This is a genomic window from Bradyrhizobium sp. USDA 3650, assembly GCF_054057395.1.
Genome location: NZ_JBSRZG010000001.1, coordinates 56,532 through 112,351, shown reverse-complemented (window position 1 = coordinate 112,351; position 55,820 = coordinate 56,532). Strand labels below are relative to the sequence as shown.

The window sequence follows — 55,820 nt, the reverse complement described above, 5'->3', positions numbered from 1 at the left end:
TTGCGGCAGCATGCGTCTCCGGCGGATGGCCCTGGAGCGCGCGGCTGGCCGGGCCGATCTGGAGCGAGCCCTCGACCGCGGCGTCGAGGCCGCCGCCGATCGCAACGTCCATCGAAAGATTGTGCGGCTCCATCGCCACATCGACGAACCCGGCCCCCTTGAGGATGCGCGTCACGCGCTCCTCTGAGGCAAAGGCGAACGGGCCCGGCTCTTCCGGCCCGACCGGCGGCATCTTGGGCACATGTTTGTAGACCGCCATCAGCGGCGCCATCATCCAGGGATTTTCCTTCGGCTCGCGCCAGCAGGCAAACGCCAGCCGCCCAGTTGGCTTCAGCGCGCGACGGAGGTTGGTGAAAGAGGCGATCGGATCGGCGAAGAACATCACGCCGAACCGCGAGGCCAGCAGATCAAAACTCGCCGGCTCGAACGGATGCACCGTCGCATCCGCCAGCACGAAATCGAGCGGCAGACCCTTTGGCGCAAAGGTGCGCGCCTGCGACAACATCGGTTCGGAGACGTCGAGCCCGAGTGCGAAGCCATCAGGCGCGACCGCCTTCGCGAACGCGAACGTCGTCGCGCCGGAGCCGCAGCCGACATCGAGAACGCGCTCGCCCGGCTTCGGCCCGGCGCGGGCGATCAGCACATTGGCAATGGGTCCGAGCAAGCTCTCCTGCGCCGCGTGGCGATCGGCCCAGCGCTGCCCGCTGGGGCCGTTCCAGTAGGCGATCTGATCGGCGTTCTGCTCGTGTCCGCTTGGTTGTTGCATAAGGGCCTCTGTGGCTCGGTATCGCCCGCCTGCGCCTATCGGCTTCGGCGCGGCAGCCTTTGTTCGCTTCGCGCCTATACGTGTGAGGCTGGCCCGCCGAGCCGAAGCTCGCGAAGCGAGCAAAGGCTGGTGGGCGGTGAGAGATTCGAACTCCCGACCCTCTCGGTGTAAACGAGATGCTCTAACCAGCTGAGCTAACCGCCCCTCGCCGCTTCTTTATCCCCACCTGCCCCGAGCGGGCAAGCGCGGAACGCCAATTCCTAGGCCTCAATCCTGTGGCCGGCCCGGCAGCAGTGGCACCGCGTCGATCCAGACCGCCGCCGACTGGCACCAGATCTGCCTGACGGGCCGCAATTTGTCGCGCTGGCGGATGCTGCCCCAGCGGATGCCCCAATCGTCCTCCTGGTCGCCCTCGCCGCTCGTGAACAGCGGGGAACCGCACTCGGCGCAGAAATGCTGGAAGCGCATCCGGCCGTTGTCGCCGCGCTTGCCGTAGATTTTTGGCGTGCCGGCGGTCAGGCGGACATCGGCGCCCGAACAGACGGCCGTCACCCGGAACGGCGAGCCGGTCAGTGTCTGGCAATCGGTGCAGTGGCAGACCGACACCGTCTCCGGGTCGATCTCGGCTTCAAAGGTGATCTGGCCGCAATGGCATTGCCCGTCGATGTGCATGGTCGTCATCCACTGCCCAAAACAAAATGGCCCCAAACAAAAACGGCGCCCGAAGGCGCCGTTTTATCATCTTTTCGAGCTGCGATCTCAGTGAGCGGTCAGGCCGCCGGCGGCTTCGTCGCCGTCCGGCTTCACCGTCACCTTGGTGTCCTCTTCCCAGACGATCGGCACCGGCTTCTTCACCAGCGCCTTTGCAACGACGTCGTCGAGGCGCGAGACCGGGATGATCTCCATGCCGCCCTTGATCGCATCGGAAATCTCCGTGAGATCCTTGGCGTTGTCCTCGGGGATCAGCACCGTCTTGATGCCGCCGCGGGCAGCAGCCAGCAGCTTCTCCTTCAGGCCGCCGATCGGCAGCACGCGGCCGCGCAGCGTGATCTCGCCGGTCATCGCGACATCGTGGCGGACCGGGATGCCGGTCATGACCGAGATGATCGCCGTGGCCATCGCAACGCCCGCCGACGGACCGTCCTTCGGCGTCGCGCCTTCCGGCACGTGCACGTGGATGTCGCGCCGGTCGAACAGCGGCGGCTCGATGCCGTAGACGATCGCCCGCGAGCGGACGTAGGACGCCGCCGCCGAGATCGATTCCTTCATCACGTCGCGCAGATTGCCCGTGACCGTCATCTTGCCCTTGCCGGGCATCATGACGCCTTCGATCGTCAGCAACTCGCCGCCGACATCGGTCCAGGCAAGGCCGGTGACGATGCCGACCTGCGGCTCGCTCTCGATCTCGCCGTAGCGGTACTTCGGCACGCCGAGCAGCTCTTCCAGAGTCTTCTCGGTGACCTTGACCGACTTCTTCTTGGAGATCATCAGCTCCTTCACCGCCTTGCGGGCGAGTGTGGAGAGCTCACGCTCCAAATTGCGCACGCCCGCTTCGCGGGTGTAGCGGCGGATCAGAAGCAGCAGCGCGTCGTCGTCGATCGAGAACTCCTTGGAATCCAGGCCGTGCTTGGACACCGCGTTCGGGATCAGGTGCTTGCGCGCGATCTCGACCTTCTCGTTCTCGGTGTAGCCCGCGATCCTGATGATCTCCATGCGGTCCATCAGCGGCCCGGGAATATTGAGCGTATTCGCGGTGGTGATGAACATCACGTTGGACAGATCGTAGTCGACCTCGAGATAATGGTCGTTGAAGGTCGCGTTCTGCTCGGGGTCGAGGACCTCGAGCAAAGCCGAGGACGGATCGCCGCGGAAATCGGCGCCCATCTTGTCGATCTCGTCCAGCAGGAACAGCGGGTTGGACGACTTCGCCTTCCGCATCGACTGGATGATCTTGCCGGGCATCGAACCGATATAGGTGCGGCGGTGACCGCGGATCTCGGCCTCGTCACGCACGCCACCGAGCGACACGCGCACGAACTCACGCCCGGTCGCCTTCGCAATCGACTTGCCGAGCGAGGTCTTGCCGACACCGGGAGGGCCGACGAGGCACAGGATCGGGCCGGTCAGCTTGTTGGCGCGCGACTGCACGGCGAGATACTCGACGATGCGGTCCTTGACCTTCTCCAGCCCGTAGTGATCGGCATCCAGAACCGCCTGCGCGGCCGCCAGATCCTTCTTCACCTTGGACTTCTTGTTCCACGGGATCGACAGCAGCCAATCCAGATAGTTGCGCACGACGGTCGCTTCCGCGGACATCGGCGACATCTGGCGCAGCTTCTTCAATTCATGCTGCGCCTTCTCGCGCGCTTCCTTGGAGAGCTTAGTCTTGGAGATCTTCTCTTCGAGGTCGGCGAGCTCGTCGCGACCGTCGTCGTCGCCGAGCTCCTTCTGGATCGCCTTCATCTGCTCGTTGAGATAGTACTCGCGCTGGGTCTTCTCCATCTGGCGCTTGACGCGCGAGCGGATGCGCTTCTCGACCTGGAGCACCGAGATCTCGCTCTCCATCAGGCCCAGCACCTTCTCAAGGCGCTGCGTGACCGACAGCGTCTCCAGGATGCCCTGGCGATCCGCGATCTTGACGGCGAGATGCGAGGCGACGGTGTCGGCGAGCTTGGCGAAATCGGTGATCGCCTGCACGACGCCGACGACCTCGGCCGAGATCTTCTTGTTGAGCTTCACATAGCTCTCGAAGTCGGACACGACCGAGCGCGCCATGGCCTCGGCCTCGACCGACTTCGCATCGGTGTCGGCGAGCGCAATCGCGGTCGCTTCGTAATAGTCGGCGCGGTCAGTGTACTTCTGCACGCGCGCCCGCTCGAGTCCTTCGACCAGCACCTTCACGGTGCCGTCGGGAAGCTTCAAGAGCTGGAGCACGCTGGCAAGCGTACCGGTCTCGTAAATGGAATCGGGTGCCGGATCATCGTCCGACGCGTTCTTCTGGGTCGCGAGCATGATCAGCGCGTCGTTCTTCATCACCTCTTCGAGCGCGCGGATCGACTTCTCGCGGCCGACGAACAGCGGAACGATCATGTGCGGGAAGACGACGATGTCGCGCAGGGGCAGCACGGGATAGGCGTGCGTTTCGCCATGGACGATGGTTGGCCTGGGTTTTGGATTGGTCATGGCCTTTTCCTTTTGCTTTGCCCCCTTGCACGCAGCCCGCCATGCTCATGCGCAACCGCCACAAGGTGCCGAGGTGATCCGTAGAACCAGTCGGTCCTTTTGAGGTTGGACCGGCCTGCCGGATCGGAACTGAGGCGAATCTTGAAGAGAATTTTTGCTCGCCGCCGACATTAGGTGGCTATCGACCCGGGGGGTGTCAAGTCATTGAAGACGCGCGCCATCAGGCGCTTACGCACGCAAATAAGCGACGCAACACCGGCTGCGGAGATACTTTCCGCAGCCCTTGCTTGAGGAGACGATTGGAGCGTTCCAGCGCCGAAATCAGGCGCTGGCGTTCTCGACGGCGCGATCGGACCGATCGGCGTAGATGTAGAGCGGACGCGCCGTTCCTTCCACGACTTCGCGGGAAATCACGACTTCTTCCACACCTTCGAGGCCCGGCAGGTCGAACATGGTCTCGAGCAGGATCGCCTCGAGGATCGAACGGAGTCCGCGCGCACCGGTCTTGCGCTCGATCGCCCTGCGGGCAACCGCGCCAAGCGCCTCGTCGGCGAAGGTCAGCTCGATGTTCTCCATCTCGAACAGCCGCTGGTACTGCTTCACCAGTGCGTTCTTCGGCTCGACCAGGATCTTCTTGAGCGAAGCCTCGTCCAGATCCTCCAGCGTCGCCACGACGGGCAGACGGCCGACGAATTCCGGGATCAGGCCGTACTTCAGGAGATCCTCCGGCTCGACGTGACGGAAGATTTCGCCGGTGCGGCGGTCTTCCGGCGCGAGCACCTGGGCGGCGAAACCGATCGAGGTCGAACGTCCGCGTGCCGAAATGATCTTTTCGAGGCCCGAGAACGCACCACCGCAGATGAACAGGATGTTGGTGGTGTCCACCTGCAGGAATTCCTGCTGCGGATGCTTGCGGCCGCCCTGCGGCGGGACCGAAGCCACCGTGCCTTCCATGATCTTGAGCAGCGCCTGCTGCACGCCCTCACCCGACACGTCGCGCGTGATCGAGGGATTGTCGGACTTGCGGCTGATCTTGTCGATTTCGTCGATATAGACGATGCCGCGCTGGGCACGCTCGACGTTGTAGTCGGCGGCCTGGAGCAGCTTCAGGATGATGTTCTCGACGTCCTCGCCGACATAGCCGGCTTCGGTCAGCGTCGTCGCATCCGCCATCGTGAACGGCACGTCCAGGATGCGGGCGAGCGTCTGCGCGAGCAGCGTCTTGCCCGAGCCGGTCGGACCGATCAGCAGGATGTTCGACTTCGCAAGCTCGACGTCGTTGTGCTTGGTCTGGTGGTTGAGGCGCTTGTAGTGATTGTGCACCGCGACCGAGAGGACCTTCTTCGCATGGTTCTGGCCGATCACGTAATCGTCCAGCACCTTGCAGATTTCCTTCGGCGTCGGAATCCCGTCGCGCGACTTCACCAGCGAGGATTTGTTCTCCTCGCGAATGATGTCCATGCAGAGCTCGACGCACTCGTCGCAAATGAAGACCGTGGGACCCGCGATCAGTTTGCGAACTTCGTGCTGGCTCTTGCCGCAGAACGAGCAATACAGCGTGTTCTTGGAGTCGCTCGTGCCGACCTTACTCATTCATGTCTCCGTCCGCGGTTCGATCCCGTCCGCTCGATCGCCCTATTCCGGCACGACAGCCGGTACAGTCCTTCAAATAGAGCAAATTCCGTACCAAAAAAGACCCTACGCGTTACATGCCGTGCGAATCACGGTCACTCGATTCCCCGCGATCATAGCCGATCAGTCGTAGCGAACCATGCTGTCACCCGACTATCAAGAATTCGCTAATCGGGGGTCGCCGGCTACCCGTGACAATACCGTGATTTCCGGTCTTGGCACGGGCGAAGTGATCGAAATCACCCCGGCGTTGCTGGATTGCCACGAAAAACAAGCACGAAAGCGGAACTTTCTGCCTGTCGCAGGGCGCAAAACTACGTTTGCGACGCGCGCACGTGTCCTTAACGTGAACGCTCCCTGATGGCGCCGGCGAGCCCGAGGGTTCGCCGCCGCAGTAGTGCTACGGGGTCTTCGGCGCCGCGGTTTCCTCGGCGCGCTTGTCGATGACCCTGTCGACCAGGCCGAACTCCTTGGCGTCGCTCGCGGTCAGGAACTTGTCGCGTTCCAACGCGTCCTCGATCGCCTTGTAGGTCTGGCCGGTGTGCTTCACGTAGATCTCGTTGAGCCGCTTCTTCAGGTTCAGGATTTCCTGGGCGTGCAGCATGATGTCGGTGGCCTGGCCCTGGAAGCCGCCGGAGGGCTGATGCACCATGATGCGCGCGTTCGGCAGCGAGAAGCGCATGTCCTTCTCGCCGGCGCAGAGCAGCAGCGAGCCCATCGAGGCGGCCTGGCCCGTGCACAGCGTCGAGACCGGCGGGCGGATGAACTGCATCGTGTCGTAGATCGCGAGGCCCGACGTCACCACGCCGCCCGGCGAGTTGATGTACATCGAGATTTCCTTCTTCGGATTTTCCGCCTCGAGGAACAACAGCTGCGCCACGATCAGCGTCGACATGCCGTCCTCGACCGGCCCGGTCAGGAAGATGATGCGCTCTTTCAGAAGGCGCGAGAAAATGTCGTAGGCGCGCTCGCCACGGTTGGTCTGCTCGACCACCATGGGCACGAGGTTCATGTAGGTTTCAACCGGATCGCGCATGAGTCACCTAGGGTTTTGAAGAGGCGGACATCGCCAGGCCCGGCTGCCAGTCGGGGCTGGATCTGCCGGAAGGCCGATGGACGTCCCGTGATGCAGGAACTTGGTAGACGAACTTGGTAGAAGCGGAAGGCGTAGCGACAGATATAGCCCAATTCGCGCCTGACAAGTGCGGAGCGAATTAAGGCTTAATCCGTGGGGCAGTTGAAGCTGATTCGTACAAAGAGGCCCAGCCGGCCACCTGGCTAGCTCGACCTCTTTGCTGATCATCCTTAATGCAAGGCTATCCCAAAGGCTCGCCGAGAGCCCTCAAGCGGCGGTCTTTTCCGCCTCGTCGTCCTTGTAGAGATCGTCGCGCGAAACCTTCTTTTCGGTCACGTTGGCGAGCTCGAGGATGAAGTCGACCACCTTGTCCTCATAGATCGGTGCACGAAGCTGGGCCAACGCTTGGGCGTTGCTGCGGTAATAGTCCCAGACCTCCTTCTCGCGGCCCGGCATCGAGCGCGCCCGCTCGATCACGGCGCGGCCGACCTCGTCGTCGGTCACGGAGATCTTGTTCTTCTCGCCGATCTCGGAGAGCACGAGGCCGAGCCGCACGCGGCGATCGGCGATCTTGCGGTACTCTTCCTTGGCGGCCTCTTCAGTGGTGTCCTCGTCGGCGAAGGTCTTGCCGGCGGAGTCCATCTCGGCCTTCACCGAGTTCCACATCAGATTGAACTCCTCGTCCACCAGCGAGGGCGGAGCCTCGAAGCGATGGGCCTCGTCGAGGCGGTCGAGCAGCGCGCGCTTGACGCGCTGGCGCGTCGCGGTCGCGAACTCGGCAACCAGCCGCTCGCGTGCCGCTTCCTTCAGCTTGTCCAGCGATTCGAGGCCGAGCGTCTTGGCGAACTCGTCGTCGATCGCGAGATCCTGCGGCGCCTCGATCAGCGTCGCGGTGGTCTCGAACTCGGCCGGCTGGCCGGCGAGCTTGTCGTTCATGTAGTTCTTGGGAAACGCCACCTTCAGCGTGCGGGTCTCGTCGGTGGCGATGCCGGTGAGCTGCTCTTCGAAGCCGGGGATGAAGGTGTTGGACCCGATCACCACCTGGATGCCCTCGCCGGCGCCGCCCTCGAAGGGCTCGCCGTTGATGGTGCCCTTGAAGGCGACGGTGACGCGATCACCCGACTCGGCCTTGGCGCCCTCGCCCTTCGCGGCATAACCGCGGTTCGAATCGGCGATGCGCTTGATCGCCTCGTCGACGTCGGCGTCGGTGACTTCGGCGACGGGCTTCTCGACCTCGAAGGTCTTGAAGTCGGCGAGCGCGATCGAGGGCACCACCTCGATCGCAACCGTGTAGGTCAGATCGGTTTTGCCGTTGAGCAGCTCCTCGACCTCGGCCTGCTCGGTCGGCATGGTGATCTTCGGTTCGGTCGCAAGGCGGAAGCCGCGCTCGGAGAACAGCTGCGTGTTGGTGTCGCGGATGGTCTGGTCGATGGTCTCGGCCATCACCGAGCGGCCATAGACCTTCTTGAGGTGCGTGACCGGTACCTTGCCGGGACGGAAGCCGTTGATTTTGACCTTGTCCTTGAGGTCGACGAGTTTGGCACCGGCCTTGGCGTCGAGATCAGACGCGGGAACGCTGATCTTGAACTCGCGCTTCAAACCTTCCGAGAGGGTTTCTGTGACCTGCATGGTGTCCAATCTTCTTCTCGTTCGGTCCCGGCGCGCATGCGTCGGGACGCTGTCATTAATCGATCCGGCGCGAGGCGAACGCCTCAACGCCGGTGGTTCATCGGACCGGCTTCCGGCGGACAAATATCCGCGCGGGAGCAGATCGCGTAATCCGTGCAAACGCTGAAAGCGCTTGGTGCGGGCGGAGGGACTCGAACCCCCACAACTTTCGTCACTGGAACCTAAATCCAGCGCGTCTACCAGTTCCGCCACGCCCGCGTAAATTTGCATCAAGACCGGCCGCGATGCCGCGGGCGGCGGGCTTATAGCATGTGCCCGCCTGTTCGCAGCAAAAAAATGGCCCGATAGAGGCAGCCTTCAACTAGGCACGACGGCTGGACTTATCCAGCACGGCGTGGTCCGGATCGGCCCATGAAAACGCGGATCTTCGACCCGACGAGGCGCGAGGTTTTGGCCGGGCTTGGAGCCTCGGCAGCCGGGCTGATGGGGGGCGGCGCAAGCCCGCTCGTGACCGCCCAGCTCGCGCTTCAGGCAAGGCCGGCAACGCTGGCTCTGAGGCCGGATCAGCCGGCTACCCCCGTCTGGGAGCTGGCCGCCGTCAGCCACCTGGGGGATGTCCGTCTCAAGCGGGGCGACCGCTGCGAGGTCGTCTTCCGCAACGACCTGCCTGTCCCGCTTGCACCAGTCTGGTACGGCCTCAATGGCCCGGCCGCGGTCGACCCGCTTCGGGGACGCGCCCCGACGGCACCGGATGCGACGGAAACATCAATCATTTCAGTGCCAAACGCGGGAACTCTGCTCGCCGACTTCCGGCTGTTCGAGGACGGCCTGAAGCAGCCCGCGCGCCCGCTTCCGATCATCGCCGCCGAGACCGACCCGGTCGGCGTCGATCGTGACGTGGTCATCTTGATCGAGGAATGGCGGCTGCGGCAGGACGGAACCGCGGTTCCGCCAGGCCGGGACCCGAAGGACACCACGCCGCTCTACACAATTAACGGGCAGACTTCATTCGAACTCTCAGCGATGGGTAATCAGCGGCTGCGGCTGCGCATTATCAACGGCTCGCAACGCACTGTTCTGGCAATCAAATTGGAGAGCTACGAGCTCCGGGTGATGGCCTTGGACGGTCAGCCAGCCGAGCCGTTCCCGGCGCGCAACGGCGCCTTGGTGCTGGCCCCCGGCGGGCGCGCCGACGCGTTTGTGGATACTGCCAAATCGGCCCCATTCCTCCTCCATGACGGCAAAGAGGCGCGCCAGATCGGGAGCCTCGCGATCACCGGCCGGTTAGAGCGGCGTGTGCCGCTGTTCGATCCACAGCCGCTCCCCGCGAACGACCTGCCCGAGAAGCTCGATCTGAAAGGCGCCCTGCGGTTCGATGTCGCGCTGGGGGCAGCTGATGCCGGGTGGGTACGGCCCGCAAATTTCTCGACGTCCTCCGCCTCCGCCTTTCGCACCAAGGCCGGCCGCACCGTCGTGTTGGCACTCAAGAACCCCGCCCCCCTCGCCACCGTCTTCCATCTCCACGGCCACCATTTCCGCCTGCTCGACAAGCTCGACGACGGCTGGAAGCCCTATTGGCTCGACACGCTCGCGATCGAACCCGGCCAGACCCAGCGCATCGCATTCGTTGCGGCCTCCCCCGGGCGGTGGCTGATCGAATCCGTCGTAACCGACTGGGCCGCACCGCGGCTGGTGCGCTGGTACGGGGTGGAGTGAGAGTTCAGTATTCCACCCCGAGCGCACTATAGATCCGCCGGTGCACGGCGGGCAGCGTCTCGGTGAGATCCTCTGCGATCAGGCCCGGCCCCGCCTCGCTCGCCGCTTCGCCATGCATCCACACCGCGATGCTGGCGGCTTCGAATGCCGGGACGCCTTGCGCAAGGAGGCCTGCGATGATGCCGGCGAGCACGTCGCCGGCACCCGCTGTGGCGAGCCAGGGCGGTGCGTTGGCGGCGACGGTGGCGCGGCCGTCGGGCGCGGCAATCGTGGTGTCCGGGCCCTTGAGCAGCACAACAGCGCCGGAGCGCTCAGCCGCGGCGCGCACACGCTCGATCTTCGAGCGGCCCGGATGTTTATTGCTGAGGTCGGAGAACAGCCGTGGGAACTCGCCCTCGTGCGGCGTCAGCACCACCGCCTTGTCCTGCGACGTCTTGATCGATTCGAACAGGCGCTCGGGATTGGCGGCAAAGCTTGTCAGCGCATCTGCGTCGAGCACCAGATGCCGCTGCGCGTTGAGCGCCGTGTGGACGAGATCGCAGGTGCGCTCGCCGACGCCGGCGCCGGGGCCGATGATGCAGGTGTTGTAACGCTTGTCGCCGAGCAGCTCGCCGAACTCGATGGCGGTATCGACAGGGCGAACCATCACCGCGGTAAGCGCAGCCGCATTGATCGCGAGCGCATCACGCGGCGTGGCCAGAGTCACCAGGCCCGCGCCGGCGCGTAGTGCCCCGCGCGCGGCGAGCCGCGCCGCACCGGTCGCCGCCACATCACCCGAGACCGCCAGCACATGGCCTCGCGCGTATTTGTGGCCGTCGATGCGCGGCACCGGAAAGGCAGCGCCCCAGAACTCCGGATCGTTTTCGAATATTTGCGGCGCGATCTCGTCCAGCACCTGCGCCTCGATACCGATGTCGGCGACACGCACGTGGCCGCAATGCATCCGCCCCGGCAGCAGCAGATGCGCCGGCTTCTTCCGGAAGAAGGTAACGGTCTCGGTGGCGTTCACCGCCACGCCCAGCACGGCCGCGCTGGTGCCGTTGATGCCGCTCGGCAGGTCGACCGAGAGCACCGGCACACCGTTGCCGTTGATCGCCTCGATCATCTCACGCGCTTCGCCGTCGACCGGACGGCTGAGGCCCGCGCCGAACAGCGCATCGATGATCAGCGCCGGTCGCCCGATCGCCTGCGGATTGAACGGGAGCACCGGGTGTTTCCAGCCCCGCGCGGCCGAGGCCGCGTCGCCCTGGAGCTGATCGCGCTCGCACATCAGGATCACCGAGACCTCCCGGCCTTGCGCGGCGAGCTCGGCAGCTGCGACAAAACCGTCCCCGCCGTTGTTGCCCGGGCCGGCCACGATCAGGATTGGCCCCTCCTCCACCAGCGCGTGGGCGGCCTCGGCGACCGCCTGACCGGCGCTGAGCATCAGCTTGAAGCCGGGGGTGCCTGCCGCAATGCTGAGCTGGTCGGCGCGCTGCATTTCGGCGTTGGTCAGAACTTCCATGCCACTTCCCTGTCCAAAAGCCTTCTCAACAGGCACGTTCCGCGCCGACCCATGCAACGGAACAACGATCTGCACAGATATTGAACCGTTTGCCTATTTCGTAGTCTGCGGTATTTTGTGCGGGTCGGCGCCACCTATCAGAGCTGCACGTTAAAAGGCTGATAACGCTCCAATAATCAGGGCATTTGCAACTTGGCATAGACCCTGCTTTCGCGGAAGTCGCTTCGGTTCGTCGTGCTCACTGGCATTTTATCAGGGTGTGGCCGGCCGTTGTTGCCGGACTGGTCAGGGATCCCGGCATAGCGAAGACAAGATCGTGCGTCATGAAAAGCGCATCCTGACGAAGACGTTGCTATTTGTTCGAAAGGCCGGGAGGCGCGCAGTGAAGAAAATCGAAGCCATCATCAAGCCATTCAAGCTCGACGAGGTGAAGGAAGCGCTTCAGGAAGTCGGCCTTCAGGGCATCACCGTCACCGAAGCCAAGGGCTTCGGCCGGCAGAAGGGTCACGCCGAGCTGTACCGCGGCGCAGAATACATCGTCGACTTCCTGCCCAAGGTGAAGATCGAGATCGTGATCGGCGACGATCTGGTCGAGCGCGCCATCGACGCAATCCGCCGCGCCGCGCAAACCGGGCGCATCGGCGATGGCAAGATCTTCGTCTCCAACATCGAAGAGGCGATCCGCATCCGAACCGGCGAATCCGGGCTGGACGCTATCTGAGCCGGGTGCTATCCCGCATTTTGCGACATTCTGACAAGAAATAGGCTGCTTCGGCGGCCTCATTTTGTTTGTGCCTCGCGCGCCTCAAGAAGCGTGAACACGGTCGCTCGAAGTTTGGAAACCGACCCGCAGAGCCAAAAGGGGTATGCATGAAGACCGCCAAAGACGTCCTGAAATCGATCAAGGACAACGACGTCAAATACGTCGACCTGCGCTTCACCGATCCGCGCGGCAAGTGGCAGCACGTCACCTTCGACATCAGCATGATCGATGAGGACATTTTCGCCGAAGGAACGATGTTCGACGGCTCCTCGATTGCCGGCTGGAAGGCGATCAACGAGTCCGACATGTGCCTGATGCCCGATCCGGTGACCGCGACGATCGATCCGTTCTTCGCCGAGACCACCATGGTCATCACCTGCGACGTGCTCGAGCCGACCACCGGCGAGCCCTACAACCGCGACCCCCGCGGCATCGCCAAGAAGGCCGAGGCGATGGTCAAGTCGATGGGCGTGGGCGACACCGTGTTCGTCGGCCCCGAAGCCGAGTTCTTCGTATTCGACGACGTGCGCTTCTCCGCCAACCCCTACAGCACCGGCTTCCGCCTCGACTCTTCCGAGCTGCCGACCAACTCCGACACCGAATATGAAGGCGGCAATCTCGGCCATCGTGTCCGTACCAAGGGCGGCTACTTCCCGGTGCCGCCGCAGGATTCCGTGCAGGACATGCGCTCGGAGATGCTCGGCGCCATGGCCAAGATGGGCGTGAAGGTCGAGAAGCACCATCACGAAGTCGCTTCCGCCCAGCACGAGCTCGGCATGAAGTTCGACACGCTGACGCTGATGGCCGACCACATGCAGATCTACAAATACTGCATCCACCAGGTCGCGCACATCTACGGCAAGACCGCCACCTTCATGCCGAAGCCGGTGTTCGGCGACAACGGCTCGGGCATGCACGTGCACCAGTCGATCTGGAAGGACGGCAAGCCGGTGTTCGCCGGCAACAAATACGCCGACCTGTCGGAGACCTGCCTCCACTACATCGGCGGCATCATCAAGCACGCCAAGGCGATCAACGCCTTCACCAACCCGTCGACCAACTCCTACAAGCGTCTGGTCCCCGGCTACGAGGCGCCCGTGCTGCTCGCCTATTCCGCGCGCAACCGCTCGGCCTCCTGCCGCATCCCCTACACCGCTTCGCCGAAGGCCAAGCGCGTCGAGGTGCGCTTCCCCGATCCGCTCGCCAATCCCTATCTCGGCTTCGCCGCGATGCTGATGGCGGGCCTCGACGGCATCAAGAACAAGATCGATCCGGGTCCGGCGATGGACAAGGACCTCTACGATCTGCCGAAGGAAGAGCTGAAGCAGATCCCGACGGTGTGCGGCAGCTTGCGCGAGGCGCTGGAAAACCTCGACAAGGATCGCGGCTTCCTGAAGAACGGCGGCGTGTTCGACGACGACTTCATCGACGCTTATATCGAGCTGAAGATGACCGAAGTCGCCCGCTTTGAAATGACCCCGCACCCGGTCGAGTTCGAAATGTACTATTCGGGCTAAGCCGCCCGAAATTCGTACGACAAGCAAAAGGCGCTTCCGAAAGGAGGCGCCTTTTCGTATTGGTGAAACGTAGGATGAGTAGAGCCCTTGCGAAACCCATCATCTCGGAACTTGCGAGGGCGATGAGTTTCGCTGCGCTCTACCCATCCTACCGCTCTACGTCTTCGCGATCCGCACCCCATCCGTCCCGATCGCGCCGAACGTGCCGGCGATGATCTCCGGCGTCGGCTGCATGCCGCCGAGCGACCAATGCGAGGGCTCCTGCTCCTCGATCCTGACCCAGACGTTGCGGCGGAATTCCGGGTTGCCCTGCCCTTCGACCTCAACCAGGAGGTCGGTGACGCGCTCGAGCAGCGCCTTCTTCTGCGCGACATCCAGGATGCCGCGAACGGTGGAAATGGTGACGTAAGGCATGTCTCTCTCCAATATGTCGTGTGACGACGGTTGAGAGATTGAACGGGGCCTGCCGGAGACGGCAGTGGCGGATAAGACAGAGATCGGGCAATTTCCGCCATGGCGCCCGCGCGCCGATCGGGTAGGATCGCCGCGTCCCGTCTGGAGGTCCCATGAAGCTCGCAATACTGGCGCTGGAAGGCTGCATGCATTCGGCGATCTCAGGCGTCGCCGACATCCTGTCGCTCGCCAACCACGTCATGCAGCAGAGCGGCGCCAAACCCGGCTTCGCCTGGCAGACGCTGTCGCTCGACGGCAAGGCTGTGCGCGCCGGCGGCGGCCAGATGGTCGCGGTCGACGGCGCCATTGGCAAACGCGGTCGCTTTGACGCGATCCTGGTCCCAGGCAATCTCGTCGATCACGTCACGGCCGAGCGCCTGCAGCCGCAATATGCCCGGGCCGGCGCCTGGCTGCGGCAGCAGCACGCCAACGGACGGCTGATCGGCGCGTTCTGCAGCGGCGTGTTCCTGCTGGCCGGCGCCGGCCTGCTCGACAACCGCCGCGCCACCATCACCTGGTGGCTGCAAAGCGAGCTGCGGCAGCGTCATCCCACCATCGACCTCGCTGCCGACGCCGTCATCACCAGCGCGGACCGCATCGTCTGCGCGGCCGGACCGATGTCGTGGGTCGACCTCCTGCTGAGGCTGATCGAGATGGTCGACGGCAAGGAGATCGCAAAACTATGCGCGGACTACGTCGTGATCGACACCGCGCAGCGCACGCAGTCGATCTTCATGCCGGTCGGCTATTTGCTGTCGCAAGACCCGCTGCTGACCCAGGCGGACCTGCTGGTCCGGCGCACCGGAAAGCGTCCGATGACCGTCAAACGTCTCGCCGATGCGCTCGGCCTTAGCGAGCGCACGCTGAACCGGAAGTTTCAGGAGCTCACCCGCGAGCCGCCTCAGGCCTTCATCATGCGTCGGCGCGTCGAGCACGCCCGCACGCTGCTGGAGACGACGATGCAGCCGGTCAAGACCATCGCGAGATCGGCCGGCTACGAGGACGAGAGCAGTTTTCGCAAGGCGTTCCGCAAGCTCACCCTGATGTCACCGCAGGCCTATCGCGCGCGACGGATGGAGCGCGCGGCGTAGCAGGCCGGAACGCTCGCAGCTATGCCGCCGCGCGCTGCTTCGCCACCATAGCCTGACCGAACGCCTCGAACAATTTTCGGTTGATCGGATTGTGCTGCGGGTCGTATTCGGCGTGCCATTGCACGCCGAGTGCAAAGGCCTTGGCTTCCGCGATGCGGATCGCCTCGATGGTGCCGTCCTCGGCAATGCCCTCAATGAGCACGCGCTTGCCGGGATCGAGAATGCCCTGGCCGTGCAGCGAGTTGACCCTGATCTTGTCACAGCCGAGCAATTCCGCGAACGCGCCGCCCGGCGTCAGATCGACGTCGTGGCGATCGGCGAACACCACTGTCGGATCGGGGTGGATCTCACCGTTCTCGAGCCTCGGCATGCGATGGTTCATGCGGCCGGGGATTTCGCGGATCTCGGGATGCAGCGAGCCCCCGAAGGCGACGTTCATCTCCTGGAGGCCCCGGCAGATGCCGAACAGCGGGATACCGCGGGCAACGCAGGCGACCGAGAGCGCCAGCGCCACCTCGTCGCGGTGAATGTCGTAAGGCTCGTGCGCCTCACACGGATCGACGTTGAAACGGGTCGGGTGCACATTGGCGCGAGCACCGGTGAGCACGATGCCGTCGACAGTGTCGAGCAGCGCGCCGATATCGGTGATGTCGGGCGAGCCCGCGAACATCACCGGCAGGCCGCCGGAAACCTCGGCCACGGCGCGCAGATTACGCTCGCCGACCATCTGGACCTGAAATCGATTTTCAACGCGATGGGCGTTCCCGATCACGCCGACGACCGGCTTTCTCATCTCCCGTTCAGACCTCTCGCCGAAGAAGATTCCCCAAACATGCCCCCAGGGTGGAACAAATTCAACAGAAGGGTACGCGGGACGGCAATGCTATTTTCGCGCAAATGCCTCCCGGGCCTCGATCGCGCCGCCGAGGGGCAGGCCCGTGGCCTTCAGCGCGGTCGCCGCCGCGTCTCCCGGCGCGGCCAGCCAGGGCAGTTTCGTCTCGATTCCGCGCGTCACGGACTCCCCCGAGCACGCCACCGAAATCGATCGGCCAGAGCCCGTTGGGCACCATTTCGGCGGTAAGGCCACGGAGTGCATAGCCGTCGCCCAGGACCGCCTCCGCATGGTCGTCGGTGACAAGTCGCGCGGTTGCAGGGTCGAGGGGATCGCCAAAGCTCACGAGCACGGGCATTAGGTGCCCCTGCACCGCGACGACGCCGGTCTGCCGGTTGAGCTCGTTGAACGAGACGCGGTTGCCGCGCGCGGCGCCATAAGCGCGGAGCGCGACATAGTTGATGTCGTCGAGATCGAGCTTCGCGCCCTGCTGATGCGCGAGCAATGCCACCACATTCTTTCCCCGGCCGAGGTCGACGAACACAGCCTCGCCGCGCATCGTGGTGCGGCCGCCCCGGCTATAGCCGCGATCGGGCACGACGGACAGAATGCCCGAGCCGGTCTTGATCCCGTCAGGCGTCGTCACCTCGACCGTGAGGCGATATTTGTGACCGGGCCGGTTGATCCGGATCTGGTCGCCTATCACGAGCACGGCGAGAAGGCCGAGCAGACCGGCCCACTTGCTGATGAAACTCAAGCACCCTCACCTGTTCTTTCCTCATCGCTCTGCACGGTTCACGCGGCAGCGTCAAACCAGCGCGTTGACGCGGTCTTGATCCGGATCGCGTTTGCCGAAAGAGTACGGCGCACCGCGCTGAAAAGGACCCGATGTGACCATTCCCGCAGATGAACGCCCCCGGACCCGCACCGATCTGGCCTGGTCGATCTCGGTCGGCGGCATCGGCATCGTGCTGTTCACGGCAATGCTGGTCTTCACCTGGTATTTTGCCACCACCCTGCTCCTGATCTTCACCGGAATGCTGCTCGGCGTCGGCCTCAATGCGTTGACCAACGCGCTTGGCCGCCGCGTGCACCTGCCCCACGCGGTCCGGCTCGCCATCGTCTGTGCCGCGCTGGCGGTGATGCTCGCAGGCGTTGCCTATCTCGGCGGCGCGACCATTGCCGAGCAGGCCTCGCTGCTGAGCAAGACGATCAAGTCGCAGATCACCAACGTCCGGTCCTTCCTCGAAAACCATGGGATCGACACCAGCTTCTTCGATCTCGGCAACGCCGCACCCGCTGCCTCCACCGATGCGACGCCGACGCCCGCCCCGACCCCGGGCTCGCACGGCGGATTGCCGGGCGCGGGCGCGCTGGCGTCGAGCGGCGGGGCGATCGTGAGCCAGACCTTCAAGCTGCTGCTCGGCACCATCAGCGCGGTCGGCAACATCTTCATCGTGCTGTTCCTGGGGCTCGCCTTCGCCGCGCAGCCCGCCGTCTATCATGACGGCCTGTTGTTTCTGGCGCCGGCCAGGCATCGCGCCCGCATCACCCTCATCATCGACGGCATCGGCGAGACGCTGGAGCGCTGGCTGATCGCGCAGATCATCGTGATGCTTGCAGTCGGCGTGGTGACCTGGATCGGGCTCGTCCTTATCGGCATTCCCGGCTCGTTCATCCTGGGAATCCAGGCGGGCCTGCTCGCCTTCATCCCGACCGTCGGCGCCATCATCGCCGGCGTCGTGGTCGTGCTGGCGAGCCTCGCCTCAGGATGGATTCCGGCGCTGTCGGCCTTTCTCCTCTTCATGGGCGTGCACGCCATGGAGAGCTATGTGCTGACGCCGATCCTGCAGCGGCAGGCACTGGACATTCCGCCGGCCACGCTGTTCGCGTTCCAGATCCTGCTCGGCGTCGTGTTCGGAATCTGGGGCCTGGCGCTGGCGCTGCCTCTGGTCGCCATCGCCAAGGTCGTGATCGACCACTTCAAGACGTATGAAGCGCCGCCTCTGGCGGAGGCGGCCTGAACCGCCTCAGGTGGTGAGCACGGTCTCGGTGTGCTCGACCTCAGGGGGTGCCGCAAAATACTGGCCGACGAGGCCGCGCCATTCGGTGAAATTCTCGGAGCCGCGGAAATCGACGGTGTGGTTCTCGAGCGTTTCCCACTTCACCATCAGACGATAGCGCTGCGGCTTCTCGATCGACTTGTGCAGCTCGAAACCATGGAAACCCTTGGAGCGGCCGAAAGCGGCCTTGGCCTTGGCGACGGCGGCCTCAAAGTCCTTCTCGCTGCCCGGCTTGACGTCGATTTGCGCGATCTCGGTGATCATCTGTTTCCACCCATTTTGTTCGATGGGCGTGTCTACCGCAGCCCGCGACAAAGAAAAAGGCGCCGAAACGGCGCCCTGCCCGGTCCAAAAATGCAGATCACTCAGGCAAGCAGCAGAACGGTGCCCGCCACGATCAGCGCACAACCGGCGAACAGCGCGAGCGGCCAGTAATTGCGGCCTTGCGTGTAATGCCCCTGGGCGCGGCGCTCGGTGATCAGCGCACTCTCGTATTCGTCCGCGGTCGAGAACAGGCAGGCGAAGCCGCCGCGTGCCGAAGTCGCCGCGGCTTCGAGCGACATCAGGGCGGTTTGCGGGGTCTGTCGACGGATCGATTCCATGACCGCAATGGTAGGGATCGAATGGTAAACAGGGGATTACCGCAAGACCTCCTTTGCCTAGGCTGTCGCCGTCTGCGCCTTGGACTGCGTGTTGGAGACGCCGATCCGTGCGGCGCTCTGGCGGCGCCAGTTCTCCAGCGACAATGGCAGCTCCTCCGCCGCCTCGACGCGGTTACGGCCGCCGCGCTTGGCCTGGTAAAGCGCGGTGTCGGCCGAGGCCAGCAGCACTTCGAGCTCGGTGCCGGCCGGACCGCCCGCGACGCCGATGCTGACGGTGGTGTCGACCGGGCCCTCGTCGACCACGACCCCGGAGGTCTCGAAGGCCTCGCGCACGCGCTCGGCGACCAGCACGCCCTCCTCCAGCGAACACGGCAGGAGGGCTGCGAACTCCTCGCCACCGATGCGACCCGACATGTCGCTGATGCGCAGATTGCTGACGACGACGGTCGAGAACAGTTTCAGCATCTCGTCGCCGGCGGGATGGCCGAAGCGGTCGTTGATCGACTTGAAATGATCGATGTCGAAGATCATCACGGTCACGGGACGGCCGGCCTTGGCCTCGCGCTCAATCACGCGTCCGCAGGCTTCCGAGAAGCCGCGGCGGTTGAGCATGCCGGTCAGCGGATCGGTGGACGCGGCGGTCCGGTGCGCGGTGACCGTGCGCTCGGACACCAGCATGAAGATCACGAACACGGTGCCGACGGCATAGAGCACGAGCTCGACCGCGAACAAGGTGACCCAGATGCTGGTGGAGAAGCCGGCATCGTTCGGGCGCAGGAAGCTGCCGAGCAGGATCGGCAGCATCAAGACGCAGCCGTGCATCACCGGGACCACGAAGGCCGGCCAGCGCCGTTGCAGGCTCTTGCGCCGCTCGACCCAGAGCTCGCTCGCCGTCAGCGCCGCATAGACCGAGACGATGCCGGCGCCGACGATCATGCGGAGCATGGATGCGGCGGGATCGAGCAGCGTGGCGGCAGCGGTCCAGGCGAGCGCGCCGACCAGGAGACCCGGCCAGTTCGGCTTGCGGCCGTGGAAGACACGCGCCGCATTCCACACCATGCCGCAGGCGACGAAGCCGACCGCGTTCAGCGCAAGGTAAAGATGCGGCCCCAACTTCTCGCCGGCCGCCGTCCAGAGCGCCACCGATGCAGCGCCAAGGAGATACGCGGTGCCCCACCATTTCAGCGCAGGGCTGTTCTCCTGCCTTCCGAAAAATACCATCATGGCGCCGAGCAGTGCGGCGACCATGGTAGCGACCAAATAGAGCGTGATGCTATCGAGCGACATCATGTCGGCCCCCTCTTAGACATAGCAGTTACGCGATCGGCTCAACCGATTTGCGCGCCCTTCCAAATGCGACGCTATGTCTCGCGGGTTCCATTCAGGTTTTCATGCGGGCCCAAGTTTTCAGGAAACACGCCATCAATTTGCATACAAACGAACAGCAAAAAGGGCGCTGAAATCAGCGCCCTTTTGCATCTCATTGAAGCCGCTTTCGCGGCGAATGCGACCGAAGTGATTAACGCTTCGAGAACTGGAAGGACCGGCGAGCCTTGGCCTTGCCGTACTTCTTGCGCTCGACCACGCGGGAGTCGCGGGTGAGGAAGCCGCCCTTCTTGAGCACGGTGCGCAACTCCGGCTCGAAATAGGTCAGCGCCTTGGAGATGCCGTGACGGACGGCACCGGCCTGGCCGGACAGACCGCCGCCGGCGACGGTGCAGATCACGTCATACTGGCCGGAGCGCGCGGCCACGGAGAACGGCTGCTCGATCATCATACGCAGCACCGGACGGGCGAAATAGACCTCGACCTCGCGCGCGTTGACCGTGACCTTGCCGGCGCCCGGCTTGATCCAGACGCGGGCGACCGCGTCCTTGCGCTTGCCGGTGGCATAGGCGCGGTTGAACTTGTCGACCTTCTTCTCGTGCTTGGGCGCGTCGGGCGCGGCCGCCGTCTTGAGCTGCGAGAGCTGGTCGAGCGACTGGATGGATTCGGCCATGTTATGCGGCCCTCGTGTTCTTGCGGTTCAACTTGGCGATGTCGATCTTCTCGGGCGTCTGGGCCTCGTGCGGATGATCGGCGCCGCCATAGACGCGGAGATTGCCCATCTGGACGCGACCGAGCGGACCACGCGGGATCATGCGCTCGACGGCCTTCTCGAGCACGCGCTCGGGATGCTTGCCCTCGAGGATCTGGCGCGCGGTGCGCTCCTTGATGTGGCCGACGTAACCAGTGTGCTTGTAATAGGTCTTCTGCTCGCGCTTGCGGCCGGTGAGAACCGCATGCTGCGCGTTGATGATGATGATGTTGTCGCCGCAATCAACGTGCGGGGTGTAGGTCGGGAGGTGCTTGCCGCGCAGGCGCATGGCGACGATGGTGGCGAGACGACCGACGACCAGACCCTTGGCGTCGATCAATACCCACTTCTTCGTCACCTCAGCCGGCTTTGCCGAAAAGGTTTTCATGTCAGAGTTTCCGTGGACGGGGAGCATCGGCGCGAACACCGCACCGGACTGGGCGGTTTTCTAGAGAACAGCGGCGCCGCGGTCAATGCCCAAAGGCGTTATTTACATGTGTAATATCAAATGCTTAGAAATATGGTATTAAGGTACCCTCAAAAAGCTCAAACGTTTGGAATGGAATAGGTCGAGGTGACATGGGCAATCGGATCGGGCGAGGTACCGGACAACAGCTTCACCTCACCGACCGCGAGGCGCTTGCCGAGCTTGAGCAGCCGCGCCTCCGCCAGCACGTCCTGCCCGGGTTGCCCCTTGCGCAGGAAGTTGATGTTGAGATTGGTGGTGACGGCGAGCCCGATCGGCCCGATCGCGGACAACAGCACCACGTACATCGCGAAATCGGCGAGTGCCATCAGGGTCGGGCCGGACACGGTTCCGCCCGGCCGCAGCATCTTTTCGCTATAGCGCTGACGCAAAAGGCAGGCCTGACCGTCCGCGCTCTCGATCGTGATGTCGTCGCCGCTGAAGGCCTGAGGAAACTCGTTGCGGAGGAACTGCTCAAGCTCCACCACGCTCATTTTCGCTAACGCCATGCTACCCCTCACCCTCGCTTCACGTCCCCTGTTACATTAAGTTATCTGCGTCATCCAATCGCAATAATCCAACCGGAAACGCTTTGATGTCCGTCCAGGCCGCCCGCGTCCCCTCCCCGCAACCACCGATCCTGCTGCGCGAGACCGTGGGCCCCATCGCGGTCCTGACCCTCAACCGCCCGGCCGCCCGCAACAGCCTGTCGGCGACGATGATCGCAAGCCTGCATGCCGAGCTCAACGAGATCCGGGACGACAAGGCCATCCGCGGCGTCGTGATCGCGGCCAACGGTCCCGCCTTCTCCGCCGGCCACGACATGAAGGAGCTGACCGCGCGCCGCACCGACCCGGACCGTGGCCGTGCCTTCTTCGCCGAGATGATGACCGCCTGCAGTGCGATGATGCAGGCGATCGTGCACCTGCCCAAGCCCGTGGTCGCATCGGTCCAGGGCATTGCGACCGCCGCCGGCTGCCAGCTCGTGGCAAGCTGCGATCTCGCGATCGCCTCGGAAGCAGCACACTTCGCCACTCCCGGCGTCGACATCGGCCTGTTCTGCTCGACGCCGATGGTGGCGCTGTCGCGCAACGTGCCGCGCAAGCAGGCGATGGAGATGCTGCTGACGGGCGAGCCGATCCCGGCCGCGCGCGCCCGCGAGATCGGACTCGTCAATCGTGTCGTCGCCGCCGGCACTGAGCGCGCTGCCGCTATTGCGCTCGCCGAACAGGTCGCGCTGAAATCCGCCTACACCGTCAAGCTCGGCAAGGAGGCGTTCTATCGCCAGGCCGAGATGAGCCTTGCAGACGCCTATCGCTATGCGGCAGAGGTGATGACCGAGAACATGATGGCGCGCGACGCCGAGGAAGGCATCGGCGCCTTCATCGAGAAGCGCACGCCGACATGGCGGGACGAGTAATTCGTCATTGGGAGCGAAGCGAAGCAATCCAGAATCCCTCCTCGGAGACAGACTGGATCGCTTCGTCGCTTCGCTCCTCGCAATGACAGCAAGAAGATGAGCCCAAAAAGATAAGCCAATGAACCACGACGCCTATCCCGACAATTACATCCGGGGCATCCTCAACAACGTTAAGTCGATCGCGATGGTCGGCGCTTCGCCTGCCAACGTGCGGCCGAGCTATTTCGCGTTCAAATATCTGGCCCAGCGCGGCTACGACATGATTCCGGTCAACCCCGGCCATGTCGGCAAGGAGCTGCTCGGAAAACCCTTCGTCGCCTCGCTGTCCGACATCGGCCGTCCCGTCGACATGATCGACATTTTCCGGAACTCCAGTCACATCATGCCGGTGGTCGAGGAAGCCCTCACGCTCGATCCGCTGCCGATGGTGATCTGGATGCAGCTGGGCGCGCGCGACGATGCGGCGGCGCTGAAGGCGGAATCGGTCGGTATCAAGGTGGTGATGAACCGCTGCCCCAAGATCGAATATGGCCGCCTCTCCTCGGAGATCTCCTGGATGGGCGTCAATTCACGCACGCTGAGCTCCAAACGCGCCCCGGTGCCGACGCAGGGCATGCGGCTATCCCTCAATCGGATGAGTGTCGGCGGCGGCGAAACCGCGGCCTCGGACCGCGCCGCCAAGAACAAGAGCGAGCAAAGCTGACGCAGTTGCGAAGGTTTCATTTCGCGAACGCGACAATGCGTAGCACGATCGTTCCGATGTGAAGCCGCGCCTTGACGGCAGCCGCGGCGCCAATCAGCATGCCGCGCGATTTCAGACCACGAGAACAGGACGCCCTCAATGAGCGATCGCCTTCCGGGATTTTCGACCCTCGCCGTGCATGCCGGTGCACAGCCCGATCCCACCACCGGTGCGCGCGCGACTCCGATCTATCAAACGACGTCGTTCGTCTTCAACGACGCCGACCACGCCGCCTCGCTGTTCGGCCTGCAGGCGTTCGGCAACATCTATACCCGCATCGGCAATCCCACCAACGCGGTGCTGGAAGAGCGCGTCGCGGCCCTCGAAGGCGGCACGGCCGCGCTTGCGGTGGCCTCGGGCCATGCCGCGCAGGTCGTGGTGCTGCAGCAATTGCTCCAGCCCGGCGACGAGTTCATCGCTGCGCGAAAGCTCTATGGCGGCTCGATCAACCAGTTCACGCATGCGTTCAAGAGCTTCGGCTGGAACGTGGTGTGGGCCGATCCCGACGACATCGCGAGCTTCGAACGCGCGGTCACGCCGCGCACGAAAGCGATCTTCATCGAGTCCATCGCCAATCCCGCCGGCAGCATCACCGACATCGAGGCGATCTCGACGGTGGCGCGCAAGGCGGGCGTCCCGCTCATCGTCGACAACACGCTGGCCTCGCCCTATCTGATCCGTCCCATCGACCACGGTGCCGACATCGTCGTGCACTCGCTGACGAAGTTTCTCGGCGGCCATGGCAATTCGATTGGCGGCATCATCGTCGACGCCGGCACCTTCGACTGGTCGACCGGCGGCAAATATCCGATGCTGTCGGAGCCACGGCCCGAATATCACGGCATCCGGCTGCAGGAGACGTTCGGCAATTTCGCCTTCGCGATCGCCTGCCGCGTACTCGGCCTGCGCGACCTCGGACCGGCGCTGTCGCCGTTCAACGCCTTCATGATCCTCACCGGCATCGAGACATTGCCGCTGCGCATGCAGAAGCACTGCGACAATGCGAAAGCGGTCGCCGAATTCCTCGCCGGCCATCCGGCGGTGGCCGCGGTGAACTATGCGGGCCTTGCGAGCGACAAGTACAACCAGCTCGCGCGCAAATACGCGCCGAAGGGTGCCGGCGCCGTGTTCACCTTCAGCCTGAAGGGCGGCTACGACGCCGGCGTCAGCCTGGTGTCGAAGTTGCAGCTGTTCTCGCATCTGGCCAATGTCGGCGACACCCGCTCGCTGGTCATCCATCCGGCCTCGACCACGCACAGCCAGCTCGACGACGCCGCCAAGGTCAAGTCCGGCGCCGGCCCCGACGTGGTGCGGCTCTCGATCGGCATCGAGGACAAGGAAGATTTGATCGCCGATCTGGAACAGGCGCTGGGCGCGTAGCTGTCCTGGTCATTCCGGGGCGCCGGAGTGCGCCCCGGAATATGGCTCGAGTTAACAGTCATTAACCATATCTGCCGCATACATCGTCACTGGATCGCCCCTTTTGATTCGGAGCCGACGATGCTGCGCTGGATAGTGCCTGCCCTTGCGGCGATGCTGACGGTCTCAGCTGCGGTTGCCGCCGATTTGCCGGCCACGGCGCGGCGGCGGGCTGCCGCTCCGCCACAGGAGCCGCCGCAGGTCTATGTCGAGACCGATCCGGATGCGCTGATCTCGCCGGCCTACGGCATCGGCAGCTACATCCGCAATTTGCCGGGGACGCCACTGCTGCCGGGCTCGCACACGCTGCCGGGCTATTATGGCCGCCCGTGGGACTACGATTACCAGGGCGCGTATTACGGTGGGAAGCAGGTCGATTATTTCTGGCGCCTGCCCTATTCGTGCGGCATCTACGGCTATTGCTGAAGAGCAGATATCAGCCGGGCTGACCGACGGGAACCGCGCGCGGCTGCGCTTCGGTTGCGCCACGCGTCGCGAGCCGCTCGGTCTGCATCACCGCAAGCGTCAGCACCACGATCGCGACCGCCTGATGGCCGAGCGCGAGATCGATCGGCACCTGGTTGAGCAGCGTGAGGATGCCGAGCACGCCTTGCAGGCTGACCGCGCCCAGCAGCAAAAGCGCGCCGCTCGCCGCAGACCCCGCGCGTGAACGCACCGCATCGAGCGCGTGCAACGCCGCCAGCGCGAACAGCGCATAGGCCGTCATGCGGTGCTCGAACTGCACCGTCAGCACATTGTCGAACATGTTGCGCCACCACGGCGTCTCGAACCACAACCGCTCCCCTGAGGGAATGAACGCGCCGTCGATCTGCGGCCAGGTGTTGTAGGCGCGGCCGGCGCGTAGGCCCGCAACCAGCGCACCGAAATAGATCTGGATGAAGGTCACGACCAGGAGCAAGGCGCTCGTGAAGCGCAGCCGCGAGGGTGCTGCGATCGGCGGCCGTTCGGCGAGTCGCCGCACCGTCCAAACGATGCCAGCGAAGATCACGAGCGCGAGCACGAGATGCGTCGCCAGCCGATATTGCGACACCTCGACGCGTTCAGACAGCCCCGAGGCCACCATCCACCAGCCCACCGCGCCCTGGAGCCCGCCGAGCCCGAACAACAACCACAACCGCCGCTTCAACTCGCCGGACAGGCCGCCGCGCCAGAGGAAGAACAGGAACGGCAACAGATAGGCGACGCCGATGAAACGGCCGAGCAGCCGGTGGCTCCATTCCCACCAGAAGATCTCCTTGAACTCGGACAGGCTCATGCCGGCGTTGAGCTCGCGATATTGCGGGATCGTCTTGTAGGCCTCGAAGGCCGCCGTCCACTGCGCTTCCGAGAGTGGCGGAACGCTGCCGGTGACCGGCTTCCATTCGACGATCGAGAGTCCGGATTCCGTCAGCCGCGTCGCGCCCCCGACCAACACCATCAGCGCGATCAGCGCAGCGACTGAGATCAGCCACCAGCGCACGGCGCGATGCGGCTCGGACGGGGCGGAAATCGTCGTCATTCGAGGCAAAACCAGAGCTTGAACGGGACTGCGTGCCCCTTATAGTCCCCCGCTTCTGCAGCGCAAGTTACGCGAAAGCCGCGATATTCCGTCATGACGATCCGCACCCGCAAGTTCCTCGGCACCATCCTGCTCCTGGTGCTCGCCACCGTCTGGGCCCTGCTCGGCATGGCGCTGGCGCAGATGCCCTGGATCGCCGAATCCGGCTGGCGGCAGGCAATCTACTACGTGGTGGTCGGCATGGGCTGGGTGCTGCCGGCGATGCCGATCGTGAGCTGGATGCAGCGGCCCGACCGGGCCAAGTCGAGTTCATAGCGCTTCTAGCTCGCGGCAGTGCCGGTCGGCTTCACCGGCGCAAAAGCAACCCCCGACACCAGCACCCGCATGATGCGCAGCGAGCGCACCCGGCCATCCCAGGAAATGCGCGGCAACGCGCGCAGATTGGTGCGTCCCTCCGCGTCCACGACGCCCGGGATCGTCGTCACCGCGCTGGCAAAGCCGGCCTCCTCCGCCATGATGACATGGCTGCGCCGGAACGAGGCGCGATCGCCGAACGGAAAGGCGAGATGCCGGATGTCGCGAGCGAAGGCCGCCTCCGCCACCGCCTTGCCCATCGTCATCTCGCGCAGCGCCGCCGCATCCTTCATGTTGGCGAGAACGGGATAGTTCACGGTCGCACTGCCGATCGTCACCAGCGGATCGGCCGCAAGCCTCGCCAGATCCTCCCAATTCATCGATGCCTCGCGTGAGAGCGCGGCAAGGTCCACCCGATAGCGCGTGCAGAGGTCTGCGATCGCAGCCGACACATCCGCCGGCGGCAGCGAGCGCAGCCAGGCCTCGACGAACGAAAACAGCGCCTGCTTCTCGGCGTTATCAGTCACGGTGAAGCGCTGCTCCTTCTCGCCCATCATCAGACTGACACGGCCCTCGCGCGCGATTACCTGTTCCAGCCCGAGCCACCAGGCCTCACCGACGCCGTCGGGAAACGCCGTGGGCACATAGATCGTGAAGGGCACGGCGTGGCGCGCCAGCACCGGGTAGGCAAAGTCGATCAGGTCCTTGCCGGCGCCGTCGAAGGTGAGTGCCACGAAGCGCCGCTGTTCCGACAGCGTCACCGCGCGCCGGCAGACCTCGTCCATGCCGAGAAAATCATACTTCCACCGCTTCAGCGCGCGAATGGCGCGATCGAGGAAATGCGGCGTGATCTCGTTCTCGCGTAGCGGCTGAAACCCGCCGCGCCGCCTGGGCCGCACATGCGCAAAGCGCAGGATGGCGCCGGCACCACGACTGCGCAGCGCGGCCTGGCCCGTGAGCCAGGTCAGCTCGAGGCGCAGCCGTTCCAGCCATCTGTCGTCGGATGCCAATATCCCACCTCGCGCCGGTCGGCGGCCGTTCCCCCTCTTATAGTCATTACTCTTTGTTGACATTTCTTTGCAAAGGTCGGCCACAGGCCGAATTACGCATATTTTTGATTTCTCGACAGGTTCGCGAATGACCATGGCTGCGGCGATGCAAAGCCGGACGGCAGAATTGCCAGCGCGGTCGAAAGCGGGCCGTATCGCGCATGTCGATATCGTCACCGATCTCGGCGCGGCCGAGGCCGTCTGGCGCACCTTCGAGCAGCCCGGCCACCTCTTCACGCCCTATCAGCGATTTGATCTGCTCAGTCCCTGGCAGCGTCTGGTCGGCGAGCACGAACGCGCCCGCCCTTTCGTCGTCGTGGCCCGCGACGCCGAGCATCAGCCGCTGCTGCTGCTGCCGCTCTCGCTGCGCCAGAACCATGGCGTCCGCACGGCCTGCTTCATGGGCGGCAAGCATACGACCTTCAACATGGGCCTGTGGAACGCCGAATTTGCAGCGCAGATCGCCATCGGCGATCTCGACGCGCTGTTTGCGCCGCTCGGCGAGCATGCCGACGTGCTCGCACTGACGCAGCAGCCGCTGCACTGGAACGACCAGCAGAACCCGTTCGCGCATTTGCCGCGCCAGAGCGCGATCAATGGCTGCCCGCTGCTCACGATGGAACCGGGCGGCCCGCCGGCATCGCGGATCAGCAACTCCTTCCGCCGCCGCCTCAAGAGCAAGGAGAAGAAGCTCCAGGCGCTCGCCGGCTATCGCTATCATTTGGCGACCACCGATGCGGACATCGCCCGCCTGCTCGACTGGTTCTTCCGCGTCAAGCCGGCGCGGATGGCCGAACAGAAGCTGCCCAACGTCTTCGCCGAGCCCGGCGTCGAGCCATTCGTCCGCAGCGCCTGCCTTGCGCCACGCGGTGACGGCCGCGCCATCGACATCCATGCGCTCGAATGCGACGACGAGGTGATCGCGATCTTCGCCGGCGTCGCCGACGGCCAGCGCTTCTCGATGATGTTCAACACCTACACGATGTCCGAGCACGCCCGCTACAGCCCCGGGCTGATCCTGATGCGCTACATCATCGACCGCTGCGCCGAGCGCGGTTACCGCTCGCTCGACCTCGGCATCGGCTCGGACGAGTACAAGCGGATGTTCTGCAAGGACGACCAGGACATCTTCGACAGTTTTGTCCCGCTGACGTCACGCGGAAAGCTCGCGGCGATGGCGATGTCCTCGCTGAGTCACGGCAAGCGGCTGGTGAAACAGAACCAGATGTTGTTCGACCTGGCGCAGCGGCTGCGGCGAGCGTTCGGGTAAGTTCTCAGCCTCTTGATCTCTCGCCACTTGCGAGCTGCCCTTCCCTTTCCCCCTTGCGGGAGAAGGTGGCGCGAAGCGCCGGATGAGGGGTTGTATCAGCAAATCAAAATGCGAGAGGCACGCGCGGAGAGGGTAAGAAGCACCTACGCCGCCACGACGCGTGGCGCGTCCCTCGCATCCGACGGCTGCACCGGCCTGCTCAGCATCGTCACTTCGCTGAAGCCGACGGCGCCGAGCTGCTCGCACATCAGCGCGCGCGCATCCGGCGTCATCGACACCTCGGGCACCACGACGGCGCGGGCATTCGCCGTCAGGAGCTCGGCCGGAAGGTCGGAGGCACTGCCGGCATCGAGCAGCACGTGGTCGTAGGCGCGCAGCAGCGCGTCGATCGCGAGCGTCACGCGCGGCGACTGCAACAGGCTGCGATCGAAGCCGGGGCGGCCGGCCATGACCAGATGCAGCCGCGAGAGCTTGTCCCGGGTGATGATCTGCGCGAAGGATGCCTCGCCCTGCATCAGCTCGGCAAGGCCGGGTGCCGAAGCATCGACGGACACGGCGGCCATCGTCGGCGAGGATGCGGCGAGATCGACCACGACGACCCGCGCGTCGCGCGCCAGGTGCCGGGCCAGGGTCAGTGTCGACAGCGTGATGGCTTCGCCGCTCGCGGTGCCCAGCACCGTGACTTTCTTCGCCGTGGCCCCGGCGGCGCGCAGGCTGTCGGCCAGTTGCTCGATCTCCGCGAATTCGGTGACATCGGCATCAGCCGTCATCTCCGGCTGAAGCGGTGCGGGTTCTGCCATGACCGGATCGACGAAGGGCTCGACGACCATCGGTTGGGCAACCGATTCATAGCGCGCCGGCGTCCGCGTTTGCGTGAACACCGCGACCGCACGAGGCGCAGTCTGGCGCAACAACTCTCCGGTGACGACGACGCCGGAGGAGAGCAGCAGTGTCGCGATCGTCGCGATTAGCACGATCGGCAGCTTCTTCGGATAGGCCGGCGTGTTCGAGACGACGGCGCGCGAGATGATGCGGCCATCCGTCGGCGCGGTGTCGATGGTCTCGCGGGTGTTGGCTTCACGGTACTTCGCGAGATAGGTTTCGAGCAGGTCGCGCTGGGCCTTGGCCTCACGCTCGAGGGCGCGGAGCTGCACGTCCTGGCCGTTGGTGGCCGTCGCCTGCTTCTTGAGCTGCTCGAGGCTCGCCGACAATTCCTGAACCCGGCCGCTGGCGGCACGCGCATCGTTTTCGAGCGTACGGGCGAGCTTGGCGGCCTCGTCGCGGATCTGGGTGTCGAGGTCGGCGAGCTGCGCCTTCAATTCCTTGATGCGCGGATGGTTGCCGAGCAACGTCGACGATTGCTCGGCCAGCTGCGCCCGCAACGCCACGCGCTGCTGCGAAGGCGTGCGCATCGATTCCGAGTTCAAAATTTCCGACGATTCGATCGGCTTGCCGCTCTGGATCATCTCGCGGATCAGGCGCGCCTTGGACTCGGCATCGGCCTTGAGCGCGCGCGCATTGTTGAGCTGGGTGTTGACCTCGCCCATCTGCTGGTTCGACAAGGTCGTGTTGTTGGTGCCGACGAACAGGCTCGACTTGGAGCGGAAGTCCTCGGCCTTCGCTTCGGCCTCGGAGACATTCCGTCGCAGCTCGTCGATCCTGCCGGCGTACCACTGGCTGGCATTTCGGGCCTGATCCTGGCGCGCATCCTGCTGGAGCACGAGATAGCCGTCGGCGATCGAATTGGCGACGCGCACGGCGAGATCGGGATCGGCAGACTGGAATTCGATCACGATGACGCGCGACTTGTCGACGGCGTAAGCCTGCAGGCGCTCGTAATAGGCGTCCAGCACGCGCTCTTCGGGCGTCATCGAGAACGGATCGCGGCCGATGCCGATCAGCGCCGCAAGCGATTTCAGCGGCGAAATGCCTTGCAGCACCGGATCGAACTCGGGCCGCTCCGCAAGCTTGTTCTTCTTGATGATCTCGCGCGCGAGATCGCGCGACAGCACGAGCTGCACCTGACTGGTGACGGCTTCAGCGTCGAGCGCCTGCCGTTCCTCGGCGCGATCGCTGTTGGGGCGCAGAAACACATTCTCGCGGCCGTCGATCAGGATGCGGGATTCCGACTTGTAGCGCGGCGTGATGAGATTGACGATCGCGACGGATGCGACCAGCGCCAACACGGTCGGCACGATGATCCAGCCGCGCTTGCGCGCCAATGCCGCACCGAGCGCGTGCAGGTCGATGTCGCCGGATTCGACTGGTGCCGGCCTCGGAGCAACGGGCGCAGGCTTTGCTTCAATGCTGGGCTCGAGTTCGGCCCGCTTGGCTGCAGCTTTCGAGACAGCCCGCTCGACCACCGCCTTGTCCTTGCCGGCACGCCAGAACGCTAAACGCATCGAACACTCCCGCAGGCGCAACGCCACGAACCTACCTCAACCGGGGCGATTACACTCCATTAAGGTTGCCGCTGGGTTAATCGCGGCGTGCGGCAACTCGCGCGTGCACGTCCGTCACCGTTTGTTAACCACGAGGGCTCTTAATCCGTCTCGATATTTCGTCAGATTGTTCGAGCATTCGCCGTCGAGCGCTGGTTTTGATCATGCCCCCCTCTCCCGACCAGCCGCTTCGCATCCTGCACGCAGTGCGTGCCCCGGTCGGCGGCATCTTCCGCCACATCCTCGACGTCGCCAACGGCCAGGTCGATCGTGGCCATCATGTCGGCATCCTCGCCGACAGTCTCACCGGCGGTGAACGCGCCGACAAGGCCCTTGCCGAGCTCGCACCGCGGCTGAAGCTCGGCGTGCACCGGATGGCGATCCGACGCGAACCCTCGCCCGACGATGTCCTGGTCTGGTTCCGCTTGCGGCGCCTGATCGCCACGCTCAAGCCCGACGTCATGCACGGCCACGGCGCCAAGGCCGGCGCTTTCATCCGCATGCGACGGCGATCCGACGACAGTATCCGCATCTACACCCCGCACGGCGGCTCATTGCATTATCCCCTCAACACCCTCAAGGGCGAATTTTACGCGCGGCTCGAGCGTGCGCTGATGGACGCGACCGACCTGTTCCTGTTCGAAAGCGCGTTTGCCCGCGACACCTATCAGCGCATCGTCGGCAAGCCGAAGGGCGTGGTGCATTGCGTCTTCAACGGCGTGACACCGGAGGAATTCGAACCTGTCGTCATGGCCGACGACGCCACCGACCTCGCTTATGTCGGTGAGTTCAGGCACATCAAGGGCGCCGATCTGCTGGTCGACGCGGTGGCGCGCCTGCACGAGGGCGGCAAGAAGGTCACGCTGACGCTCGGCGGCGACGGCGAGGAGACCGCGGCGCTGAAAGCGCAAGTCGAGAGGCTCGGCCTCTCCAGTGCCATCCGCTTCATCGGTCACGTCAAGGCACGCTACGGCTTCTCCAAAGGGCGGCTGCTGGTCGTTCCCTCGCGTGGCGATTCCATGCCTTATGTCGTGATCGAGGCCGGTGCTGCCGGCATTCCGATGATCGCGTCCAAGATCGGCGGCATTCCCGAGATTTTCGGCGCGGAGAACCCGGCGCTGTTTGCGCCGAGCAACGCGGAGGCCATGGCGGACGCGATTGCGGCCGCGCTCGACAACCCGCAGGGAACAGCGCAGCGCGCCTCGTCGCTTCGCGAGCGCATCTCCGCGCACTTCTCCCAGCAGGCGATGGTCGACGGCGTGCTCGCGGGCTATCGCGACGCATTTGCCAATCATTAACCATCCTTAAGGCCGCTTTAGAGAATCTTCCGATTTGTCCGATAATCCAAGCGCCAGGGGATGCTCGCCCGGGGCGCAAGGACGCGGCCCCGCGGGTTTTTGGAATGGACGTGGACGCCCGTGGAACCGCTCAACGCACGCTCGATGCTCGATGCCGCGACCAGCGCCGCGGCGAAGCCGGCTGACCGGCCCTTTGTGGAGCGCCGCCAGCGGCTCTCGTCCGCCGCGCTCGACGTCGTCAACCAGAAAGTCGCCCGCGCCTATTCACCGATCGTGATCACCGGCTTCGTACGCCTCGCCGATTTCGCGCTGCTGAGCCTCGTCGGCATCGTCCTCTATCTCGGCTATGTCATGCCGCACGCCGGCTCCTTCAGCTGGATCTATCCCGCGCAGGTCATCGCCGTCGCGGTTTCCGCCGTGGTCTGCTTCCAGGCCGCCGACATCTATCAGGTACAGCTGTTCCGCGGCCAGCTCCGGCAGATGACGCGGATGATCTCGTCCTGGTCGTTCGTCTTCCTGCTGTTCATCGGCATCTCCTTCTTCGCCAAGTTCGGCAGCGAAATATCGCGGCTGTGGCTTGCCGCCTTCTACGTCCTCGGGCTCGCCGCGCTCCTCTGCGAGCGTCTGGTGCTGCGCTCGTTGGTGCGCGCCTGGGGGCGCGAGGGCCGGCTCGACCGCCGCACCATCATCGTCGGCTCCGACCGCAACGGCGAACAATTGGTCGAGGCGCTGAAGGAACAGGAGGATTCCGACATCCACGTGCTCGGCGTGTTCGACGACCGCAACGACAGCCGCGCGCTCGACACCTGTGCCGGCGCGCGCAAGCTCGGCAAGGTCGATGACATCGTCGAGTTCGCCCGCCGCACCCGGGTCGATCTCGTGCTGTTCGCTCTGCCGATCTCCGCCGAGACGCGCATCCTGGAGATGCTGAAGAAGCTCTGGGTGCTGCCGGTGGACATCCGCCTCTCCGCGCACACCAACAAGCTGCGCTTCCGCCCCCGCTCCTATTCCTATATCGGCGAGGTGCCGACGCTGGACGTGTTCGAGGCGCCGATCACCGACTGGGACCTGGTGATGAAATGGCTGTTCGACCGCGTGGTCGGCATCCTCGCGCTGCTCGTGGCCTTACCGGTAATGGGATTGGTGGCGCTGGCCGTGAAGCTCGACAGCCCCGGCCCCGTGCTGTTCCGCCAAAAGCGCTTCGGCTTCAACAACGAGCGCATCGACGTCTACAAGTTCCGCTCGATGTACCATCATCAGGCTGATCCGACGGCCTCGAAGGTCGTGACCAAGAACGATTCGCGCGTCACTCGCGTCGGCCGCTTCATCCGCAAGACCAGCCTCGACGAGCTGCCGCAGCTCTTCAACGTGGTCTTCTCCGGCGATCTCTCTTTGGTCGGCCCGCGTCCGCATGCGGTGCAAGGCAAGCTGCAGAGCCGCCTGTTCGACGAAGCCGTCGACGGCTATTTCGCCCGCCACCGGGTCAAGCCCGGCATCACCGGCTGGGCCCAGATCAACGGCTGGCGTGGCGAGATCGACAATCAAGAGAAGATCCAGAAACGCGTCGAGTTCGACCTCTATTACATCGAGAACTGGTCGGTGCTGTTCGATCTCGTCATTCTGCTGAAGACGCCGATCTCGCTGCTGACCAAGAACGAGAACGCGTATTGAGTTGAATTTCTCCGTCATGCCCCGCGAAGGCGGGGCATCCAGTACGCCGCGGCGCTGAGATTCAGCCGCGCTGCCGCGGAATACTGGATCGCCCGGTCAAGCCGGGCGATGACAGCGGGACTTGTGGGCGTACCAGTTGCGTAAACGTATGAGCGTGTGATGGCGTATGCGGCAACAGCCGGGGAGATGAATGCAGCGGTTCGCGCTGCGCCCGGCGTGCTGGCGCTCCAGCGCGCGCTGGTGTGGATGGTCGGCGCCGCTGGCGCGATCGTCTTCATCGAGCCGAGCCCCTACGAGATCGCGACGCTGCTGGCCACCGTCACCTTCTTCGCCACCGGCCTGCGTCTGCGGCTCGCTTTGATGCCACTGGTGCTGATGCTGGTCCTGCTCAATATCGGCTACACGATCAGCGCGATCCCGCTGTTCGAGCAGTCCGAGGTGGTGAGCTGGATTGCGACCTCCTGGTACATGGCGGTGACGGTCGTGTTCTTCGCCATGGTCACGTCGGAGGACACCGCGGCCCGGCTCGACATGCTCCGCCGCGGGCTCGTGGTCGGCGCCATGGTTGCCTCGCTACTGGCGGTCGCCGGCTACTTCCACCTGGTTCCCGGCGGCGACGACCTCCTCACGCTGTATGGACGCGCGCGCGGCACCTTCAAGGATCCAAACGTACTCGGCGCCTTCCTGATCCTGCCGGCGCTGTTCTCGTTGCAGAGCGTCGTCTCCGACAAGTTCGGCAAGGCGTTCCGCAACGTCATCGCCTTCGGCATCATGTCGCTGGCGATCCTGCTCGCGTTCTCCCGCGCCGCCTGGGGCGGGCTGGTGCTGACATCCGCCTTCATGCTGGCGCTGATGGTGCTGACCAGCCGCACCAACGCGCAGCGCTCGCGCATCATCGTCATGGCGATCCTGGCCGCAGTGCTTGGCCTCGCGCTGATCGCGGTGTTGATGTCGTTCGATTCCACCGCCGAGATGTTCAAGCAGCGCGCGAGCTTCGACCAAAGCTATGACGAGGGCCGCTTCGGCCGGTTCGGCCGGCACATCCTGGGTGCGGAGATGGCGCTCGACCTGCCGTTCGGCATCGGCCCTCTACAATTCCACCGCTTCTTCCCCGAGGACACCCACAACTCCTATCTCAACGCCTTCATGTCCGGCGGCTGGCTGTCCGGCATCTGCTATCCCGCGCTGGTCTTCACGACCGTCATCATGGGTGTCAGGCACATCTTCGTGCCCGTGCCTTGGCAGCGCGCTTATCTGGCGGTGTTCTCCGCCTTCGTCGGCACCGTCGGCGAAAGCTTCGTGATCGACACCGACCACTGGCGGCATTTCTGGATGATGCTGGGCGCGATGTGGGGCATGATCGCGGCTGCGCAGATCTACAAGGCTAGGGCTGGCGACGAAGCTTCTTCAGCTTGAGATCGGGGCGTTTCTCCGGCGGCGTGTCGAGCAGGCCCTTCAGCGCCGCGGTCGCCGCGAGCACGCCCTTGTAGCCCTCATTGGCGAAGCGCAGCAGCAGGCGCAATTCCTGGTCGGAATAGCCGCCAAAAACCTTCTCCATTGCCTGCTGCATCGGCACGTAGAACTGGCCGACCCTTTCGATCGCCTCCGGCACGACGGCAATGAAGACCTTGCGACGGTCGGCATCGTCGCGCTCACGACGCACCAAGCCCGCCTTTTCGAGCCGGTCGACCACACCGGTGATGGCCCCCGTCGTGAGCCCCGTGACTTCGGCGAGCCGGCCGGCGGTGACGCGGCCTTCGAGATACAGAATGTCCATGCATTCGAGGTCGGAATTGGCAATTCCGGCAACGTTCGCAACGGTCTGGCCATAGAGCACGCCCTGCGCGGACGACCTGCGCATCGCCTCCTCGAGTTCCTGCAGCAGCGCGGCGCGCGCCTTCGTCCTTGACAAGACAGACCTCGTATCTTACTCGATATATATCTTAGTCACTAAGATATTTAGCGACCATAATTCTCCTAGCACCACGGAAACGTCGGGAGCAAGCCATGTCCTATCGTCCTCGCAAGGCCCTGATCATCGGCGCCGGCATTGCCGGCCCCGTCGCGGCGGTCCTGCTGCGCCGCGCCGGCATCGAATCCGCGATCTACGAGGCCTGGCCCTATTCGAAAGGCATCGGCGGCGGCCTTCAGATCGCGCCGAACGGCATGCAGGTCATGGACGAGATCGGCCTTTCGAACGAGCTGATCAGCCGCGGCTCGATCGCGGAATCGTTCGACTTCTATTCGCAAGGCGGGAAGAGGCTCGGCTCGATCAATCGCGACATGGCGCGGCGTTTCGGGCCAGCCCGCGGTCAATGTCTGCCGCGCCACGCTGAACGAGATGCTGATCGACAAGGCCTGGTGCGCATGCGTTTCGCTCTATTTCGAGAAGCGCCTGATCAAGATCGAGGATCGCGGCGACCAGCCGATCATCGCCTACTTCGCCGACGGCACCACGGCCGAGGGCGACTTCCTGATCGGCGCCGATGGCGTGCACTCGGTAGCGCGCCGCCAGGTGGTGCCGGACGGGCCGCAACCGTTCGACACCGGACTGATCGGCTTCGGCGGTTTCGTGCCGCACGCCGTCCTCGACGGCCGGCCGATCGGCCGGCACGTCGAGACCACGTTCGGGCAGAGCGGCTTCTTCGGCTACGGCTATTGCAGTCCCGATCCGAACGACGGCGTGATGTGGTGGAGCACGCAGCCGGCGCACGGCATGGACGCGGCGATGTTTCGCGCGCTCGACCGTGCAACGCTGAAGCAGCACCTGCGCGGCTTTCACCGCGGCTGGCACGATCCGATCCCTGGCATCATCGAGGCAGCCGAGAACATCGTGGTCACCGACACGCTCGACGTCGCCACCCTGCCGACTTGGTCGCGCAAGCGCTCGCTGCTGATCGGCGATGCCGCCCATGCGACCAGCCCCCATGCCGGCCAGGGCGCCTCGCTCGCGCTGGAGGATGCGATGCGCCTCGCCCGGTTGATGCAGCAAGGCCAGGAGCTCGGCGCCACCTTCCAGGCCTTCGAGGCCGAACGGCGCCCGCGCACGGAAAAAATCGTCGCCATGGCCCGCCGCAACGGCAACAGCAAGCGCGAGTTCAGCGCCACCGGCGCGTGGATCCGCAATCAGATGATGAAATGGCTGCTGCCACTGGGCGCGAAAGGCATGGATTTCATGTACGCTTATGATGCGCGGGCGGTGTAGTGGCGAACGCTGTCATGCCCGTGAAGGGCCGTAGAGTGGGCAAAGGCGCAAAGCGCCGTGCCCACCATCTCTCCGCAATCGCGATAGACATGGTGGGCACGCTTCGCTTGGCCCACCCTATGGACGCTAGGCCCGGGCTTCGACCTCGAACGTCAGCCCCGCATGCTCCTGCAGCCGCTTGATCAGCTTGTGCTTCATCGCTGCTCCCGGGGTCCAGAGGCCGGCGTCTACGTTCGGCGTGTCGCGCAACAGGCAGATGGCGCATTCGGAGATGATCTTCGCCGTCGACGCATAACCCGGATCGAGATCGCCCTTGACCGCCGCGCGAACCTGACGGCCATCGGGAGCAATCGCGACATAGAGCAGGTCGTAATGACCGTTGTCGCGCTCCTCCCTTGAGGGGCCCTCGCCCGGCTTGAGCGCTTCAGGACCGGTCTTTTCGCTGTTGGCGGCCATGACGCGCTTGGCGTTGGCCTGCCCTTCCTCCCCCGCCCCCGTCAGCACCATTTCGTCGTAGACGAAGTCCCCGCCATAGGGGAATCCCATCAGCATGTTGGAGCGATGAACGTTGCGCGTGTTGAGGATCGCCATTGCGAACGGGGCGGACCAGGATTGCAGGTCCTCCTCGAAGATGGGCCTGTTGCCGCGCGGCTGTTTCGGTCCCTCGAAGCCCGGCGTGAAGGCAAATGGGTCTTTGAGGATCGACACCAGGCTGAGGTCCTGCGCCACCGCCTCAAAGGTGACCCTTGCACTTGCCGAAGTGCCGCCGGAGAATTTCCAACTGAGGTCGCGGACGCGGCCCTTGACGCGCGGCGCCGGTGCGCCGAACGCGCGCCTGGCCTGCTCTTGCACGAAGAACGCACCGAGCTCGAACGGCACCGAGTCGAATCCGCAGGAGAACAGGATCCGGGCGCCGCTCGCTTTCGCCGCGGCTTCATGCTTGTCGATCATCTGCTTCAGCCAGATCGGCTCGCCGCAGAGATCCATGTAGTCGGTGCCCGACGCGACGCAGGCGGCAAGCAGATCGGAGCCATAGAGCTGGTATGGACCGACGGTGGTGACGACCAGCTTCGCCTGATCGACCATCGCCCGCAATGACGCAGAATCGGCCGCGTCCGCAACGATGAGCGGCGTGTCGGCCGGCGCGCCGATCGCATCGCGGACTAATGCGAGCTTGTCACTGCTGCGCCCTGCCATCGCCCATGTCGGCGCGCCGTCACCGACGTAATACGCGGCCAGGTACTCGGCGACGAGCTGGCCGGTATATCCGGTTGCGCCGTAGACGACGATGTCGAATTTTGCGGACACGGATCGGCTTCCTGGGGATCGTGGGCTTTAAGCTTCCACGGCGAACGTCAGCCCGGCGTTCTCGACCAGCCGCTTGATCAGCTTGTGCTGCATCGCCGCGCCCGGCGTCCAGAAGCCGGCTGCGACGTCGGTCGTGTCACGCAGCATGCAGATCGCGCATTCGGAGATCATCTTCGAGGTCGACCCGTAGCCGGGATCGCGGTCGCCGGTGACACCGGCGCGAACCATGCGGCCGTCAGGTGCGATCGCAATATAGAGCAGATCGAACAGACCGTTTTCGCGCTCCTCCTTCGACGGCCCCTCGCCGGGCTTCGGTGCGTCGGGGCCGGTCTTGCCCGCATTGGCAGCCATCACGAGCTTGGCGTTGGCCTCGCCCTTCTCGCCGGGACCGGTCAGGACCATCTCGTCGTAGACGAAGTCCTGGCCGTAGGGGAATCCCATCAGCATGTTGGAGCGGTGAACGTTACGCGTGTTGATCAGCGCCATCATGAACGGCGCCGCCCAGGATTGCAGGTCGTCCTCGAAGGCGGCCCTGTTGCCTTTCGGCTGCTTCGGGCCGGTGAAGCCGGGCGTCAGTGCAAAATGATCGTTGAGAATGGCGACGAGGCTGAGATCCTTGGCCACGGCATCGAAGGTCGCCTTCGCGCTCGCGGCGGTGCCGCCCGAGAGCGTGCCGCGCATGTCGCGCACACGCCCTTTCACCCGCGGGGCCGGCGCGCCGAAGACACGTTTGGCCTCTTCCTGGACGAAGAACGTGCCGAGCTCGAACGGCACGGAATCGTAGCCGCACGAAAACACGATCCGCGCGCCGCTCTCTTTTGCAGCCGCCTCGTACTTGTCGATCATCTGGCGCATCCAGATCGGCTCGCCGCAGAGATCGAAATAATCGGTGCCCGTGGCCACGCAGGCGGCGAGCAGTTCCTCACCATAGAGCTGATACGGGCCGACAGTGGTGATCACCGACATCGTCCGTTCCGCCATCGCCTTCAGCGAGGCCGCATCCGACGCATCCGCGACAATGAGCTCCGTATTCCCGGGTGCGCCGATCGCATCGCGCACCGATTTCAGCTTGCCGAGGCTGCGGCCTGCCATCGCCCATTTGAGCGAATGGTCGCTCTTGTAATGCTGGGTCAGGTATTCGGCGACGAGCTGGCCGGTAAAACCGGTCGCGCCATAGACGACGATGTCGAATTTCGCAGAGCTCATGGTCGGCCTTTACTTTACGTCTTCGCGTAGCTCACGCCCATGCCGGCACGGACATCGCTTTGAATACCATAGGGCGGGATCGGATAACGCAGGCCGTTCTTCGCCAGCGCCTTCATGCCCACAACCGCCTTGGCGAGATGTTCCGGCTTCAGGGCCATCAGCATCTCCTCGTCCGGTACGCCGCCATAGCGCCGTTCGGCATAGCATGGCAAGGACAGGCTGGGCTCACCGCTCTTGAGCGCCCTGCCCCAGGAATCGGCGCAAGCGGTCTCGCCGACCACGCCCCATTCGAACTTCTTGTAGCCGGTATATTGCAGCCCGTTGATCAGGATGATCATCTGCCCCGGCGTCGCATAGACGAGACAGATGTCCGGCGGATCGAGCCGGCCGCTCGCCAGCGGGCTGACTGCGAGCGCCTGATATTGCCCGAACGGAACCACATCCAGCGCCTCCTGACGCTTGCGCGCGTCCTCCGCCGTGCCGTGCCAGACCCCGACATAGTTTTCGCCGGCGAGCCATTTCTCGTCCTGCGGTGCAAGGCCGATCACCGCGCGGCATTGCGCGCCGACGAGATCGTCGGCCGTGATGCCGACGGTCCAGCCCAGACGCGCCGCCATGCTGACGATCTGGTCGGTGGTGTGGACCGCGTTCGGCCGCCGGATTTTCGGGATTGCCTCCATGTCCGCGGTCCGCGCGAACAGCTTCATGCCGATCACCGTGGTCTTCAGCCGCAGCAGGCTGTTGAGATCGGCGACGAGGCCGGCAAGATCGATGCTGTCTGCACTCTGCTGTTGCATGGCGTCCTCCCGGCCGGCAGTCGCGCGCCGGCGCTGTTATTGTTCTTGAACGGTTCTAGTCCTTCGCCGGTCCCGGGAGCAACTCGCCAGTGCGGCCCATCAGGCGGTAGGCGACGAGCCCGATCCATTCGCGCACCGCGACCTCGGTTCGGCCGAGCCCGTCCGCGCCGACATTGGTGAACGAGAAAAGATCGTCGCGCCCGCCCATTCGCCAGTCCACGGGATAGGCTTCGACGTCAAATCCCGCCTTGCGAAAGATCCCCATCGAACGCGGCATGTGAAAGGCCGAGGTGACCAGGAGCCAGCGCTCGCCCGGCTTGGGCGCCACCAATTGTTTGGTGAAGATGGCATTCTCGTAGGTGTTGCGAGAGTCCCGCTCCAGGATCAGGCGCTGCTTCGCGATGCCCAAATTCTCCAGGATCGGCGCGGAGTAGTCGGCCTCCCGGGAGTCCGTCGAAACCAGGTTCGCGGTGCCCCCGGTGAAAACAACGCGCGTGTTCGGATAGCGGCGCGCGAGCTCGGCCGGCGCAAACAGGCGATCGGCCGCGTGCGCGACGACCGGCGTGTGGTGCGCCGCCGACAGATCGGTGTCGACCGAGCCGCCCAGCACGATGATGCCGTCGGGCGCGCCGCGCGACGGATCCCACTGCGGAAAACGCGACTCCAGCGGATAGAGCAAAAGGTTGCCGAGCGGCGAAAACGCGGCGAGCGCCAGCAGGATCAGCGTGGCCGCGGCGAGCTTGCGGCCGAGGGCGGCAAAGCGCGTCGCCATCAGGACGACCGAGACGATCCCGAGCTCGATCATCAAGTTGATCGGCAGCACCGCGGTGCCGAGGGTCTTGGACAGGACAAAAAGCAGGGGAGCCTCGCTGGAATGATCGTGCCTGGTGCGCGCGGACTTGACCCGCCCGTCGATCTTCAGAAAGCTTCTTGGAAGAGGATCGATTGCCTGGTCAAGCCCGGGCCTGTGAAATGGACGGATACCACATGACCCATCACCACCTGCATTCCAGCCCCGAGACCTGTCATTGGGGCTTCTTCGAAGCCGCGCTCAAGCCGGTCCTCACCATCGTAAGCGGCGACGAGGTCACGATCGACACCATCAGCGGCGGTCCGGACATGCTGCCCGACCCCGGCAAGTTTCACATTCCGCCCGAGATGCACGAGGTTCACGCGAAGAACGAGCGCATGCTGCCCGGCCATATCCTCACCGGCCCGATCGCGGTCGAGGGGGCCGAGCCCGGCGACGTGCTCGCGGTCGAGATCCTCGACGTCCAGCTCCGGCAGGATTGGGGCTGGAACATGATCAAGCCGCTGTCCGGCACCCTGCCCGACGATTTTCACGAGACGCGCATCCTGAACATCCCGCTCGACCGGTCGCGGATGGTCGCCCGCATGCCGTGGGGGCTCGACCTGCCGCTCAAGCCGTTCTTCGGCGTGATGGGCGTTTCGCCGCCTCCGGCCTGGGGTCGCATCTCCTCGCTGGTCCCGCGCGCCATGGGCGGCAATCTCGACAACAAGGAGCTTGGCGCCGGCGCGACGCTGTACCTGCCGGTGTTCGTCCCGGGCGCGCTGTTCTCCTGCGGCGACGGCCATGGCGTGCAGGGCGACGGCGAGGTCTGTGTCACCGCGATCGAGACCGCACTCCAGGGCCGCTTCCGTCTGACGCTGCGCAAGGACCTCAGGATCGACTATCCCCGCGGCGAGACGGCGACGCATTACATGACCATGGCGATGGACCCCGACCTCGACCAATGCGTGGTGCGGGCGCTGCGCGACATGATCGTGCTGCTCGGCGAGAGGCGCAATTTGTCGCGCGAGGACGCCTATACGCTATGCAGCCTAGCGGCCGATCTGCGGGTGACCCAGACCGTGAACGGCTCCAAGGGCATCCATTGCATGATCGACAAGGCGATCGTGCACGGCTGAGCCGACCGGCCCACGCCTGACCTCTCGAGGCCACGCCGCCGCTTGCCTTCTCGCGCGGCGTGTCCTGCCATGCCTGATTTCCCTCGCGATTCCAACGAGCTGACCAAGCGTCGCAGCCTGCATTTGACTTCCGCTGCCAAACCTAAATAGAGTCTTAATCGTAACTTTTATGTACCCGCGTATGAGGCTAGCGTTTAGGCATGGCCACCGAAAAAGCCGAGACTGACCGCATTCCCGTAACCTTGGCGCTCTCGACCATCACCTATCTGGAGAAGCTGGTGAGACAGGGCACCCACGGCACCAGCGTTCCCGGCGTCGCACGTACCTTGATCGAGGAAGGCATCCGTCTCGCCATCAAGGACGGGCTTTTGTCGATCCGCGACAATGGCAGGACGTGAGCGCGCGCCGAACGTGAGGCGGACGGATCTCGAGAGGCGGATGGCCGACATCTGCAACCTGGGACCGCACCAATGCCTGTTCTCTCACCCACCTGGACCGACGAACGAATTGAACTTTTGAAGCAGCATTTCGAGGCTGGCCTCTCCTGCCGCGAGATCGCGGCCGACATCGGCGTCAGCCGCAATGCCGTGATCGGCAAGCTGTCCCGCCTCAATCTGACGCGCGGCCGGACGGTCGACGACCGCAAGGTTCAGGACAGGGGCCTGGCGCCGTCGCGCGCGTCACGGACCGTGCCGCGGCTGCAATACGAGATGCTCGCCACGATCTACGGCGAGACCGGTGCGCCGATGGTCACCGGTCCGATCGACGACGCCAATCGTTGCTCGCTACTCGAGCTTGCCGAGAACCGCTGCCGCTGGCCGATCTCGACGCCCGGCGCCGACGATTTCTGCTTCTGCGGCAATTCCGCGCCCGACGGCCAGTCCTATTGCGCCGGCCACAGTCGCCTCGCCTACCGGCCGAATTCCCGCGCGCGTATCATGCGCGGCTAGAACCGAGTCCTGGATACATGTCCCAAAACGAAAAACCTCCGGCAGGGCATTGCCGGAGGTTTCTGGAGGTTTAGCATCAAGTCAGAGCCGCAACTTTCGTCATCGGCTGAGACCTATATAGCTTAGTAACTCAGGTAAGTAAATAAATTTGGGCCCACCGAATCGCATGGCTCGTCTTCGTCGCTCGCACGGGCCGCCGGATTTTCCGAACGCCCATCCCGCGAAAGGCCCAGCTCGTAAAAAAGCCCCGGCGGTGTCCCGCCGGGGCTGCGTCATATCCGAAGACCCATATCTGAAGACCAAGTCCGAAGACCAGGTCCGACGATCAAGGCTTACCAGTTGCGCTGAGCGCGAACGAGCAGGCTGTAGGTGTCCTGGTCCTTCAGCTCATAAGCCGCTGCAGGCTTGGCAACGCTGGTGAGCGCCGGCGTCGTGATCACGCCCGAGTACTTCTGGTCAAGGTGGCTGTAGGTGAAGTCAGCCGAGAAGGTCAGGTTCTTGACCGGGGTCCAGCGGGTGATGACACCGATCTGGCCGATGTTGAAGTCCGGGTTGCAGGTGCCGGTCAGGGTCGCGAACGCGGCGCTGCCGCAGATCATGCCCTTGGCCGTGCCGCTGTAGTTGACGGCAGCCCACGCACCATAGAGCGCCGAGTTCCAGTACGGGCTCCAGTTGTGGGTGTAGGCACCACGGAAGCCGTAGGTCTTGGTCAGCTCGAGGCCGCTGCCGGGTGCGAACACCGCGTCAGACACGCCGGCGAAGCCGATGCTCTGATACGCGCCGCCCGAACCGCCGAACATCGAGTAGTTGGTCGCTGCCAGCTCCTGGAAGTTGTAGCGGCTCGCGCCATCAGTGTAGACGCCCGAGATGTTGATCAAGTCCCCGGCGCCGGTCGGGATGTTCTTGATCGAGAGAGCCAGCTGGACGGCCCAGCCCCACTTGTCTTCAGGATGACCGGTGGCTTCGCTCGCGCCGTAATAGGCGACATGGTTGTCGTGCGCCGCGACCGAGGCCTGGAACAGGCCCCAGGCCTGGTCGACACGGAGCGTGCCGACGAGATCGGGGGCGCGGGTGCCGCCGAGATCGTTGGAGCCGTAGGCACCGCCGAGGACGCCGGTGGTGGACATGCCGGCCGTATTCCAGAGGGCGGTCTGGAAGACCTGGGTCTGGTCCTGGGCCGAGACGATCGCCGTCACGCCCTGGCCGAGATCGGCGGTGTAGGTGAACTGGGCAACACCGTTGGTGCTGCCGCTGCCGCCGACGAGCTGGTCGAAGTTGTTGCCGGGATAGTTGATCCAGGGCGCGTCGAACTGCGACACCGCCTTACCCATGGTGAAGCCGGCGAACTGGATGAAGGCGTAGTAGACGCCGAGCGCGCCGCCCGAGATCCCGCCGTCGGTGCCGTTGATGGCGCCGCCGCTGGACCCGATCAGACCCGTGCCTGCGGCGTTGACGCCGAGCGTGCTGCTGTACTGGGTGGCACCCGTTCCCGAACCGGCGCCGACATAGTTGCCGGTCGTCCAGGTGAAGACCGCATCGAAATAGGTGCGGACAACGCCGTACTCGGTCGCGGTGCGCGTGTCGATGTTGAGATCTTCACGAGCGCGCATCGAGTAGTAGTTGGTCAGGCGGTTGTTCGCCGCGAAGACGTTGTTGTACTGGGCGCTGTAATTGCCGCCGGCATTGAGCGCCACTTCGGCACGCAGATAGCCGCCCAGCTTGATGCAGGTGTCGCTGCCCGGGATGTAGTAGAAACCCGCGCCGTAGAGCGAGCAGACCTTCACGTACTCGACCGCCTTGGCCTTGACCGGAAGATCAGCCGCCTGAGCTCCACCGACGGCGATCAGACCCGCCGCAGTGCCGAGCAAAAGGCTCTTCACCAATTTCATATTAAAACCTCCAAGTTGCTCATGTTACGAAGACCGGACCGTGAGGCCCCCCAGATCCCCGTATTTCAAATCCGCTCGGCCGCTTTGCGCTTTCGGACACACCCTCTTTCCACGCGAGGGACGTGAGCAAACCACCTGCAACGGGACGATCGAGTACCCCACCGTCACGACACAATATGCCTGCGCCGTTCACTAATCAAAATACCTTATTTGATCATGTTTGTGGTTTCCCCAAACCTGTGCCCAGTGCGCAACACCACGGCGACGCGATTCCATGAGCTGATCATCTTTGTAGTTTTAGTGACGAAATTACCCTGCTCTGCACTTGCGTCAGAGCAGGCTTGCGTGGACTATGGCTTGCACGACACCGGCCGCATACAAATCAGATCACGGGAGTGACGCTGTGTCAGCGACGAGGAAAGAAGGGGCGCGCCTCCGCTCCATCGGCAATCTGGATATCATCAGGCGCTTCACCTGGGAGATATCGTCGATCAACATGTATCTGGAGGAGCTGCGTCAGTTCTGGGCGAGAACGCTCGGCATCAGCGGCCCGCAATGGCTGATCCTGATGGCGATCTCCGACCTCGACAAGGACGACGGCATTCCTGTCAACGTCGTATCGAAACTCCTCCACGTCGATCCGTCGTTCGTCACCACCCAGTCCAAGCTGCTCGAGAAGAAGGCCCTGTTGCGCCGTCGTCCCTCGCCGACCGACGCAAGGGTGGTCCGGCTGTCCCTGACCGAGAAGACGCAGAAGCACCTGGCGAGCCTCAACGATCAGTACAAGACGATCAAGGAATTCGTCTTCCAGGAGTTCGACGAGAAGGAACTGACGGAATTCACGACCAAGCTCGCGATGCTCAAGACCCGCCTCGAAAAGGCCTGCGTCCGACTGACCCTCGACTTCTGAGGTAACGTCCCTAGATGCGCCCCGCGGCGCCGAGCCGCGATTCGAGCCAATCGAAGATGTATTCATTGGCAAGGCTCGGGTTGTCCGCATGGGCCTGCGCCGCGCCGGTTTCGGCCGCGGTGAACACCTTCAACACGACATCCGAACTGCCGAGCCGGGACGTCTGGACGATCTGACGCGCCCGATCGGCCTTGAGCCAGCCGTCCTCACCGAGCGTGATCAGCACCGGACAGTCGGCGCTGGAGGCCATCAGCGGTGCATGCGGCACCGGAACGATGCTGACGTCGCTCATCGCGAATCGGCTGGCAAAGAAGGCCCGCTCGTGCAGGTCCCACAGGCCGCCATCGCAGACGGCGGCGGCAAGCCGCGGCTCCTGCAACACCGCGCGCGCCACGAAGGAAGAGCCCCAGCCATCGGCGACGATCGCGACACGTGCGAAATCGACCTCGCTGCACGTCTCCAGATAGTCCATCACGCACGGAATCGCACTCTCGAGATCCCGGCGCCGCAACAGCGCGTCGAGATGATCGTCGCGCTGCTCGCCGAACAGGTCCAGCGCCAGCAGCGAGAAGCCGCGCTCGCGCGCATGCGGCGCGAGCTTGAACAGAAATTCCTCCTTGCGGTGGCCGGGCTCGCCGATGCAAATCACGGTCGGGGCTCGCACACGTCCCGACGGCGCGTGCGCGGGCAGGAAATAGCCCTGCAACGAATGGCCGTCGAGCCAGGGTATCGTCAGGACCTCTCCGGCCGGGTCGCGCGCGGCGAGGAAGCGGCGGGCGCAATCCTGCATCGCGAGCACCGCGACCCAGCGGCGCTCGTCCGCCGGTTCGAGCGGCATCGCGGCCGCGCTGTAGTAATTCATGGCGCGGAGCCAGTTGCGCTGCGCGGTCGCCCTGTGACCTTCCGCGAACGCGGCCTCGGCACGAAGCCGATTGGCCTGCGCCAGATTCTTCCACTCGCGATGCCAGGATTGGTCGTTGCCCCGCTTCAGCTGCCGCGCGATCATCAGGCATTCGGCGATCGTGGCGCCGCCCTCCTGGGCCGCGGTCAGGAGCCGCGTGAACTCAGCGGAGATGTCCTCTCGCTCCGGGCAAAGGGTCCAGTCGTCGGAGAGGCATGCGGGTATCATCGGGAGCTATGCTCTGGTCATCGCCTTACACATGACTGAGTAAACTATTTTGGTTCCCTGACCAAGCTGCCGTGCGCCGAATGAGAGCCGTTGGAGATCACCATCGCTTGAACGCAGGGATGTGTCGCATGCGTGATATTCCAATTCGACATAAGTGGGCGAGCACGGGCCACAAACGCCGGCAGCGAACTGGCAAGAGGTGGCACGCGAAATTGCCAGCGCGCCTCTTGCCATGATGAGCATCATACCTATATCCGCGCGCGCTCGTTGACCGCCTCAGCCGAGCCGCCAGCCGACCTCCTGCGTAAAGCTTTCAAAGAAGGCGCGCTCGTAGGCCTGCTCCGGCGTAGCACGAACGCGCTCGTCGAGGCGCTTTGCGTCCTCGCCCACGAGAATGCGCCATTGCTCCGCCTTGACCCCGTCGAGGATGATCCTGGCGGCCTGCGCCGCCGTCGTCGGCGCATCCTCGAGGAAGCTGCGGACACGCTCGGCGAACGCCGCCTGGATGTCGTCGTCCGACATCTTGTCGGCGTCCGGCACGCCGGCCGCGACCATGCGCTTGCGGGTCAGCGCGACCTCGTCGGCATTGAGCCGCTCCGAACCGTCGGCGCTCTGCACCTTGCGCGAATTGGAGACGATCGAGGTGCCGATATGGCCGGGCATCACCACCGAGCATTTGACATGCGGCGCGTGCAGGCGGAGGTCGTTTATCAGCGCTTCGGTAAACCCCTTCACGGCGAACTTCGCCGAGCTGTAGGCGGTGTGCGACTGGGTCATGCCGATGGAGGCCCAGAAGCCGTTGACGCTCGCGGTGTTGACGATGTGGGCCTCGTCGGCTGCGACCAGCATCGGCAGGAAGGTGCGGACGCCGAGATAGACGCCGCCCCAGCAGATGTTGAAGGTGCGCTCCCACTGCTCGCGGGTGTTGGTGAACAGGCTGCCGCCGCCACCGATGCCGGCGTTGTTGAACAGAAGGTGGATCCGGTCGGTCTTCTGCTGCTCGGCGAGCTCGTCGCGGAATCGCTTGAGATGATCCTCGATCGAGACGTCGGCGACATGGGTCGTGACGCGCAGGCCCTGCGGCAGCTTCTCGACCTCGCACAGACGCTTGGTCTCGGCCATCGCGGCTTCGGAGACGTCGCACATCGCGACATTGCAGCCCTCGGCGACCAGCTGCCGCGCGAGCTCGCGCCCCATTCCCGTGCCGCCGCCGGTGATGACGGCGATCTTTCCTGCAAAATCCTTCATGGGACTTTCGGCCCCTCCCTTGTCGGTATGTTTCTTCACAGCTCGCGCCGCGCGCATCGGAGCGCGCACAAAATGTACAGCGCCGCATCCGCAGGTAAAAGCGGATCGGCGCTGCCATGTTCACCAGTAATTTCGGGGCGTGGACTATTCGGCCGCCTCGACGCGCCGCCCGTTCAACGCGCCGAGCCCGTCCAGCGCCTTGCGGATCGCCGCCTGCTGCACGGGCGAGGCCTCCGACATCGGCGCGCGCGGATAAGTTCTGGGCAGGCCCTGCAGCGTCTGCGCATAGCGCGTGCAGGCCGGCAGATTGTCGGCGATGACAGCGTTCCACAGCGTCAGCAGCTTCTTGTGCAGGTCGAGCGCGCGCGGATGGTCCCCCGCCTTCACCGCATCCCACAGCGCGACGGAGGCATGCGGCGCCGCGGTGAGGATCGCAGCGATCGAGCCATGGGCCCCCAATGTGTAGGACGGATACATCAGGGCATCGACCGCGCTGTAGATCAGCTTGTCAGGCGCCATCATCATCAGGTCCGCGAACAGTTTCAGGTCGCCCGCGCTCTGCTTGACGCCGACCACCAGCGGCACCTCGGTCATGATCCGCGTCAGCAGCGCCGGCGACAGATACGACCACGGCACCACGTTGTAGATGATGATGGGCATCCCGGTCTCATCCGCCATGGCGCGGAAATGCGTCACCATCGCCTCGTCGTCCGGCTTGAACAGATAATGCACCGGCGTGACCTGGAGGGCGGCGACATTCATGTCGCGCACCAGCTTGCCGCGGCGGATCGCATCCCGCGTGGAATCGACGATGATGCCGGCGATGACGGGAATGCGCCCCTTCACCGCGGCGACCGTCGCCTCCATCAGGTCGCGATATTCCTCGTGATCGAGCGTGTGCCCCTCGCCGGTCGAGCCGCCGGCCGCGACGCCATGCGCGCCGGCGCCGATCATCCAGTCGACCTGTGGCGCCACCAGCGTGTAGTCGATCTCGCCATCCTTGCGGAACGGCGTCGTCATCGGCGGGATCACGCCGGTCGGTCGTGCCTTCATGGTCTGCCCTCGCGTTTCCATATCCGTTGTGGCGGTCCCGCTCTTTTGGCGGGTGGCCACGGTCCTTCCGAGCCTACCGGCTGCGCGCGGCCTGTGAAGCGCCACCGGCGCGGCGCTGCCCCCGGAATTCCACATCCCTGCGACTCACCCCTGCAGGTTCCCCGTATTTGCCCGGCTTCGGTTTAGGGGCAATTTTTTTACAATCCGAATCGCTAAATGGAGTCCGGACGCTGGGTCGAGTCGGCCAGGCCAGCGTGTTGTTTGCGTCACAGGCTCTGGCACTCCGCTTGCATCCTCTTCGTGGTCAGAAACTACCGATGAGGTGACTGGAATGTTCGTGACCGTCGTTGCCGTGCTCTGCCGGCTGAGTGCAGCCAGCTCAGGCAGTTGCATCGAGGAAATCGTGACCGACAGCAACATGACGCCCGAGATGTCGATGATGCAGTGTGCGATCGGCGCACAGGCCCCCCTGGCGAAATGGATGGGCGAACATCCGATCTACCACGCCAACTGGCGGCTCGATCGCTACAAATGCGTTCCGGGTCGCTACGAGATCAAGGGCCACGCCTAAGGCCCCGCAAAACTACTGATATCAAGACGACGGACCAAGACTAAAAACGAGGAAACGCCCCGGAGGCCGACTGGTCTTTCCGTGCGGGCACCGACAGCGCCAGACCCCATTGCGGCGGCGCGCTTTGTGACAACGATCACACCCTCCCCTTAAGCCACCGCCCGCAGAATGATCACGCGTCAAGGACGTCGAAACCTTCAGCCGCGAGGTCCACACTTTGGTGCGTGCCAATCTCGAAAGGCGCCGTAAGGAGATGCGCAAGATTGATCCCAGCTTATCCACCTTCATCTGCGTCAGTGCAATCGAGGCCGTCGCGCACACAACGCGGTGCTGAACCAGATGCTCTCGGAGAAGATGGTGTGGACGCTGGTGGACGAGACGACGCGGATGGTGGTGGGGTATTTGAGGTAGCGGGGGGTCGCAGAACTTGGTGTTTCTAGGAAAACTGATCCGAAGACATAGGAGCTTTCATTTGAAACGATCGGTGATGAGCGTTGCTGCGATCCCTGTAAGCAGGGCCAGCCCGACGCCAATAAAGACGAAATTCCGCCAGTAAGCTGCCCTTGCGACCGCGTCAGCAGACTTGCCGATGGCGAAGAGCAGCTTAGGGAAAAGCCGATTTCTGAGGAAAGCTACGATCAAATAGATCGTCGGACTGAGAAACAGGGTTTCGGCGGCCAGTTTCGCAAGTTGCTCCGGCGTCTCTGGAAAACCTCTCAATTTCAAGAATGCCGAGAAAAGCAGGGCGTAGACAAGTGTCCAGCCTGAGATTAAGCGGATAAGCTGGAATGAGACGTCGATGGGCCGGTAAAGTCTCGCATACCAAGTCCAACAACCTCGTATGGTCGTTTCGACCTGATTGCGGGTCACGATTGACGCATCGCGATCGCCCTCGATAGACAAACGCACAGAACCCAACGTGGCGTACTCAGATGAGATTTTTACCTGAAATGAGCGAGCGGGCTCCGGACGATATCGTGAACCGTTGATCTGAACTGAAATAATATTCCTGGACCTGATGTAAGGATCACTGAGGATATTTTCGAGGTCGTCGCTTTGTAAATTGTGATCTCCGTCGAATTCGAGCGTGATGGTTGGCGCCGTTTCAAGATAGTTGCGCCCCGCAGATACCAAATCGCGGATGCTGTTCTCATCGAACTGGAGAGCACCACCGTCAAAGAACGATGCTGAATACTTCGCCATTTTCCCACCAAACGAGTCGAAAGTAAGGGGATTCGATATGCGCCCCTTGCAATCTAAGCGCGAGGGAGAGATCTGAGCAACAGCTTCAATTAGGGTGACCGTGCCCTCATTTGGATCGAGGTAGAGTCCTGCCGCGAAGTCCACACCTTGGTGCGCGCCTATCGCGAAAGCCACCGCGAGGAGATGCCCAAGATCGACCCTGCCCTGGCCACCTTCATCTGCGTCGGCCGATCCAGGCCGTCGGAGCTAGGGTGATACCACCGCCCTAGGGAGAGTCGAGGAAGCATCCTCGATTGGAGCAAGTATGGGAGATTCATCAGCAGCCTTGCCAGAAGCTTTTTTGCGGGATGCTGCCCGCTGAAGTCGTCTGATGTTCTGACTTGCGGCCTTGGCCTCGTCCCCATCCACCAGGTCCCGCTTGAGCACCTCATCCCGCAACAGTGAGCGGAGATAGTCGACTTCGACTTTTACTCCAGAACTCATCCGCCGAATTTCCCGGCGCAAGACTTCCAAGATGAAGTCGGTTTGAAGCACGGCAGCGACGGTAAATTTGTTGGTCACCTGCTTCTGAAGCAGGAATTCAGCCATGGTTCCTTTCGAAAATGCTTCGCGGCTCAGGTTGCCGAAACATTCCATAGCCTCCGGACTTCGTGCGCTCGTACCTATTGCATCGAGTTCACAGACCAGAATCTTCTCTATCGGCTGGCCGAAATGAACCTTATAAATTCGCCAATTGGCACCGTTTGTAAGAACGACCCACTCGATTCCCTCGTTTGCTGCATAATCGATGGCCTGCTTCACATGAGCGTCTTTGAGCTCAATACCGATAGCCTTCACTTCGATCAGGAAGCGAATTTCCTCGTCGACCTTCACGGCGAGGTCAACATAAGTCCCCCGGATGGCGTACTGGCTGGTGACGTGAAGATATTTGTCGTAGCCGCAGATGTCCGACAGCATGTCATTGATGACGGTGACCGTATCCGCCTCGCTGACATCGCGCTTCTGCAAATTTGAAAGAACGCTCTGATATTTCTTGAGTTGCGTCGTAATGCGCGTCGAAACCTTCGCTGAAATAGCCATCCCATTTCCCCCCGTTTCGGTCAGCATCTCGCAACTTCAAGATGATCGCAACGGATAATTCAGCTTTTACGAGGTCGAACCTCACCCTCAATTCGCGCCCCTCCGCCGGCTAGTTTGTTGCCGCTCGCCGCGTGCAGGACGCGCGAAAGAACTCAGAGATGGGCTCGAAGGCACATCGGCCAATCTATCGAGCCAGAGCCTCGGCCACACAGCGCCACAATGACAACATACCCCTGTTTTGCCCGACACGTCAAATCGCTTCGGAAAAACATAAAGCAACCAATGACATCGCTACTGTGCATGGGGTTGTTTTCGGCATTTTGATTTTCCAGCCACCGAAGCAGCCGTCCGCACCCGATCGTCGCGCATGGCGCCACAGACAGGAGCTGGCTCCACGCCACCCCTCAATCCACCCGACAGATGCTTTGAGAACAATGGTCGGAGCGAGAGGATTTGAACCTCCGACCCCTAGTCTCCCAGACTAGTGCGCTAACCGGGCTGCGCCACGCTCCGAACGTCGTTCCATTAGCTAGGATCGCCGGTTTGCGCAAGGCGAGGTCACACCATTTTGCTGCCTCTGCCGAAAGGCACCGGAACTGCCCCCAAAGCCGAGGAGATCCGGCGTCAGGCGTCCTTGAGCGCCTGATCCAGCATCTCGCGGCAGGCGATGAGCTCGGCGAGCACCCGTCCGAGACGTTCCCGGTCGATGGCGCTGGGGCCGGCGGGCGCGGCGGGGGTGCCGGCCTTGCGGAAGGTGGTGAGGATTTCCTCGTCGTCGGTCTCGGAGAAGCGGAAGTCGATGCCCTCCTCCTCCTCGCCCTGGTAGTCGTCATCGTCGCTGTCGCGGGCGCCACGGACGCCGGTCTCCTCCTCGGGCTCCATCAGGCTGGCGCCGACGGCGTCCTCGATGGCGCCGAACGAGACTGCGGCCGCGCTGTCGGCAAGGCCCTGCACCGATTTGACGCCGTGCTCTTTCAGGATCCGCTGCACCCCGCGGATGGTGTAGCCCTCCCCGTAGAGCAGACGGCGGATGCCCTTGAGCAGGTCGACGTCGTCGGGGCGGTAATAGCGGCGGCCGCCGCTGCGCTTCATCGGCTTGATCTGGGAGAAACGCGTCTCCCAGAACCGCAGCACGTGCTGCGGAATGTCGAGTTCCTGCGCTACTTCGCTGATGGTTCGGAACGCATCCGGCGCCTTGTCCAAATGCCAAATCCTTATCCGGAGGGCGGATTACGCCTCGGGTTGCGCCTTGCTGGCGTCGCCATTGGTGCGGTGCTGGGCGTTGATCCGCTGCTTCAGGATCGCCGACGGCTTGAATACCATGACCCGGCGCGGCGAGATCGGCACCTCGGTGCCGGTCTTCGGGTTGCGACCGATGCGCTGACCCTTCTTGCGGACCATGAAGGAGCCGAACGAGGACAGCTTCACCGTCTCGCCTTTCTCAAGGCAATCGGTGATCTCCTTCAGCACGAGTTCCACGAAGGCGGACGATTCCGTGCGCGACAGCCCCACCTTCTGGTAGACGGCTTCGCACAGATCGACACGCGTTACGGTTTTACTTTGATCGGTCATCGCCCTGCCCCACATCACGGCGAACAATTGTTGTCTGAAATTATGAGCTTACGATACGGCGGTCAACAGCGCTCATCAATGCAGGCGCATCGATAATCCGCGCTGATTCGGGCAAAATTTTATCGACTGTGGCTTACCAGCGCACCAGCGCGGAGCCCCAGGTGAAGCCGCCACCCATGGCTTCCAGCAGAACCAGGTCGCCGCGCTTGATGCGGCCGTCCTTGCGCGCCACCGACAGCGCCAGCGGGATCGAGGCCGCCGACGTGTTGCCGTGAAGGTCCACCGTCAGCACCACCTTCTCCGGCGCGATATGCAGCTTGTGCGCGGATGCGTCGATGATTCGCTTGTTGGCCTGGTGCGGCACGAACCAGTCGATGCTGTCGGCATTGAGCCCGGTCGCCTTGAAGGCATCGACGATCACGTCGGTGATCATGCCGACCGCGTGCTTGAAGACCTCGCGGCCCTCCATGCGCAGATGGCCGACGGTCTGGGTCGAGGATGGGCCGCCGTCGACGAACAGCTTGGCCTTGTGACGGCCGTCGGAGCGCAAATGCGTGGTCACGATCCCGCGGTCGGTGGCGGCATTGCCCGGCTGCTCCTGCGCCTCCAGCACCACCGCGCCGGCGCCGTCGCCGAACAGCACGCAGGTGCCGCGATCGCTCCAGTCGAGGATGCGCGAGAAGGTTTCCGCGCCGATCACCAGCGCGCGCTTGAAGGCGCCCGTGCGCAGGAAATTATCGGCGGTGGCGAGCCCGAACACGAAGCCCGAGCACACCGCCTGAAGGTCGAAGGCCGCGCCATGGTTGATGCCGAGCCCGTGCTGCACGGCGACCGCGCTTGCGGGGAAGGTGTTGTCAGGGGTCGAGGTCGCGAGCACGATCAGGTCGATCGACTGCGCGTCCACGCCGGCATCGGCGAGCGCGGCCTGCGCCGCCTTGAGCGCTAAGTGCGAGGTGAACTCGCCCTCGGCCGCGATATGCCGCTCGCGAATGCCGGTGCGCTGCACGATCCACTCGTCGGACGTGTCAATGCGCGCCGCCAATTGGGCGTTGGTCACCACCTGCTCCGGCAAATAAGAGCCGCAGCCCAGCACGACCGAACGAATTTGAGTCACGAAACAGCCTCCTGCGCGGCCTGCACGGAATTGAGTGCACCACCTTCGCGGTTGAGCATCTGATTGATCTTGTTGAGGAGATCGAATTTGACCATCTCATAGCC

Annotated in this window: 53 protein-coding genes, 3 tRNA genes and 1 pseudogene (2 of these 57 cut by a window edge); 20 read left to right on the top strand and 37 right to left on the bottom strand. The window is 63.9% G+C overall.

The features are described 5' to 3' along the window. From ACVIN2_RS00550 to ACVIN2_RS00515, 8 genes are all read right to left on the bottom strand, one after another. Nucleotides 1-766, bottom strand: partial view of a class I SAM-dependent methyltransferase gene (locus ACVIN2_RS00550; RefSeq protein WP_456764081.1) — the 5' portion only. 95 nt of this gene lie to the left of the window's left edge; the window shows 766 of its 861 coding nt (coding positions 1-766); its start codon is at nt 764-766; its stop codon lies beyond the left edge, outside the window. Between the two features lie 127 nt (nt 767-893). Beyond that, nucleotides 894-970, bottom strand: a tRNA-Val gene (locus ACVIN2_RS00545). Between the two features lie 63 nt (nt 971-1,033). Then, nucleotides 1,034-1,438, bottom strand: coding sequence for a GFA family protein (locus tag ACVIN2_RS00540; protein WP_456764080.1), 405 nt, complete (start codon nt 1,436-1,438; stop codon nt 1,034-1,036). 87 nt (nt 1,439-1,525) lie between these two features. Continuing rightward, complete coding sequence (lon, locus tag ACVIN2_RS00535; protein WP_456764079.1) at nt 1,526-3,949, bottom strand: endopeptidase La; 2,424 nt, start codon at nt 3,947-3,949, stop codon at nt 1,526-1,528. A gap of 321 nt (nt 3,950-4,270) precedes the next feature. Then, nucleotides 4,271-5,542 (bottom strand): ATP-dependent Clp protease ATP-binding subunit ClpX, encoded by a 1,272-nt coding sequence (gene clpX, locus ACVIN2_RS00530; RefSeq protein WP_007603503.1) that lies wholly within the window; start codon nt 5,540-5,542, stop codon nt 4,271-4,273. A 439-nt stretch (nt 5,543-5,981) separates the two neighbouring features. Beyond that, nucleotides 5,982-6,617 (bottom strand): ATP-dependent Clp protease proteolytic subunit, encoded by a 636-nt coding sequence (locus ACVIN2_RS00525; RefSeq protein WP_007603501.1) that lies wholly within the window; start codon nt 6,615-6,617, stop codon nt 5,982-5,984. 306 nt (nt 6,618-6,923) lie between these two features. Continuing rightward, nucleotides 6,924-8,285 (bottom strand): trigger factor, encoded by a 1,362-nt coding sequence (gene tig / locus ACVIN2_RS00520; RefSeq protein WP_456764078.1) that lies wholly within the window; start codon nt 8,283-8,285, stop codon nt 6,924-6,926. A gap of 173 nt (nt 8,286-8,458) precedes the next feature. Continuing rightward, a tRNA-Leu gene (locus ACVIN2_RS00515) sits at nt 8,459-8,543 on the bottom strand. Between the two features lie 153 nt (nt 8,544-8,696). Here ACVIN2_RS00515 and ACVIN2_RS00510 point away from each other — a divergent pair. Next, the gene (locus ACVIN2_RS00510; RefSeq protein WP_456764077.1) at nt 8,697-10,001 is read left to right on the top strand and encodes a multicopper oxidase family protein; all 1,305 of its coding nucleotides are present in this window, start codon (nt 8,697-8,699) and stop codon (nt 9,999-10,001) included. A gap of 4 nt (nt 10,002-10,005) precedes the next feature. Here the strand turns inward: ACVIN2_RS00510 and ACVIN2_RS00505 are convergent, their stop codons facing one another. Continuing rightward, nucleotides 10,006-11,505 (bottom strand): NAD(P)H-hydrate dehydratase, encoded by a 1,500-nt coding sequence (locus ACVIN2_RS00505; RefSeq protein ID WP_456764076.1) that lies wholly within the window; start codon nt 11,503-11,505, stop codon nt 10,006-10,008. Between the two features lie 382 nt (nt 11,506-11,887). On the opposite strand from ACVIN2_RS00505, the gene ACVIN2_RS00500 reads away from it, so the two are divergent. Together ACVIN2_RS00500 and glnA are read left to right on the top strand one after the other, a co-directional pair. Then, nucleotides 11,888-12,226, top strand: a complete 339-nt coding sequence (locus tag ACVIN2_RS00500; protein WP_007603495.1) for a P-II family nitrogen regulator — start codon at nt 11,888-11,890, stop codon at nt 12,224-12,226. 149 nt (nt 12,227-12,375) lie between these two features. Then, nucleotides 12,376-13,785, top strand: coding sequence for a type I glutamate--ammonia ligase (glnA, locus tag ACVIN2_RS00495; RefSeq protein ID WP_007603494.1), 1,410 nt, complete (start codon nt 12,376-12,378; stop codon nt 13,783-13,785). 156 nt (nt 13,786-13,941) lie between these two features. Here the strand turns inward: glnA and ACVIN2_RS00490 are convergent, their stop codons facing one another. Then, a complete protein-coding gene (locus ACVIN2_RS00490) occupies nt 13,942-14,199 on the bottom strand; it encodes a tautomerase family protein (protein ID WP_456764075.1) in 258 nt (85 codons plus the stop codon). Nucleotides 14,200-14,351: 152 nt separating this feature from the next. Here ACVIN2_RS00490 and ACVIN2_RS00485 point away from each other — a divergent pair, with 152 nt between their 5' ends. Beyond that, the gene (locus ACVIN2_RS00485; protein WP_456764074.1) at nt 14,352-15,329 is read left to right on the top strand and encodes a GlxA family transcriptional regulator; all 978 of its coding nucleotides are present in this window, start codon (nt 14,352-14,354) and stop codon (nt 15,327-15,329) included. Between the two features lie 19 nt (nt 15,330-15,348). Here ACVIN2_RS00485 and ACVIN2_RS00480 read toward each other — a convergent pair whose 3' ends face one another. Next, nucleotides 15,349-16,122 carry a gamma-glutamyl-gamma-aminobutyrate hydrolase family protein gene (locus ACVIN2_RS00480; protein ID WP_456764073.1) on the bottom strand — a complete coding sequence of 258 codons (774 nt, stop codon included), beginning with the start codon at nt 16,120-16,122 and terminating at the stop codon, nt 15,349-15,351. Between the two features lie 61 nt (nt 16,123-16,183). Further along, complete coding sequence (locus ACVIN2_RS00475) at nt 16,184-16,918, bottom strand: hypothetical protein (protein ID WP_456764072.1); 735 nt, start codon at nt 16,916-16,918, stop codon at nt 16,184-16,186. Between the two features lie 133 nt (nt 16,919-17,051). Between ACVIN2_RS00475 and ACVIN2_RS00470 the strand changes: the two genes are divergently transcribed. Next, nucleotides 17,052-18,185, top strand: coding sequence for an AI-2E family transporter (locus tag ACVIN2_RS00470; protein WP_456764071.1), 1,134 nt, complete (start codon nt 17,052-17,054; stop codon nt 18,183-18,185). Nucleotides 18,186-18,191: 6 nt separating this feature from the next. Here ACVIN2_RS00470 and ACVIN2_RS00465 read toward each other — a convergent pair whose 3' ends face one another. The 6 genes from ACVIN2_RS00465 to ACVIN2_RS00440 form a co-directional block, all read right to left on the bottom strand. Then, nucleotides 18,192-18,488 (bottom strand): antibiotic biosynthesis monooxygenase family protein, encoded by a 297-nt coding sequence (locus tag ACVIN2_RS00465; protein WP_027518288.1) that lies wholly within the window; start codon nt 18,486-18,488, stop codon nt 18,192-18,194. 101 nt (nt 18,489-18,589) lie between these two features. Next, nucleotides 18,590-18,826, bottom strand: coding sequence for a hypothetical protein (locus ACVIN2_RS00460; RefSeq protein ID WP_456764070.1), 237 nt, complete (start codon nt 18,824-18,826; stop codon nt 18,590-18,592). 57 nt (nt 18,827-18,883) lie between these two features. Further along, complete coding sequence (locus tag ACVIN2_RS00455) at nt 18,884-20,116, bottom strand: diguanylate cyclase (RefSeq protein WP_456764069.1); 1,233 nt, start codon at nt 20,114-20,116, stop codon at nt 18,884-18,886. A gap of 229 nt (nt 20,117-20,345) precedes the next feature. After that, complete coding sequence (rpsI, locus tag ACVIN2_RS00450) at nt 20,346-20,825, bottom strand: 30S ribosomal protein S9 (RefSeq protein WP_007603485.1); 480 nt, start codon at nt 20,823-20,825, stop codon at nt 20,346-20,348. A gap of 1 nt (nt 20,826) precedes the next feature. After that, complete coding sequence (gene rplM, locus ACVIN2_RS00445; protein ID WP_092028874.1) at nt 20,827-21,291, bottom strand: 50S ribosomal protein L13; 465 nt, start codon at nt 21,289-21,291, stop codon at nt 20,827-20,829. Between the two features lie 158 nt (nt 21,292-21,449). Continuing rightward, the gene (locus tag ACVIN2_RS00440) at nt 21,450-21,878 is read right to left on the bottom strand and encodes a PaaI family thioesterase (RefSeq protein ID WP_456764068.1); all 429 of its coding nucleotides are present in this window, start codon (nt 21,876-21,878) and stop codon (nt 21,450-21,452) included. 86 nt (nt 21,879-21,964) lie between these two features. Here ACVIN2_RS00440 and ACVIN2_RS00435 point away from each other — a divergent pair, with 86 nt between their 5' ends. From ACVIN2_RS00435 to ACVIN2_RS00420, 4 genes are all read left to right on the top strand, one after another. Next, nucleotides 21,965-22,789, top strand: coding sequence for an enoyl-CoA hydratase (locus tag ACVIN2_RS00435; RefSeq protein ID WP_456764067.1), 825 nt, complete (start codon nt 21,965-21,967; stop codon nt 22,787-22,789). A 118-nt stretch (nt 22,790-22,907) separates the two neighbouring features. Continuing rightward, entirely contained in the window at nt 22,908-23,492 is a 585-nt protein-coding gene (locus ACVIN2_RS00430; protein ID WP_456764066.1) for a CoA-binding protein, read from the top strand. A 138-nt stretch (nt 23,493-23,630) separates the two neighbouring features. Further along, nucleotides 23,631-24,911: an O-acetylhomoserine aminocarboxypropyltransferase gene (locus ACVIN2_RS00425; RefSeq protein ID WP_027567230.1), complete on the top strand. Its 1,281-nt coding sequence runs from the start codon at nt 23,631-23,633 to the stop codon at nt 24,909-24,911. A 120-nt stretch (nt 24,912-25,031) separates the two neighbouring features. Then, nucleotides 25,032-25,376, top strand: coding sequence for a hypothetical protein (locus ACVIN2_RS00420; RefSeq protein ID WP_456764065.1), 345 nt, complete (start codon nt 25,032-25,034; stop codon nt 25,374-25,376). A 10-nt stretch (nt 25,377-25,386) separates the two neighbouring features. On the opposite strand, the gene ACVIN2_RS00415 is transcribed toward ACVIN2_RS00420, so the two are convergent. Beyond that, nucleotides 25,387-26,469: a COX15/CtaA family protein gene (locus ACVIN2_RS00415; protein WP_456764064.1), complete on the bottom strand. Its 1,083-nt coding sequence runs from the start codon at nt 26,467-26,469 to the stop codon at nt 25,387-25,389. 93 nt (nt 26,470-26,562) lie between these two features. On the opposite strand from ACVIN2_RS00415, the gene ACVIN2_RS00410 reads away from it, so the two are divergent. Then, nucleotides 26,563-26,784, top strand: a complete 222-nt coding sequence (locus ACVIN2_RS00410; protein ID WP_007603477.1) for a DUF2842 domain-containing protein — start codon at nt 26,563-26,565, stop codon at nt 26,782-26,784. A gap of 5 nt (nt 26,785-26,789) precedes the next feature. Here the strand turns inward: ACVIN2_RS00410 and ACVIN2_RS00405 are convergent, their stop codons facing one another. Next, nucleotides 26,790-27,833 (bottom strand): polysaccharide deacetylase family protein, encoded by a 1,044-nt coding sequence (locus ACVIN2_RS00405; protein WP_456764063.1) that lies wholly within the window; start codon nt 27,831-27,833, stop codon nt 26,790-26,792. Between the two features lie 127 nt (nt 27,834-27,960). On the opposite strand from ACVIN2_RS00405, the gene ACVIN2_RS00400 reads away from it, so the two are divergent. Continuing rightward, nucleotides 27,961-29,142 (top strand): GNAT family N-acetyltransferase, encoded by a 1,182-nt coding sequence (locus ACVIN2_RS00400; RefSeq protein ID WP_456764062.1) that lies wholly within the window; start codon nt 27,961-27,963, stop codon nt 29,140-29,142. 143 nt (nt 29,143-29,285) lie between these two features. Here ACVIN2_RS00400 and ACVIN2_RS00395 read toward each other — a convergent pair whose 3' ends face one another. After that, entirely contained in the window at nt 29,286-31,544 is a 2,259-nt protein-coding gene (locus ACVIN2_RS00395; protein ID WP_456764061.1) for a GumC family protein, read from the bottom strand. A gap of 203 nt (nt 31,545-31,747) precedes the next feature. On the opposite strand from ACVIN2_RS00395, the gene ACVIN2_RS00390 reads away from it, so the two are divergent. From ACVIN2_RS00390 to ACVIN2_RS00380, 3 genes are all read left to right on the top strand, one after another. Then, nucleotides 31,748-32,881 carry a glycosyltransferase family 4 protein gene (locus ACVIN2_RS00390; protein ID WP_456764060.1) on the top strand — a complete coding sequence of 378 codons (1,134 nt, stop codon included), beginning with the start codon at nt 31,748-31,750 and terminating at the stop codon, nt 32,879-32,881. A gap of 120 nt (nt 32,882-33,001) precedes the next feature. Then, the gene (locus ACVIN2_RS00385; RefSeq protein ID WP_456764059.1) at nt 33,002-34,552 is read left to right on the top strand and encodes an undecaprenyl-phosphate glucose phosphotransferase; all 1,551 of its coding nucleotides are present in this window, start codon (nt 33,002-33,004) and stop codon (nt 34,550-34,552) included. 159 nt (nt 34,553-34,711) lie between these two features. Continuing rightward, nucleotides 34,712-35,968, top strand: a complete 1,257-nt coding sequence (locus ACVIN2_RS00380; protein ID WP_456764058.1) for an O-antigen ligase family protein — start codon at nt 34,712-34,714, stop codon at nt 35,966-35,968. Here ACVIN2_RS00380 and ACVIN2_RS00375 read toward each other — a convergent pair. Beyond that, on the bottom strand, nt 35,937-36,413 hold the full coding sequence (locus ACVIN2_RS00375; RefSeq protein ID WP_211398202.1) for a MarR family winged helix-turn-helix transcriptional regulator: 477 nt from the start codon (nt 36,411-36,413) through the stop codon (nt 35,937-35,939). The two genes, ACVIN2_RS00380 and ACVIN2_RS00375, sit on opposite strands and share 32 nt — an antisense overlap. A gap of 146 nt (nt 36,414-36,559) precedes the next feature. On the opposite strand from ACVIN2_RS00375, the pseudogene ACVIN2_RS00370 reads away from it, so the two are divergent. Beyond that, a pseudogene (locus tag ACVIN2_RS00370) lies at nt 36,560-37,757 on the top strand (FAD-dependent monooxygenase). 126 nt (nt 37,758-37,883) lie between these two features. Here the strand turns inward: ACVIN2_RS00370 and ACVIN2_RS00365 are convergent. Genes ACVIN2_RS00365 through ACVIN2_RS00350 form a run of 4 tightly spaced genes read right to left on the bottom strand, consistent with a single transcriptional unit; the run spans nt 37,884 to nt 41,873 of the window. Continuing rightward, nucleotides 37,884-39,065 carry a saccharopine dehydrogenase family protein gene (locus ACVIN2_RS00365; protein WP_456764057.1) on the bottom strand — a complete coding sequence of 394 codons (1,182 nt, stop codon included), beginning with the start codon at nt 39,063-39,065 and terminating at the stop codon, nt 37,884-37,886. 27 nt (nt 39,066-39,092) lie between these two features. After that, complete coding sequence (locus ACVIN2_RS00360; protein WP_456764056.1) at nt 39,093-40,271, bottom strand: saccharopine dehydrogenase family protein; 1,179 nt, start codon at nt 40,269-40,271, stop codon at nt 39,093-39,095. Nucleotides 40,272-40,285: 14 nt separating this feature from the next. Then, on the bottom strand, nt 40,286-41,068 hold the full coding sequence (locus tag ACVIN2_RS00355) for a DUF169 domain-containing protein (protein WP_456764055.1): 783 nt from the start codon (nt 41,066-41,068) through the stop codon (nt 40,286-40,288). Between the two features lie 55 nt (nt 41,069-41,123). Then, a complete protein-coding gene (locus tag ACVIN2_RS00350) occupies nt 41,124-41,873 on the bottom strand; it encodes a YdcF family protein (RefSeq protein ID WP_456769615.1) in 750 nt (249 codons plus the stop codon). Nucleotides 41,874-42,055: 182 nt separating this feature from the next. On the opposite strand from ACVIN2_RS00350, the gene ACVIN2_RS00345 reads away from it, so the two are divergent. The 3 genes from ACVIN2_RS00345 (at nt 42,056) to ACVIN2_RS00335 (ending at nt 43,947) form a co-directional block, all read left to right on the top strand. Next, on the top strand, nt 42,056-42,997 hold the full coding sequence (locus ACVIN2_RS00345) for an acetamidase/formamidase family protein (RefSeq protein ID WP_456764054.1): 942 nt from the start codon (nt 42,056-42,058) through the stop codon (nt 42,995-42,997). A 200-nt stretch (nt 42,998-43,197) separates the two neighbouring features. Then, nucleotides 43,198-43,395, top strand: a complete 198-nt coding sequence (locus ACVIN2_RS00340) for a hypothetical protein (protein ID WP_007603456.1) — start codon at nt 43,198-43,200, stop codon at nt 43,393-43,395. Nucleotides 43,396-43,467: 72 nt separating this feature from the next. Continuing rightward, entirely contained in the window at nt 43,468-43,947 is a 480-nt protein-coding gene (locus tag ACVIN2_RS00335; protein ID WP_456764053.1) for a GcrA family cell cycle regulator, read from the top strand. A gap of 332 nt (nt 43,948-44,279) precedes the next feature. On the opposite strand, the gene ACVIN2_RS00330 is transcribed toward ACVIN2_RS00335, so the two are convergent. Then, nucleotides 44,280-45,836 carry a porin gene (locus tag ACVIN2_RS00330; RefSeq protein ID WP_456764052.1) on the bottom strand — a complete coding sequence of 519 codons (1,557 nt, stop codon included), beginning with the start codon at nt 45,834-45,836 and terminating at the stop codon, nt 44,280-44,282. A gap of 403 nt (nt 45,837-46,239) precedes the next feature. Here ACVIN2_RS00330 and ACVIN2_RS00325 point away from each other — a divergent pair, with 403 nt between their 5' ends. Further along, nucleotides 46,240-46,746 carry a MarR family winged helix-turn-helix transcriptional regulator gene (locus ACVIN2_RS00325; RefSeq protein ID WP_456764051.1) on the top strand — a complete coding sequence of 169 codons (507 nt, stop codon included), beginning with the start codon at nt 46,240-46,242 and terminating at the stop codon, nt 46,744-46,746. 10 nt (nt 46,747-46,756) lie between these two features. Here the strand turns inward: ACVIN2_RS00325 and ACVIN2_RS00320 are convergent, their stop codons facing one another. The 3 genes from ACVIN2_RS00320 to ACVIN2_RS00310 all read right to left on the bottom strand — a co-directional run bounded on the left by ACVIN2_RS00320 (nt 46,757) and on the right by ACVIN2_RS00310 (nt 50,176). Further along, nucleotides 46,757-47,875: an alpha/beta hydrolase family protein gene (locus tag ACVIN2_RS00320; protein ID WP_456764050.1), complete on the bottom strand. Its 1,119-nt coding sequence runs from the start codon at nt 47,873-47,875 to the stop codon at nt 46,757-46,759. A gap of 276 nt (nt 47,876-48,151) precedes the next feature. Then, on the bottom strand, nt 48,152-49,123 hold the full coding sequence (locus ACVIN2_RS00315) for an SDR family NAD(P)-dependent oxidoreductase (RefSeq protein ID WP_456764049.1): 972 nt from the start codon (nt 49,121-49,123) through the stop codon (nt 48,152-48,154). A gap of 144 nt (nt 49,124-49,267) precedes the next feature. Continuing rightward, complete coding sequence (locus ACVIN2_RS00310; RefSeq protein ID WP_456764048.1) at nt 49,268-50,176, bottom strand: dihydrodipicolinate synthase family protein; 909 nt, start codon at nt 50,174-50,176, stop codon at nt 49,268-49,270. 331 nt (nt 50,177-50,507) lie between these two features. On the opposite strand from ACVIN2_RS00310, the gene ACVIN2_RS00305 reads away from it, so the two are divergent. Further along, complete coding sequence (locus ACVIN2_RS00305) at nt 50,508-50,747, top strand: hypothetical protein (RefSeq protein WP_007603449.1); 240 nt, start codon at nt 50,508-50,510, stop codon at nt 50,745-50,747. Nucleotides 50,748-51,215: 468 nt separating this feature from the next. Here the strand turns inward: ACVIN2_RS00305 and ACVIN2_RS00300 are convergent, their stop codons facing one another. From ACVIN2_RS00300 to plsX, 7 genes are all read right to left on the bottom strand, one after another. After that, nucleotides 51,216-52,124 carry a hypothetical protein gene (locus tag ACVIN2_RS00300; protein WP_456764047.1) on the bottom strand — a complete coding sequence of 303 codons (909 nt, stop codon included), beginning with the start codon at nt 52,122-52,124 and terminating at the stop codon, nt 51,216-51,218. 72 nt (nt 52,125-52,196) lie between these two features. Beyond that, complete coding sequence (locus ACVIN2_RS00295; RefSeq protein WP_456764046.1) at nt 52,197-53,057, bottom strand: type I restriction enzyme HsdR N-terminal domain-containing protein; 861 nt, start codon at nt 53,055-53,057, stop codon at nt 52,197-52,199. A gap of 408 nt (nt 53,058-53,465) precedes the next feature. Next, nucleotides 53,466-53,543, bottom strand: a tRNA-Pro gene (locus ACVIN2_RS00290). 111 nt (nt 53,544-53,654) lie between these two features. Next, nucleotides 53,655-54,233 (bottom strand): MerR family transcriptional regulator, encoded by a 579-nt coding sequence (locus ACVIN2_RS00285; protein ID WP_456764045.1) that lies wholly within the window; start codon nt 54,231-54,233, stop codon nt 53,655-53,657. 27 nt (nt 54,234-54,260) lie between these two features. Then, on the bottom strand, nt 54,261-54,602 hold the full coding sequence (locus ACVIN2_RS00280; RefSeq protein ID WP_018456841.1) for an integration host factor subunit alpha: 342 nt from the start codon (nt 54,600-54,602) through the stop codon (nt 54,261-54,263). 133 nt (nt 54,603-54,735) lie between these two features. Further along, nucleotides 54,736-55,716 (bottom strand): beta-ketoacyl-ACP synthase III, encoded by a 981-nt coding sequence (locus ACVIN2_RS00275; RefSeq protein WP_456764044.1) that lies wholly within the window; start codon nt 55,714-55,716, stop codon nt 54,736-54,738. Next, on the bottom strand, nt 55,713-55,820 hold the 3' end of the coding sequence (plsX, locus tag ACVIN2_RS00270; protein WP_247397223.1) for a phosphate acyltransferase PlsX. 954 nt of this gene lie beyond the right edge of the window; 108 of the gene's 1,062 nt are visible here — the last part of the coding sequence; its start codon lies beyond the right edge, outside the window; the stop codon is at nt 55,713-55,715. Before plsX ends, ACVIN2_RS00275 begins: the two co-directional genes overlap by 4 nt.

What these genes read in the sequence shown, in the direction of transcription:
- ACVIN2_RS00540 (WP_456764080.1), bottom strand. Translation starts at nt 1,438, where the DNA reads ATGCACATCGACGGGCAATGCCATTGCGGCCAGATCACCTTTGAAGCC.
- lon (WP_456764079.1), bottom strand. Translation starts at nt 3,949, where the DNA reads ATGACCAATCCAAAACCCAGGCCAACCATCGTCCATGGCGAAACGCAC.
- clpX (WP_007603503.1), bottom strand. Translation starts at nt 5,542, where the DNA reads ATGAGTAAGGTCGGCACGAGCGACTCCAAGAACACGCTGTATTGCTCG.
- ACVIN2_RS00525 (WP_007603501.1), bottom strand. Translation starts at nt 6,617, where the DNA reads ATGCGCGATCCGGTTGAAACCTACATGAACCTCGTGCCCATGGTGGTC.
- tig (WP_456764078.1), bottom strand. Translation starts at nt 8,285, where the DNA reads ATGCAGGTCACAGAAACCCTCTCGGAAGGTTTGAAGCGCGAGTTCAAG.
- ACVIN2_RS00510 (WP_456764077.1), top strand. Translation starts at nt 8,697, where the DNA reads ATGAAAACGCGGATCTTCGACCCGACGAGGCGCGAGGTTTTGGCCGGG.
- ACVIN2_RS00505 (WP_456764076.1), bottom strand. Translation starts at nt 11,505, where the DNA reads ATGGAAGTTCTGACCAACGCCGAAATGCAGCGCGCCGACCAGCTCAGC.
- glnA (WP_007603494.1), top strand. Translation starts at nt 12,376, where the DNA reads ATGAAGACCGCCAAAGACGTCCTGAAATCGATCAAGGACAACGACGTC.
- ACVIN2_RS00490 (WP_456764075.1), bottom strand. Translation starts at nt 14,199, where the DNA reads ATGCCTTACGTCACCATTTCCACCGTTCGCGGCATCCTGGATGTCGCG.
- ACVIN2_RS00485 (WP_456764074.1), top strand. Translation starts at nt 14,352, where the DNA reads ATGAAGCTCGCAATACTGGCGCTGGAAGGCTGCATGCATTCGGCGATC.
- ACVIN2_RS00480 (WP_456764073.1), bottom strand. Translation starts at nt 16,122, where the DNA reads ATGAGAAAGCCGGTCGTCGGCGTGATCGGGAACGCCCATCGCGTTGAA.
- ACVIN2_RS00465 (WP_027518288.1), bottom strand. Translation starts at nt 18,488, where the DNA reads ATGATCACCGAGATCGCGCAAATCGACGTCAAGCCGGGCAGCGAGAAG.
- ACVIN2_RS00460 (WP_456764070.1), bottom strand. Translation starts at nt 18,826, where the DNA reads ATGGAATCGATCCGTCGACAGACCCCGCAAACCGCCCTGATGTCGCTC.
- ACVIN2_RS00455 (WP_456764069.1), bottom strand. Translation starts at nt 20,116, where the DNA reads ATGATGTCGCTCGATAGCATCACGCTCTATTTGGTCGCTACCATGGTC.
- rpsI (WP_007603485.1), bottom strand. Translation starts at nt 20,825, where the DNA reads ATGGCCGAATCCATCCAGTCGCTCGACCAGCTCTCGCAGCTCAAGACG.
- rplM (WP_092028874.1), bottom strand. Translation starts at nt 21,291, where the DNA reads ATGAAAACCTTTTCGGCAAAGCCGGCTGAGGTGACGAAGAAGTGGGTA.
- ACVIN2_RS00440 (WP_456764068.1), bottom strand. Translation starts at nt 21,878, where the DNA reads ATGGCGTTAGCGAAAATGAGCGTGGTGGAGCTTGAGCAGTTCCTCCGC.
- ACVIN2_RS00435 (WP_456764067.1), top strand. Translation starts at nt 21,965, where the DNA reads ATGTCCGTCCAGGCCGCCCGCGTCCCCTCCCCGCAACCACCGATCCTG.
- ACVIN2_RS00430 (WP_456764066.1), top strand. Translation starts at nt 22,908, where the DNA reads ATGAACCACGACGCCTATCCCGACAATTACATCCGGGGCATCCTCAAC.
- ACVIN2_RS00425 (WP_027567230.1), top strand. Translation starts at nt 23,631, where the DNA reads ATGAGCGATCGCCTTCCGGGATTTTCGACCCTCGCCGTGCATGCCGGT.
- ACVIN2_RS00420 (WP_456764065.1), top strand. Translation starts at nt 25,032, where the DNA reads ATGCTGCGCTGGATAGTGCCTGCCCTTGCGGCGATGCTGACGGTCTCA.
- ACVIN2_RS00415 (WP_456764064.1), bottom strand. Translation starts at nt 26,469, where the DNA reads ATGACGACGATTTCCGCCCCGTCCGAGCCGCATCGCGCCGTGCGCTGG.
- ACVIN2_RS00410 (WP_007603477.1), top strand. Translation starts at nt 26,563, where the DNA reads ATGACGATCCGCACCCGCAAGTTCCTCGGCACCATCCTGCTCCTGGTG.
- ACVIN2_RS00400 (WP_456764062.1), top strand. Translation starts at nt 27,961, where the DNA reads ATGACCATGGCTGCGGCGATGCAAAGCCGGACGGCAGAATTGCCAGCG.
- ACVIN2_RS00395 (WP_456764061.1), bottom strand. Translation starts at nt 31,544, where the DNA reads ATGCGTTTAGCGTTCTGGCGTGCCGGCAAGGACAAGGCGGTGGTCGAG.
- ACVIN2_RS00390 (WP_456764060.1), top strand. Translation starts at nt 31,748, where the DNA reads ATGCCCCCCTCTCCCGACCAGCCGCTTCGCATCCTGCACGCAGTGCGT.
- ACVIN2_RS00380 (WP_456764058.1), top strand. Translation starts at nt 34,712, where the DNA reads ATGGCGTATGCGGCAACAGCCGGGGAGATGAATGCAGCGGTTCGCGCT.
- ACVIN2_RS00375 (WP_211398202.1), bottom strand. Translation starts at nt 36,413, where the DNA reads ATGCGCAGGTCGTCCGCGCAGGGCGTGCTCTATGGCCAGACCGTTGCG.
- ACVIN2_RS00360 (WP_456764056.1), bottom strand. Translation starts at nt 40,271, where the DNA reads ATGAGCTCTGCGAAATTCGACATCGTCGTCTATGGCGCGACCGGTTTT.
- ACVIN2_RS00355 (WP_456764055.1), bottom strand. Translation starts at nt 41,068, where the DNA reads ATGCAACAGCAGAGTGCAGACAGCATCGATCTTGCCGGCCTCGTCGCC.
- ACVIN2_RS00350 (WP_456769615.1), bottom strand. Translation starts at nt 41,873, where the DNA reads ATGATCGAGCTCGGGATCGTCTCGGTCGTCCTGATGGCGACGCGCTTT.
- ACVIN2_RS00345 (WP_456764054.1), top strand. Translation starts at nt 42,056, where the DNA reads ATGACCCATCACCACCTGCATTCCAGCCCCGAGACCTGTCATTGGGGC.
- ACVIN2_RS00340 (WP_007603456.1), top strand. Translation starts at nt 43,198, where the DNA reads ATGGCCACCGAAAAAGCCGAGACTGACCGCATTCCCGTAACCTTGGCG.
- ACVIN2_RS00335 (WP_456764053.1), top strand. Translation starts at nt 43,468, where the DNA reads ATGCCTGTTCTCTCACCCACCTGGACCGACGAACGAATTGAACTTTTG.
- ACVIN2_RS00330 (WP_456764052.1), bottom strand. Translation starts at nt 45,836, where the DNA reads ATGAAATTGGTGAAGAGCCTTTTGCTCGGCACTGCGGCGGGTCTGATC.
- ACVIN2_RS00320 (WP_456764050.1), bottom strand. Translation starts at nt 47,875, where the DNA reads ATGATACCCGCATGCCTCTCCGACGACTGGACCCTTTGCCCGGAGCGA.
- ACVIN2_RS00315 (WP_456764049.1), bottom strand. Translation starts at nt 49,123, where the DNA reads ATGAAGGATTTTGCAGGAAAGATCGCCGTCATCACCGGCGGCGGCACG.
- ACVIN2_RS00310 (WP_456764048.1), bottom strand. Translation starts at nt 50,176, where the DNA reads ATGAAGGCACGACCGACCGGCGTGATCCCGCCGATGACGACGCCGTTC.
- ACVIN2_RS00305 (WP_007603449.1), top strand. Translation starts at nt 50,508, where the DNA reads ATGTTCGTGACCGTCGTTGCCGTGCTCTGCCGGCTGAGTGCAGCCAGC.
- ACVIN2_RS00295 (WP_456764046.1), bottom strand. Translation starts at nt 53,057, where the DNA reads ATGCTGACCGAAACGGGGGGAAATGGGATGGCTATTTCAGCGAAGGTT.
- ACVIN2_RS00280 (WP_018456841.1), bottom strand. Translation starts at nt 54,602, where the DNA reads ATGACCGATCAAAGTAAAACCGTAACGCGTGTCGATCTGTGCGAAGCC.